At 68.7% G+C, this 55,926-nt stretch carries 56 protein-coding genes and 1 pseudogene; 22 read left to right on the forward strand and 35 right to left on the reverse strand.

The genetic code is table 11. The features are described 5' to 3' along the window. Positions 1 to 1,876 (reverse strand): FAD-binding and (Fe-S)-binding domain-containing protein (locus WYM_RS10045; RefSeq protein ID WP_157525064.1); only part of this gene is annotated, 1,876 nt, incomplete at its 3' end. Between the two features lie 28 nt (positions 1,877 to 1,904). Between WYM_RS10045 and WYM_RS10050 the strand changes: the two genes are divergently transcribed. Continuing rightward, positions 1,905 to 5,105: a glycoside hydrolase family 2 TIM barrel-domain containing protein gene (locus WYM_RS10050; RefSeq protein ID WP_237739386.1), complete on the forward strand. Its 3,201-nt coding sequence runs from the start codon at positions 1,905 to 1,907 to the stop codon at positions 5,103 to 5,105. A gap of 70 nt (positions 5,106 to 5,175) precedes the next feature. Here WYM_RS10050 and WYM_RS10055 read toward each other — a convergent pair whose 3' ends face one another. The 7 genes from WYM_RS10055 to WYM_RS10085 form a co-directional block, all read right to left on the reverse strand. Next, positions 5,176 to 5,886 (reverse strand): AIM24 family protein, encoded by a 711-nt coding sequence (locus WYM_RS10055; RefSeq protein ID WP_019180704.1) that lies wholly within the window; start codon positions 5,884 to 5,886, stop codon positions 5,176 to 5,178. 273 nt (positions 5,887 to 6,159) lie between these two features. Then, the gene (locus WYM_RS10060; protein WP_019180705.1) at positions 6,160 to 7,752 is read right to left on the reverse strand and encodes an HNH endonuclease signature motif containing protein; all 1,593 of its coding nucleotides are present in this window, start codon (positions 7,750 to 7,752) and stop codon (positions 6,160 to 6,162) included. Positions 7,753 to 7,841: 89 nt separating this feature from the next. Then, entirely contained in the window at positions 7,842 to 8,672 is an 831-nt protein-coding gene (locus WYM_RS10065; protein WP_157525066.1) for a MerR family transcriptional regulator, read from the reverse strand. Between the two features lie 48 nt (positions 8,673 to 8,720). Beyond that, the gene (locus WYM_RS10070) at positions 8,721 to 9,173 is read right to left on the reverse strand and encodes an NUDIX hydrolase (RefSeq protein ID WP_019180707.1); all 453 of its coding nucleotides are present in this window, start codon (positions 9,171 to 9,173) and stop codon (positions 8,721 to 8,723) included. A gap of 38 nt (positions 9,174 to 9,211) precedes the next feature. Next, positions 9,212 to 10,492 carry a four-carbon acid sugar kinase family protein gene (locus tag WYM_RS10075; protein ID WP_019180708.1) on the reverse strand — a complete coding sequence of 427 codons (1,281 nt, stop codon included), beginning with the start codon at positions 10,490 to 10,492 and terminating at the stop codon, positions 9,212 to 9,214. Then, positions 10,485 to 11,771 carry a RuBisCO large subunit C-terminal-like domain-containing protein gene (locus WYM_RS10080; protein WP_051008114.1) on the reverse strand — a complete coding sequence of 429 codons (1,287 nt, stop codon included), beginning with the start codon at positions 11,769 to 11,771 and terminating at the stop codon, positions 10,485 to 10,487. The genes WYM_RS10075 and WYM_RS10080 overlap by 8 nt, the downstream gene beginning before the upstream one ends. After that, the gene (locus WYM_RS10085; RefSeq protein WP_019180710.1) at positions 11,768 to 13,798 is read right to left on the reverse strand and encodes a glycoside hydrolase family 127 protein; all 2,031 of its coding nucleotides are present in this window, start codon (positions 13,796 to 13,798) and stop codon (positions 11,768 to 11,770) included. The genes WYM_RS10080 and WYM_RS10085 overlap by 4 nt, the downstream gene beginning before the upstream one ends. A gap of 156 nt (positions 13,799 to 13,954) precedes the next feature. Between WYM_RS10085 and WYM_RS10090 the strand changes: the two genes are divergently transcribed. The 4 genes from WYM_RS10090 to WYM_RS10105 all read left to right on the forward strand — a co-directional run bounded on the left by WYM_RS10090 (position 13,955) and on the right by WYM_RS10105 (position 17,837). Next, positions 13,955 to 15,304 (forward strand): ABC transporter substrate-binding protein, encoded by a 1,350-nt coding sequence (locus WYM_RS10090; protein WP_019180711.1) that lies wholly within the window; start codon positions 13,955 to 13,957, stop codon positions 15,302 to 15,304. Positions 15,305 to 15,371: 67 nt separating this feature from the next. After that, a complete protein-coding gene (locus WYM_RS10095) occupies positions 15,372 to 16,253 on the forward strand; it encodes a carbohydrate ABC transporter permease (protein ID WP_019180712.1) in 882 nt (293 codons plus the stop codon). 1 nt (position 16,254) lies between these two features. Continuing rightward, a complete protein-coding gene (locus WYM_RS10100) occupies positions 16,255 to 17,169 on the forward strand; it encodes a carbohydrate ABC transporter permease (RefSeq protein WP_019180713.1) in 915 nt (304 codons plus the stop codon). 5 nt (positions 17,170 to 17,174) lie between these two features. Continuing rightward, entirely contained in the window at positions 17,175 to 17,837 is a 663-nt protein-coding gene (locus tag WYM_RS10105) for an aspartate/glutamate racemase family protein (RefSeq protein ID WP_019180714.1), read from the forward strand. Here the strand turns inward: WYM_RS10105 and WYM_RS10110 are convergent. Continuing rightward, entirely contained in the window at positions 17,834 to 18,814 is a 981-nt protein-coding gene (locus WYM_RS10110) for a sugar-binding transcriptional regulator (protein WP_019180715.1), read from the reverse strand. The two genes, WYM_RS10105 and WYM_RS10110, sit on opposite strands and share 4 nt — an antisense overlap. 82 nt (positions 18,815 to 18,896) lie before the next feature. Here WYM_RS10110 and WYM_RS10115 point away from each other — a divergent pair, with 82 nt between their 5' ends. Beyond that, positions 18,897 to 19,448: a hypothetical protein gene (locus tag WYM_RS10115; protein WP_019180716.1), complete on the forward strand. Its 552-nt coding sequence runs from the start codon at positions 18,897 to 18,899 to the stop codon at positions 19,446 to 19,448. A 13-nt stretch (positions 19,449 to 19,461) separates the two neighbouring features. Here the strand turns inward: WYM_RS10115 and WYM_RS10120 are convergent, their stop codons facing one another. Genes WYM_RS10120 through WYM_RS10155 form a run of 8 tightly spaced genes read right to left on the reverse strand, consistent with a single transcriptional unit; the run spans position 19,462 to position 26,911 of the window. After that, positions 19,462 to 20,316, reverse strand: a complete 855-nt coding sequence (locus WYM_RS10120) for a hypothetical protein (RefSeq protein ID WP_019180717.1) — start codon at positions 20,314 to 20,316, stop codon at positions 19,462 to 19,464. 26 nt (positions 20,317 to 20,342) lie between these two features. Continuing rightward, complete coding sequence (locus tag WYM_RS19870; RefSeq protein WP_019180718.1) at positions 20,343 to 21,998, reverse strand: sulfatase-like hydrolase/transferase; 1,656 nt, start codon at positions 21,996 to 21,998, stop codon at positions 20,343 to 20,345. Further along, positions 21,982 to 22,743: a RibD family protein gene (locus WYM_RS10130; protein WP_019180719.1), complete on the reverse strand. Its 762-nt coding sequence runs from the start codon at positions 22,741 to 22,743 to the stop codon at positions 21,982 to 21,984. The genes WYM_RS19870 and WYM_RS10130 overlap by 17 nt, the downstream gene beginning before the upstream one ends. Next, positions 22,740 to 23,711: a lysylphosphatidylglycerol synthase domain-containing protein gene (locus WYM_RS19875; RefSeq protein WP_019180720.1), complete on the reverse strand. Its 972-nt coding sequence runs from the start codon at positions 23,709 to 23,711 to the stop codon at positions 22,740 to 22,742. The genes WYM_RS10130 and WYM_RS19875 overlap by 4 nt, the downstream gene beginning before the upstream one ends. Then, positions 23,699 to 24,511, reverse strand: a complete 813-nt coding sequence (locus WYM_RS10140; protein ID WP_019180721.1) for a hypothetical protein — start codon at positions 24,509 to 24,511, stop codon at positions 23,699 to 23,701. The genes WYM_RS19875 and WYM_RS10140 overlap by 13 nt, the downstream gene beginning before the upstream one ends. After that, positions 24,508 to 25,545: a glycosyltransferase family 4 protein gene (locus WYM_RS10145; protein WP_019180722.1), complete on the reverse strand. Its 1,038-nt coding sequence runs from the start codon at positions 25,543 to 25,545 to the stop codon at positions 24,508 to 24,510. Before WYM_RS10145 ends, WYM_RS10140 begins: the two co-directional genes overlap by 4 nt. Beyond that, positions 25,542 to 25,937, reverse strand: a complete 396-nt coding sequence (locus WYM_RS10150) for a 6-pyruvoyl trahydropterin synthase family protein (RefSeq protein WP_019180723.1) — start codon at positions 25,935 to 25,937, stop codon at positions 25,542 to 25,544. Before WYM_RS10150 ends, WYM_RS10145 begins: the two co-directional genes overlap by 4 nt. Next, positions 25,934 to 26,911, reverse strand: a complete 978-nt coding sequence (locus WYM_RS10155; protein WP_019180724.1) for a zinc-dependent alcohol dehydrogenase — start codon at positions 26,909 to 26,911, stop codon at positions 25,934 to 25,936. The genes WYM_RS10150 and WYM_RS10155 overlap by 4 nt, the downstream gene beginning before the upstream one ends. 86 nt (positions 26,912 to 26,997) lie before the next feature. Here WYM_RS10155 and WYM_RS10160 point away from each other — a divergent pair, with 86 nt between their 5' ends. From WYM_RS10160 to WYM_RS19885, 3 genes are all read left to right on the forward strand, one after another. Next, on the forward strand, positions 26,998 to 27,741 hold the full coding sequence (locus tag WYM_RS10160) for a CDP-alcohol phosphatidyltransferase family protein (RefSeq protein WP_019180725.1): 744 nt from the start codon (positions 26,998 to 27,000) through the stop codon (positions 27,739 to 27,741). Beyond that, positions 27,738 to 28,166, forward strand: a complete 429-nt coding sequence (locus WYM_RS21100; protein WP_019180726.1) for a hypothetical protein — start codon at positions 27,738 to 27,740, stop codon at positions 28,164 to 28,166. The genes WYM_RS10160 and WYM_RS21100 overlap by 4 nt, the downstream gene beginning before the upstream one ends. 72 nt (positions 28,167 to 28,238) lie before the next feature. Beyond that, the gene (locus WYM_RS19885; RefSeq protein ID WP_019180727.1) at positions 28,239 to 29,972 is read left to right on the forward strand and encodes a long-chain-fatty-acid--CoA ligase; all 1,734 of its coding nucleotides are present in this window, start codon (positions 28,239 to 28,241) and stop codon (positions 29,970 to 29,972) included. Here WYM_RS19885 and WYM_RS19890 read toward each other — a convergent pair. Next, positions 29,951 to 30,646, reverse strand: coding sequence for a hypothetical protein (locus WYM_RS19890; protein WP_019180728.1), 696 nt, complete (start codon positions 30,644 to 30,646; stop codon positions 29,951 to 29,953). The genes WYM_RS19885 and WYM_RS19890 overlap by 22 nt on opposite strands. A 131-nt stretch (positions 30,647 to 30,777) precedes the next feature. Between WYM_RS19890 and WYM_RS19895 the strand changes: the two genes are divergently transcribed. Continuing rightward, positions 30,778 to 31,107, forward strand: coding sequence for a YkvA family protein (locus WYM_RS19895; RefSeq protein WP_019180729.1), 330 nt, complete (start codon positions 30,778 to 30,780; stop codon positions 31,105 to 31,107). On the opposite strand, the gene WYM_RS10185 is transcribed toward WYM_RS19895, so the two are convergent. The 3 genes from WYM_RS10185 to WYM_RS21950 all read right to left on the reverse strand — a co-directional run bounded on the left by WYM_RS10185 (position 31,104) and on the right by WYM_RS21950 (position 33,469). Then, positions 31,104 to 31,991 (reverse strand): zinc-ribbon domain-containing protein, encoded by an 888-nt coding sequence (locus WYM_RS10185; RefSeq protein ID WP_026059715.1) that lies wholly within the window; start codon positions 31,989 to 31,991, stop codon positions 31,104 to 31,106. The two genes, WYM_RS19895 and WYM_RS10185, sit on opposite strands and share 4 nt — an antisense overlap. Positions 31,992 to 32,042: 51 nt before the next feature. Further along, positions 32,043 to 33,239: a DNA polymerase IV gene (dinB, locus tag WYM_RS10190; protein ID WP_019180731.1), complete on the reverse strand. Its 1,197-nt coding sequence runs from the start codon at positions 33,237 to 33,239 to the stop codon at positions 32,043 to 32,045. A gap of 89 nt (positions 33,240 to 33,328) precedes the next feature. Next, positions 33,329 to 33,469: a hypothetical protein gene (locus WYM_RS21950; protein WP_019180732.1), complete on the reverse strand. Its 141-nt coding sequence runs from the start codon at positions 33,467 to 33,469 to the stop codon at positions 33,329 to 33,331. Between the two features lie 128 nt (positions 33,470 to 33,597). Here WYM_RS21950 and WYM_RS10200 point away from each other — a divergent pair, with 128 nt between their 5' ends. The 3 genes from WYM_RS10200 to WYM_RS10210 all read left to right on the forward strand — a co-directional run bounded on the left by WYM_RS10200 (position 33,598) and on the right by WYM_RS10210 (position 35,807). Continuing rightward, entirely contained in the window at positions 33,598 to 34,269 is a 672-nt protein-coding gene (locus WYM_RS10200) for a VOC family protein (protein WP_019180733.1), read from the forward strand. A 195-nt stretch (positions 34,270 to 34,464) separates the two neighbouring features. Next, positions 34,465 to 34,998: a hypothetical protein gene (locus WYM_RS10205; RefSeq protein ID WP_019180734.1), complete on the forward strand. Its 534-nt coding sequence runs from the start codon at positions 34,465 to 34,467 to the stop codon at positions 34,996 to 34,998. Positions 34,999 to 35,003: 5 nt separating this feature from the next. Further along, positions 35,004 to 35,807 carry a MerR family transcriptional regulator gene (locus tag WYM_RS10210; protein WP_019180735.1) on the forward strand — a complete coding sequence of 268 codons (804 nt, stop codon included), beginning with the start codon at positions 35,004 to 35,006 and terminating at the stop codon, positions 35,805 to 35,807. A gap of 49 nt (positions 35,808 to 35,856) precedes the next feature. On the opposite strand, the gene WYM_RS10215 is transcribed toward WYM_RS10210, so the two are convergent. The 3 genes from WYM_RS10215 to WYM_RS10225 form a co-directional block, all read right to left on the reverse strand. Next, positions 35,857 to 36,276: a hypothetical protein gene (locus WYM_RS10215; protein ID WP_019180736.1), complete on the reverse strand. Its 420-nt coding sequence runs from the start codon at positions 36,274 to 36,276 to the stop codon at positions 35,857 to 35,859. Positions 36,277 to 36,317: 41 nt separating this feature from the next. Continuing rightward, positions 36,318 to 36,488, reverse strand: a complete 171-nt coding sequence (locus WYM_RS21955; RefSeq protein WP_019180737.1) for a hypothetical protein — start codon at positions 36,486 to 36,488, stop codon at positions 36,318 to 36,320. Positions 36,489 to 36,552: 64 nt separating this feature from the next. Beyond that, positions 36,553 to 37,035, reverse strand: a complete 483-nt coding sequence (locus WYM_RS10225; protein ID WP_019180738.1) for a nucleotidyltransferase domain-containing protein — start codon at positions 37,033 to 37,035, stop codon at positions 36,553 to 36,555. Between the two features lie 106 nt (positions 37,036 to 37,141). Between WYM_RS10225 and WYM_RS10230 the strand changes: the two genes are divergently transcribed. Then, positions 37,142 to 37,474, forward strand: coding sequence for an ArsR/SmtB family transcription factor (locus WYM_RS10230; RefSeq protein ID WP_026059716.1), 333 nt, complete (start codon positions 37,142 to 37,144; stop codon positions 37,472 to 37,474). Further along, positions 37,471 to 37,977 (forward strand): SRPBCC domain-containing protein, encoded by a 507-nt coding sequence (locus WYM_RS19900; protein ID WP_019180740.1) that lies wholly within the window; start codon positions 37,471 to 37,473, stop codon positions 37,975 to 37,977. Before WYM_RS10230 ends, WYM_RS19900 begins: the two co-directional genes overlap by 4 nt. Positions 37,978 to 38,441: 464 nt before the next feature. On the opposite strand, the gene WYM_RS10240 is transcribed toward WYM_RS19900, so the two are convergent. Both WYM_RS10240 and WYM_RS10245 read right to left on the reverse strand, forming a co-directional pair. Continuing rightward, positions 38,442 to 39,308 carry an AraC family transcriptional regulator gene (locus WYM_RS10240; RefSeq protein ID WP_019180741.1) on the reverse strand — a complete coding sequence of 289 codons (867 nt, stop codon included), beginning with the start codon at positions 39,306 to 39,308 and terminating at the stop codon, positions 38,442 to 38,444. A 137-nt stretch (positions 39,309 to 39,445) separates the two neighbouring features. Beyond that, positions 39,446 to 40,015: a dihydrofolate reductase family protein gene (locus WYM_RS10245; protein ID WP_026059717.1), complete on the reverse strand. Its 570-nt coding sequence runs from the start codon at positions 40,013 to 40,015 to the stop codon at positions 39,446 to 39,448. A 202-nt stretch (positions 40,016 to 40,217) separates the two neighbouring features. On the opposite strand from WYM_RS10245, the gene WYM_RS10250 reads away from it, so the two are divergent. Then, positions 40,218 to 40,889, forward strand: coding sequence for a Type 1 glutamine amidotransferase-like domain-containing protein (locus WYM_RS10250; RefSeq protein ID WP_026059718.1), 672 nt, complete (start codon positions 40,218 to 40,220; stop codon positions 40,887 to 40,889). 18 nt (positions 40,890 to 40,907) lie between these two features. On the opposite strand, the gene WYM_RS10255 is transcribed toward WYM_RS10250, so the two are convergent. Then, complete coding sequence (locus tag WYM_RS10255; protein ID WP_019180744.1) at positions 40,908 to 41,297, reverse strand: ester cyclase; 390 nt, start codon at positions 41,295 to 41,297, stop codon at positions 40,908 to 40,910. A gap of 139 nt (positions 41,298 to 41,436) precedes the next feature. On the opposite strand from WYM_RS10255, the gene WYM_RS10260 reads away from it, so the two are divergent. Then, complete coding sequence (locus WYM_RS10260; protein WP_026059719.1) at positions 41,437 to 41,820, forward strand: VOC family protein; 384 nt, start codon at positions 41,437 to 41,439, stop codon at positions 41,818 to 41,820. A gap of 355 nt (positions 41,821 to 42,175) precedes the next feature. Continuing rightward, the gene (locus tag WYM_RS10270) at positions 42,176 to 42,808 is read left to right on the forward strand and encodes a TMEM175 family protein (RefSeq protein WP_019180747.1); all 633 of its coding nucleotides are present in this window, start codon (positions 42,176 to 42,178) and stop codon (positions 42,806 to 42,808) included. 32 nt (positions 42,809 to 42,840) lie between these two features. On the opposite strand, the gene WYM_RS10275 is transcribed toward WYM_RS10270, so the two are convergent. After that, complete coding sequence (locus WYM_RS10275; RefSeq protein ID WP_019180748.1) at positions 42,841 to 43,104, reverse strand: DUF4190 domain-containing protein; 264 nt, start codon at positions 43,102 to 43,104, stop codon at positions 42,841 to 42,843. 433 nt (positions 43,105 to 43,537) lie between these two features. Continuing rightward, on the reverse strand, positions 43,538 to 44,089 hold the full coding sequence (locus WYM_RS10285; RefSeq protein WP_019180750.1) for a hypothetical protein: 552 nt from the start codon (positions 44,087 to 44,089) through the stop codon (positions 43,538 to 43,540). A gap of 124 nt (positions 44,090 to 44,213) precedes the next feature. Between WYM_RS10285 and WYM_RS10290 the strand changes: the two genes are divergently transcribed. Continuing rightward, positions 44,214 to 44,798, forward strand: a complete 585-nt coding sequence (locus tag WYM_RS10290) for a TetR/AcrR family transcriptional regulator (RefSeq protein WP_019180751.1) — start codon at positions 44,214 to 44,216, stop codon at positions 44,796 to 44,798. Positions 44,799 to 45,251: 453 nt separating this feature from the next. Here the strand turns inward: WYM_RS10290 and WYM_RS10295 are convergent, their stop codons facing one another. Next, the gene (locus WYM_RS10295; RefSeq protein WP_423793905.1) at positions 45,252 to 46,151 is read right to left on the reverse strand and encodes an oxygenase MpaB family protein; all 900 of its coding nucleotides are present in this window, start codon (positions 46,149 to 46,151) and stop codon (positions 45,252 to 45,254) included. 377 nt (positions 46,152 to 46,528) lie between these two features. On the opposite strand from WYM_RS10295, the gene WYM_RS10300 reads away from it, so the two are divergent. Continuing rightward, on the forward strand, positions 46,529 to 47,422 hold the full coding sequence (locus tag WYM_RS10300; RefSeq protein ID WP_019180753.1) for a DUF808 domain-containing protein: 894 nt from the start codon (positions 46,529 to 46,531) through the stop codon (positions 47,420 to 47,422). Between the two features lie 104 nt (positions 47,423 to 47,526). Here the strand turns inward: WYM_RS10300 and WYM_RS10305 are convergent, their stop codons facing one another. From WYM_RS10305 to WYM_RS10330, 5 genes and pseudogenes are all read right to left on the reverse strand, one after another. After that, on the reverse strand, positions 47,527 to 47,769 hold the full coding sequence (locus WYM_RS10305; protein ID WP_237739390.1) for a hypothetical protein: 243 nt from the start codon (positions 47,767 to 47,769) through the stop codon (positions 47,527 to 47,529). A 286-nt stretch (positions 47,770 to 48,055) separates the two neighbouring features. Further along, a complete protein-coding gene (locus WYM_RS10310) occupies positions 48,056 to 49,081 on the reverse strand; it encodes an aldo/keto reductase (protein ID WP_026059722.1) in 1,026 nt (341 codons plus the stop codon). A gap of 123 nt (positions 49,082 to 49,204) precedes the next feature. Beyond that, complete coding sequence (locus WYM_RS10315; protein WP_192813738.1) at positions 49,205 to 50,272, reverse strand: ScyD/ScyE family protein; 1,068 nt, start codon at positions 50,270 to 50,272, stop codon at positions 49,205 to 49,207. Between the two features lie 821 nt (positions 50,273 to 51,093). Continuing rightward, a pseudogene (locus tag WYM_RS22490) lies at positions 51,094 to 51,147 on the reverse strand (hypothetical protein); the annotation flags it as partial. Positions 51,148 to 51,333: 186 nt separating this feature from the next. After that, on the reverse strand, positions 51,334 to 53,928 hold the full coding sequence (locus WYM_RS10330) for a glycoside hydrolase family 78 protein (RefSeq protein WP_019180759.1): 2,595 nt from the start codon (positions 53,926 to 53,928) through the stop codon (positions 51,334 to 51,336). A gap of 125 nt (positions 53,929 to 54,053) precedes the next feature. Between WYM_RS10330 and WYM_RS10335 the strand changes: the two genes are divergently transcribed. Both WYM_RS10335 and WYM_RS21740 read left to right on the forward strand, forming a co-directional pair. Further along, positions 54,054 to 54,884, forward strand: coding sequence for an NAD-dependent epimerase/dehydratase family protein (locus tag WYM_RS10335; protein WP_019180760.1), 831 nt, complete (start codon positions 54,054 to 54,056; stop codon positions 54,882 to 54,884). Positions 54,885 to 54,886: 2 nt separating this feature from the next. Continuing rightward, the gene (locus WYM_RS21740) at positions 54,887 to 55,900 is read left to right on the forward strand and encodes a LacI family DNA-binding transcriptional regulator (RefSeq protein ID WP_019180761.1); all 1,014 of its coding nucleotides are present in this window, start codon (positions 54,887 to 54,889) and stop codon (positions 55,898 to 55,900) included. Positions 55,901 to 55,926: the final 26 nt, after the last annotated feature.

Here is a 55,926-nt window from a genome sequence, read left to right on the forward strand (position 1 = left end):
CGCAGGTGTCGAGACCCGCGTAGTCGTAGTCGCGTTCCAGCTCCTCCACGAGAGCGTGATCCCCGGATGCCTCGGCACGGGCGATCGCGCGGCGCGTGACGATCCGCTGCCGGGGCGTCAGGGTCAGGTCTTTGCTCGGGCACACCGGCTCGCAGTATCCGCACTCGACGCAGCGATCCGCCTCGGTCTCGATCGGGTCGGCCAGCTTGATGTTCTTGAGGTGCGCGTCCGGATCGTCGTCGATGATGACGCCCGGGTTGAGGATGCCCCTTGGATCGCACAGGCGCTTCAGCTCGCGCATGACGTCGTAGAGCTCGCCGCCGTACTGCCGCCGGACGTACGGCGCCATCACGCGGCCCGTGCCGTGCTCGGCCTTGAGGTTGCCGCCGGCGCCGAGCACGAGGTCGACCATGTCTTCGGTGAAGGCGGCGTACCGGGCGAGCTGGTCGTCGTCCTCGAATCGGTCGGTGAGCATGAAGTGGATGTTGCCGTCCTTGGCGTGCCCGAAGATCACGCTGTCGCGGTAGTCGTAGCGCGAGAACAGGGTGTGCAGGCTCGCGCAGGTCGGCGCCAGCGAGGCGACGGGCACCACGATGTCTTCGAGCAGTGCGGTGGTGCCGCTCGGCCGCGCGCCGGCGACCGAGGCGTAGAGGCCCTTGCGCAGCTTCCAGGCGGCGGCGCGATCGGCGGCGTCGGTCGAGAAGGCCGCGGCAGCCTCGAGCGGCTGCGTGCCGAGCGAGAGCGAGCCCGCCGCGACGAGATCGGCGAGATGCTCATCGTCGTAGGCCTGGTACTCCACGAGGAGCGCGGCCTGCTCGCGCACCGCGAGACCGGTGATCTGCTTCGGCGCGCCGGCCAGCGACTGCCCGACCCGCAGCGAGGTGGCGTCCATCAGCTCGAGGGTCGCGGCCTCGGTGGCGACGAGCTCGGGAAGGGCGCGCGTCGCCGCCTCGATGTCGGGGAAGACGGCGAGCGCCGTCGCGATGCGCGGCTTGATCGGCACGGTGCGATAGGTGGCTTCGGCGACGAAGGCGAGAGTCCCCTCGCTGCCGACGATGAGGTGGGACAGCAGCTGGGCCGGGGTGTCGAAGTCGAGGAACGCGTTGACGGCGTACCCCATGGTGTTCTTCATCGCGAACTGCCGGCGGATGATGTCGACCGAGTGCGGGTTCGCCACGACCCGCTCACGCAGGCGCAGCAGCCGGTCCACGAGCTCGGGCTCGTCGGCACGCAGCCGTGCGTCGGCGTCGGGGGCGCCGGAGTCGACGACGGTGCCGGAGGGAAGTACGAAGACGAGCGACTCGAGCGTGCGATACGTGTTCTCGGTGATGCCGCACGCCATCCCGCTGGAGTTGTTGTTGACGACCCCGCCGATCGTGCAGGCGATCTCGCTCGCCGGATCGGGGCCGAGCCGGTAGCCGTGGCGGGCCAGGCGGGCGTTGACCTGGCGCACCGTCGCGCCCGGCTGCACGCGCACGCGGCGCCCCTCATCGAGGACGTCGATACGCCGGAACCTCCGGCGCACGTCGACCAGCAGCCCGTCGGTCGCGGCCTGACCCGACAGGCTGGTGCCGCCGGAGCGGAAGGTCAGTCGCGATCCGGACGCGTTCGCCGCGCGGAGCAGCCGGCCGACCTCGGCGGCGTCGTCGGCGACGATCACCGCTTCGGGAGTGAGCAGGAAATGCGACGCGTCGGCGGCGTACGAGACGCGGTCGAGCGAGCGGGTCTTGATGCGGGATGCCTCGGTCACGGCCCGAGCGATCGCCTCGGGTACGCGAGCCGGCGCGATGGTCTGCCCCCGAGTCTGGGATGGGGAGATGCCGCTCGCCACCTTGCTCACAACGCAACTCCTCGCTCGGCTAGACTGCAGATGCATTCGAACTGGAATGGATATGCACACTCCTATGGTTATGCAGACTACCGGAACTTCGTCGACGGACTCCATCGAGGCCGTCGACCTCGCGTCGGCGGCTGCCGATCGCCGACCTGATCGCTACTGGGAGAGCACCCGCCCCGGGGCCGGTCGGCGGGAGCCGCGCGCGGACGCCCCGAGCGACGCGCGCGTGCAGAGCCTCAACGGCACGTGGCGGTTCCGCCTGTCTCCGACCGCCGCGGGCACCGGTGACGCCTGGTTGAGCGACGACTTCGACGACGCGTCGTGGGATGCGATGCCGGTGCCGTCGCACTGGGTGCTCGAGGAGTTCACGCCGCTTGCGGGCGGGCCCGCTCGGCGCATGCTCGGCACGGAGCAGGGGCCGCTCTACACGAACACGGCCTACCCGATCCCGCTCGATGCGCCGCACGTTCCGGTCGAGAACCCGACCGGCGACTACCGCCTCGTCTTCGACGTCGCCGACGACTTCGGACCCGCGGTGCTGCGGTTTCAGGGTGTCGACTCGTGCGCGAAGGTGTGGCTCAACGGCGAGGAACTGGGCTGGTCGATGGGCAGCCGCCTGCCGTTCGAGTTCGACGCCCCCGTCCGCGCGGGGCGCAACGTGCTCTCCGTGCGCGTGCACCGCTGGTCGTCGGGCACCTACCTCGAGGACCAGGACATGTGGTGGCTGCCGGGCATCTTCCGCGATGTCGAGCTGCTCTCACGCCCCGTGGAGGGCATCGACGACCACTTCGTGCACGCCGACTTCGACGCGTCGACGGGCATGGGCACCCTGCGCGTGGATGCCTCGACCTCGGCGATCGTCGAGATTCCCGAGCTCGGCATCCGCATGCCCGCCGGCGAAGCCGTCACCGTGCCGGTCCAGCCGTGGAGTGCCGAGAGTCCGCGGTTGTATCGCGGCACGCTGACCTCGGCGGACGAGGTGGTCGGATTGGCGGTCGGGTTCCGCCGGGTAGAGGTCGTCGACGGCGTCCTCTTGGCGAACGGCCGCCCGGTCACCTTCCGCGGGGTGAATCGCCACGAGCACCACCCCGGCACCGGTCGGACGCTGGATCGCACGACGATGATCCGAGACATCGTGATGATGAAGCGCGCGAACATCGATGCGGTGCGCACCAGCCATTACCCGCCGCATCCGGACTTCCTGCGGCTGTGCGACGAGTACGGGCTGTGGGTCGTGGTCGAAGTCGACCTCGAGACGCACGGCTTCATCTACGCCGGCTGGGAGGGCAATCCGCCCGCGGAGCCGGCATGGCGCGACGCGCTCATGGATCGCCTGCGCCGCACCGTCGAGCGCGACAAGAACCGGCCGAGCGTCGTCGTATGGTCTCTCGCGAATGAGAGCATGACGGGCGAGACGTTCGGCGAGATGCGCCGGTGGCTCGAGGAGCGTGATCCGTCGCGTCCGGTGCTGTACGAGCGGGATCCCAGCTACAAGGACTCCGACTTCTACTCGCTCATGTATCCGTCGCTCGAGCTGCTCGAGAAGATCGGCCGCCGTGAGGAGCCTCGTGGCGGACGGCTGAGCATGCACGGGATGGTCGTCGACGAGTCGGGGCTCGCGCCGCTGCCCGAGGGGGTCACCGAAGCCGACGAGGAGCGCCGCCGCGGGTTGCCGTTCCTCCTCGTGGAGTACGCCCACGCCATGGGGAACGGGCCGGGGTCGCTGCAGGACTATTGGCGCATCATCCGGACGCACGACCGGCTGTGCGGGGCGTTCGTGTGGGAGTGGATCGACCATGGATTCTCGGCGACCACGGCCGACGGCATCCCGTTCACGATGCATGGCGACGACGTCGACTACGACCCGCGCGGCGGCCGGTTCAGCCTGCACGGGCTGGTGTTCAGCGACCGCACGCCGACGCCTGGGCTGATCGAGCTGACCAAGGCGCACGAGCCGATCGCGATCGAGGTGCACGCTCGCACGGTGCACATAGTGAACAACCGACATAGTGCCGATACGGGCGATCTCGTGTTCCGCTGGTCGCTCGAGGCCGACGGCGCGCAGGTGGCGGGCGGGCTGCTGCCTGTGCCGCGATTGGCGGCGGGCGCGTCCGCAAGGATCGCGACTCCGGATGCTGCGACCGCCGCCGTGGGCCGCTCCGACGCCGTGCTGACCGTGGAGGCGGCGCTCGCGGCGGGCACGCTCTGGGCGCCCACCGGGCATGTACTGGCCTGGGGGCAGCGCGTGCTCACGGATGCTTGGTCCGCCGCGCCATCCGCCTCTGCCTCGGCATCCGTCGCGCCATCCGCCCCGGCGGCCGGCCCTGCCCAGGTGCACGCCGCCGACAAGCCTCGCGCTTCAGAGACCGCGCAGTCGGACGCGTTCCGACCTCCGCGTGGATCCTCGATCGCGGCGGTCTCCTCGCAGCGGACCGAACTCGTGCGGTTCGGGGCAGGGGAGTTCGACCCGGTCACCGGGCGTCTCGTGAGGCTCGGTGACCTCGAGATCGACGGGCCGCTGCTCGACCTGTACCGCGCGCCCACCGAGAACGACCACGGCCAGGGCGCGCTCAACGACCTCGCGTCGGTGTGGCGCAAGACGGCGCTCGACCGGCTGCTTCATCGCATCGACAGGATCGCGGTGGATGACGAGCGGCTGATGGTACGCGGCCGCACTGCGCCGCGGACCCACCCGCATGGCGTCGACTGGACGATGAGGTGGACGCCGGACGGCGGCGGCCTCGCCCTCGATGTCGCCGTCGACTTCGTCGGACCGTGGGCCGACACCCCCTACATGCACCGAGACATCTGGGTGCCGAGGCTCGGACTGCTGTTCGCGCTTCCCAGCGCTGCCGATCGCGTCACCTGGTTCGGGCGCGGGCCCGGCGAGACCTACGTGGACTCGCACGCGGGCTCGCGCATCGGCCGGTTCTCTCGCACCGTCGACGAGCTGCAGGTGCCGTACCCGGTGCCGCAGGAGAACGGCAATCACGTGCAGACCCGCTGGCTGGAGGTCGCGGGCCAGGGGATGCCGTCGCTCCGTGTCGACGCTCGTCCTGAGTTCGACTTCACGGCACGGCGTTGGACGTCGCACGATCTCGCGCGTGCCGACAAGCCCCACGAGCTCGTGGACTCGGGCCGGGTCTGGCTGAACATCGACCATGCGCAGCAGGGCGTGGGCTCGGCGTCGGTGGGTCCTGCGCTTCCGGAGCAGTACCGCATTCCGCGCCGGCACACGGAGTGGAGTGTGCGGCTGCAGGCGCACTGACGACGACGAAGAGCGGATGCCGCAGCCACCGTGGGCCGACGGCATCCGCTCTTCTCAGCTGTCGTCCGGCTCAGCTGTTGTTGGAGGAGCTCTTGTCGGGAAGATAGGGCTCGATCGCGGCGGCCAGCTTCGCCGGCGTCATCGACTGCAGCCAGACATGTCCGGGCCCGTGGAGCTGGGCGAGGAAGAGCGAATCGCCGAAGAACTTGTTCTTGACGCCCTTGATCGTGGCGAACTCCATCTGCATCTCGGCACGGTACAGCGCCAGGTGTCCGGGATGGATGAGCAGCGACTGGCCGGCCTGCAGCTCGTACTCGACGATCTCTCCCGCCAGTTGCACCCAAGACGTGCCGCTGCCGGCCAGCTTCTGGAACACCACGCCCGCGCCGCCGAAGATGCCGGCGCCGAGCTTGGTCTGCAGTCCGACCGACACCTCCACGTGCGGCGTGCTGGCCATGTACGAGCCGGCCTGCACCATGAACTCGTCGGCCGCGTCGATGGTGAGCTCCCGGATCGTGCCCGGCAGCTGCGCGGCGAATGCCACGAATCCGCCGCTGGTCGGGGCGGTGTACTGCGTGAGGAAGAGCTGGCCGCCGCCTATCATGCGCTTGAGGCCGCTCATGAAGCCGCCCTTGCCGCCCGACCCGAAGCCGGTCGACGTCTCGATGTCGAATCCGGGCGTGAGCCACGAGACGTCGCCGCCCTCGGCGATGATCTGCTCGCCCGCGTCGAGGGTGATCTCGAGGACGGGCATGGTGGTGCCCGAGATGTTCGTCTTCATGTGTCTCCTCCGGGTCTTCGCGGGCAGTGTTCACATCGGCAGTGCCACGTCGGCAGTACCGCTGTGGGCGACCTTAGCGCGGGCGGGTGTCCGACGCGTCCGGCGAACGCTCTCGTGTTCGTCCGGCCGACCCGAACTCGCGGTGGCTCCGACGCGCGCGACCGTCATCCGTCAACGGCTGTTTCCGGGGCGGGGTGGGCGAACGGGACCGCGTCAACGTCGCATTGGTTTGCTTCGTTGCTCAGTCCACCGTCGCCCTCGCCCCGCCGTCGCTCAGGCGGCGGGGCGGAATCTTCGAGGTGGTGGCTGCAGGTCGCCCCACGCATAGCGCCGGGCAAGCCGCGGGAGCAGCGTCACCGTCTCGCCGCTGTTCGGTGGGTGGAGAAGGAAGTCACCCTTGCCGTCGCGCGTGATGCGCCATCCGCCGTGGTGAAGCTGCATGTGATGCCAGCGGCAGAGCAGGATGCCGCGGTCGACATCGGTCCGGCCGCCTTCGCTGTACGGATCGATGTGGTGTGCCTCGCAGTAGCTGGCGGGTCGATCGCAGTCGCGCCAGCGGCATCCGCCGTCGCGAATGGCGAGCGTGAGTCGCTGTCGCGCGGAGTACAGACGCGCTTCGCGACCGAGATCGAGCGGGTTGCCGTGCGAGTCGACGCTGCAGGTGATGGTGCCGGTGTCGCAGGTGTGCTGGGCGACCAGCCAGCCGGGAACCGTGGTGTCGGTGTCTTCGAGGAGCGCGACGGCGGGCCGGCCGGCGAGCGCATCGGCGTGAGTGTCGACCGTCGCGACGATGCGGATTCCGGCCTGTCGCGTTCCGAACACGGCGTCTGCATCGGCGAGCGCGCCGGCGCGCAGCACATCCAGCATCAGGTCGTAGGCGAGTTGGTCGTTCGTACGCGGATCGGTGGCGAGCTCCTCAGCGCGGGCCTTCTCGTCAGGGTCGACGAACCGCGGTCCGCCCCTGCGCGGTCGGAGCGCGGTGTCGATGATCGACTCGATCCATGCTCCGCCCTCGTCTTCGAACGTGAAGCTCCCGTGACGGATGCCGTCGCGATCAGTCCACCGGCGGAACGATCGTGCGTCGAAGCGCTGCTCGAACCGGAGCTCGGCGCCCTGCGGGTCGAGCAGATCGCGGATCGTGCGCGCGGCGGATGCCAGTTCCTCCACTGTGCGCTGCGCGGCTTCGTCGATCAGCTGGGAGGCAGCGGTCTCCCACGCCGTCCTCATCTCGGTCGCCTGGGCTGCAGTCTCAGCGACGTCCCGTGCTCCGTCGCCAGGCGAGGTCTCCGCGCTCGGCGAGTGTTCGACGGGCGGCTCGCCGAGTCCTCGGTAGATCGCGTCATGCTGCGCCGAGGTGAGCGCACCGGTCATCAGCGCATCGCCGAGGACGGCGTGCCAGGGTCGCGGCCGATGTTCGACCGGCGCACTCGATCGAGCTCCCGGATCCGTCTCGTCGACGAGCGGCGCGTGCCCGTCGCCCGCTTCGTGCGCGCCCGCGAGGGCACCGTCCAGAGCGGGTGCGAGTCCCGTGGCGAGAGCCTCGCCCAGGCGCACCTGCTTGGCCGCCTCGGCACGGGTGGTGCCGGTGAGGTCTTGAATGAGCGACACCGTCGAGCGGTGCCCGCGCTTCTGCGCCAAGCCGCTGTGCCCGGCGTCGCGGGTGGACCGAGCCGCCACGGCGCCCGAACCGGCAATCCGTACGCACTCGCCACCCCGCACCAGCACACTCGCGTGCTCGATGAGCGCCAGCACCTTCTCATCGGCGATTCTCTGCACCACGGCAGGAATCTCGAGGGCATCCACATCCTCTCCGACCACTGCTCGCAGCGCATCGAGCGCCGTCTGCAGATCGGAGAAGAATGCCATACTCCATCATGACGGGAGCCTCCGACATTCGCCCTTATGAGCGACGGACCGGAACATAGAGCTCACCGCCCGCGCCGCGGCGAGCCCGCCTACGCCTCCTCGACAGGCACCTGCAGTTCGGTGACCCAGTCCGGGCCGGGCTCGTGGCCGTCCGCTTCGAGGTAGACCTCACGGCAGGGTCCGGTCATGCGGTAGCCCTCGTCGATCACGCGCCCCATCAGCCGCGACCACGACTCGCCGATGCCCGACATGTCGCCGCGATGGATGAGCGTCGCCATCGTCTCCGCAGCGGGGAGCGTGACGATGTCGTAGCCGTCTCCGGGCTGCGGCTCGGATTCGGCGACGTACGAAACGTGGACGGCGAGGTCATCCGAATCCGGCACGGGCTCGTACCAGAAGATGCCCGGCTCGATGATCTCCCGCCCGGCAGCCTCGAGCGCATCGTCCAGCCCCGTGATGATCGTCCCGACGACGGGGCTGATGTTCTCGGGACCGCTGCCCGGGGCGATCCCCGAGGAGGCGTAGACGGTGACGGCGTCGACGCGACGGTACTGCACGTTCTCTGACATGGCGGTGCTTCCTTCCAGGAGGGAGAGTCGCCGGTCGATGCGCTCCAGCCGCACGGTGTCCGCGTCGATGGCGGCCGCCAGCTCTGCCCGCCGCTTCGCGAGCACGCGACGGATCACGGTCTCGTCTGAATCCAGCGCCGAGGCGATCTCCTCCAGGCCGACGCCGAGCTCGCGCAGCTCGACGATCCGCAGCAGCCGTGGCAGTTGCGTGCTCGCGTACCTGCGATATCCCGAGTGCGGATCGACGTGGGCCGGAATGAGCAGGCCGATCGCGTCGTAGTGACGCAGCATCCGCACGCTGACGCGCCCGAAGGCGGCGAACTCTCCGATGGTGTACATGGTGCTGGCCACGTTCGACCATGACACAGTGTCAGGGTCAACCACAGCGCCGCGACCGGATCAGAATCCGAACGACAAGAGGCTCGACGCACATCCGCTGCGGATCGCCTCGAGGGCGAGCCGCTCATAATCGGGCATTCGCTCGGGCAGCGCGTCGAGGTCGAACCATGCGAGCTCGGCGCACTTGTGCGGTTCGAGGATCTGGGGTTCGCCCGTCCACGAATCACACGTGAAGAACCAATCGACTCGTTGCTCGCGCGGCTCTGCGGTGCCGTCGGTGCGCTGCATGACCGTGGAGGCTTTCAAGCCGGCCGGCTCGACGATGACGCCGAGCTCCTCTCGCGACTCGCGGATGGCTGCGTCCACGGCCGTCTCGCCGAGCTCGATGTGACCGGCGGCGCCGGCGGTCCAGTAGCCGTCCATGTAACCGGTGTTGTGCCGCAGTTGCAGGAGCACGGCGCCGGAGCGGCGCAGGAAGACGTACGAAGCGGGCACGAGAGAGACGCGAGGCATGGCGCGCAAGACACTACAGCCTGCTCGACCGATCGCCGTCAGGTTCCAAGCGCGGCGACGTCGGTGAACAGCGTGTCGGCGCCGACCTGCCCGCCCTTCAGCAACAGCTCCAGCCCGTCGACGGCGGGGTCGGACGCGTGGGCGCGCAGCAGCACGACATTGCCCCACGGGTTCGCCGCGATCGAGAGAGACTCGACGCTCAGCAGCCGCGTGACGCGGCTGGACGTGTCGCCGCCGCACACGATCACGCGACGGGTCGCTCCGTCCCGCACGGCGGAGAGGACGATGGATGCCGCGGCCTCCGCGATCGCCTCCAGCACCGGTCGCGGGCCGGCCGAGGTCGTGTCGGCGTCGTCCGAGGTCAGCACGACGCCACGCCCCGACCTCAGCGCCCCGAGCACCTCGTCGATCGTCGAATCCACGGCGTCGACGCTGAGCGGAATGGGCCGGACCAGCCAACCGGCGGCGGCGGCGGCATCCGCCTGCCGTCTCGTCTGAGCCGACCGGCTGCCCGACACGACGAGGACGGGGCCGGACGCGGGTGTCGCCGTCGGCAGTGCCGCCATCGTGCCGCGCGACGCCGCGGCGATGCCGTGCGAAAGCCCGCCCGAGCCGATGGCGAAGATCGGTGCCGGCAGCGCGCCCAGCGCCGCTCCCACGGTCTCGAGGTGCTCGTCCGTGAGCGCATCGAGCACGAGCGCCGCTTCGGGCGCATCGCGCAGGCGGCGGGGCAGGCCGTCGTCGTAGGCCACGAGGGGCACCGAGCCGACAGGGAGCGAGGTCTGGAGGCCGACGTGCACGGCGAGATCGGCCTCGGTCATCGGGGTCGAGGGATGCGTCGACATCGTCGGCTGGCGGTCAAGGCGATAGACGGTGCCGCGCTCCGCCGCGAAATGCTGCCCGAACAGTGTGAAACGGCCGAAGTCCGGCTGCGCGAACAGCATCGGCACCGGCCGGTCGCCGAAGACGTCGCGGCCGAGCTCGATCACGCGGCCGAGGCTCCCGACCGTCGGGGCCGAGTCGGCCGTCGAGCACGCCTTGTACTGGACGATCCGCGGCGAGAGGCCGCGGAACGCCTCGAACACCGGGCGCAGCTCGGCCTCCATCGCCTCAGGATCCAGCGAACGCGAGATGCCCGCGACCCCGACCACGTCGACCTCGGCTGCCGCCTCGGCGAGGGCCGCGGCATCCGGAATCGCCGTGAACAGGCGCCCCGTCCATCCGCGCCGCGCGAACTGCAGCAGCGCGTCGACGCTGCCGGTGAAGTCGTCGCCGTAGAACGCGACGACCTCGCCGGAGCGACGGGCCGATTCAGACACGGACAGGTCCGAACAGCTCGGCCGCGCGGCGCAGCGCCGCCGAGCGCTCGAAGGCGACGTCGACGGGCTCGCCGAGCGCCGCCGACGCCCACGCCTCGCGCATGCTCGCGACGCCGGCCGACGCTCCGTCGGGGTGACCGTGAATGCCGCCGCCGGCGAGCACGAGAAGGTCGGTCGTGCGCACCGCGGCGTAGGTCGCGTGCGCGAGGCCGCCCCACTGGCCGGACGACAGCACGGGGACTGTCGGCGTGAGGCCGAGCAGCGGCTCGCGGACCGCCGCGATGGAGTCGAGCACCTGGTCGTCCGTCTCGTAGAACTTGTTGCTGATGCCGTTGGTGTGCAGGTGGTCGGCGCCCGCGAGGCGCGCGAGCTTCTGCCACGCACGGAACCCTATCCCCACCTGGTCCGAGCGGCCGAATGCTCCGAACATCGCGCGGTGCCCGTGGATCGGGACGGCGCTGTGGCGTCGCAGGAACTCGAGTCCCGAGACGCCGATTAGGTTGATGCACGCCATGACGCAGGTGCCGCCGGCCTCGACGACGAGATCGTGGTTGGCCTCGAGGCGCCCGATGTCGTCGGTGATGTTGAAGGCGTACATCGGCTTGCGGCCGGTGCGGTCGGCATAGCGCTCGAGCACCGGCATGACGGCGCGCACACGCTCGGCCAGGGGTGCGGTGGGCCCGTTGCCCTGCAGCTCGTCGTCCTTGATGAAGTCGATGCCCGCCTCGGCGAGCTCGCCCACGACCTCGGCGAGATCGTCGGGGGACAGCCCGATGCTGGGCTTGACGATGGTGCCGATCATGGCGCCCTCCGGCCGGCCCATCAGGCGGCGGGTGCCCTCGACGCCGAACGCCGGGCCCGCGTAGCGCTCGGCGAACGCCGGCGGCAGGTCGACGTCGACGAGCTTGATCGCCGACAGCTCTTTGATCTCGAAGAGATTGCCCGCGACGGCCGCCAGCAGGTTCGGCAGCGACGGGCCGAAGTTGTCGAGCGGGAACCGCAGGCGCATGACGGCGCGGCGGCGCTGCGAAGGGTCGCCCACGGCGCCGGGCAGCGGTGAGGATCCGGTGAGCGGAACCTCCTCGATGGACTCCACCTGCGCCGCGAACCGAGCGCGCAGGTCGTCGGACTCCCGCTCGACGCGCACGAACGTGCCGGTGGACTGCTCGCCGGCGAGCACCTCGGCGGCCTGCCGCAGCGGCACCGACGTCTCGATGATGTAGGTCGCGAACACGTGCTGACCGGTCAGCCGCTGACCGGTCGGCTCCGCGCGGCTCATCGCCACACCAGCGGCAGCCAGACCGACATCTCGCCCGCCCCACGGTTGCCCCACGCGAAGTACGGCACCAGTCGCACGGTCGCCGCTCCCAGCTCGGTGTCGGCGAGGTCGCCGTACAGCGCGTCGTCATCGGCACCGGGAAGCACGGCGATCTCGGTCTCGAGCGCGATCACGCGGTGGCCCGCGACCTCGGTCTCGACCGGAGTGAAGCTCGCGCCGCGGCGGAGCGCCGCCTGCTCGAGCACCACGCCGTCGGGAAGATCGGCGCTCTCGAGGCTGTAGACGACGGGCCCGCGGCGCACGGCCACCTGATTCGTCGCCTCTTCGGCCAGCCGGTGGGCGCGCAGCACCCGCACCGGCATCGGCAGAGTGAGCTCGACGACGTCGCCCTCACGCCACTCGCGCTCGATCCGGGTGTAGGTGCCCGGCGCAGTGGCCTCGACCGCTTCGCCATTGACCGTGAGCGTCGCGCCCGACGACCAGCCGGGGATGCGCAGGTGCAGCGGCATCCCACCCTCCGATGCACCGGTGACGGTCCAGGTGATCGTCTCGGCCCAGGGGTAGTCGCCGTCCTCGCGGAGCGCGAGTGCGCGCCCGTCGTCGGTCGCGACGTCGACGCGCCCGCCGCCGTAGAGGTGGAGGTAGAGCCCATCATCGCCGAGCGACGCGGCACGCTCATGGAACCGTGCGAGCGTGCGCGCGATGTTGGGCGGGCAGCAGAAGCAGCTGAGGTACGACTCCCGCAGGCGCTCGTCCGAGGGCGGCGGCTCGGGGGTCGGGTGGATGGCGGTGTCGCCCGGTCGGCGCAGCGGATAGGGCAGGTCCCGCACCTGCCGGAGCGGGTTGGTGTAGAAGTACTCCGAACCGGCGAGGCTGATGCTCGAGAGCAGGCTGTTGAAGGCCACCTGCTCGATGACGTCTGCGTACTTCGCGTCGCCCGTGAGCGACAGCATCCGCTCGCTCCAGAAGATCATGCCGATGTTGGCGCACGATTCGTTGTGGGCCGTGGTCTGCGGCAGCTGATACGCGCGGCCGTACGCCTGGTGCACGCGACTGATCTCGTCCTGCCAGGGCGAGCCGTCGGGCGAGGCGCCGTCGTAGAGTGCGCCGCACCCGCCCGTGATGTACAGCTTCGTGTCGATCACGTCGTGCCACAGCCGCTCGAGCACCTCGACCAGCTCGGAGTCGCCGTTCTCGACGACGAGGTCGGCCAGTCCGGCGTAGAGGTAGTTGGCGCGCACGGCATGCCCGGCCACCGCCGTCTGCTCGCGCACCGGCAGGCGGTCCTGGTTATCGTCGCCGCCTTGGAACTCGTCGCGCACCTGCACGAAGGCCTCGGCCAGGCGCAGGTAGCGCTCGTCGGCGGTGGCGCGATACAGCTCGATCACCGCCATGTAGTGCGAGGGGCAGATCGCGCTGCGGGCGAGCTCGACGGGCTTGTTCGTCGCCAGGTCTTCGAGGAACGACGCCGCCTTGCGCGCCGCGTCGAGCAGCGTGGTGGATCCGGTCACCTCGTAGTGGCGGACGCCTGCGGTGATGAGGTGTCCGAGGTTGTAGGTCTCGAAGTGGAAGCGATCGGCGAGGGCCACCGCCGATTCCTCAGTCACCCCTGCTTCCTGAGCCTGTCGAGGGGCTTCGTTGCGTGCCGAGATGATGGTCGGCGTGTGCAGGTAGCCGTCTTCGCGCTGCACCGAGGCGATCAGCGAGGCGATCTCTTCGATCCGTGCGGCGAGTTTGGGGTCGGGGTCGGTCTCGAGCCGGGCGATGGCGGATTCGAGCCACTTGTAGAAGTCGCCGTCCATGAAGGGCGGGCCCTGGTGGATGCCCGGCTCGAGTCCTGCGGCGATGCGGAAATTGGCCAGTCCCGGGCTCACGGCCGGATCGCTCAGCGACGACCAGATCTGCGGGATCGTGACGTCGCGGGTGCGATCGTGCACGTCGCCCCAGAAGCCGCTCGCCCACCGCGCGCTGCCGGCGTCGAGGGGTCGCAGCCGGGCATGTGCCCGGAGCGCTGTCGTGGCGGTCATGAGGGTGGTTCCTTCCGAGGGGCGTGAGGTCACTGTAGTGACGATTTGAGCACGAAGTGAATAGAATTTCAACACTGAGTGTTGACACACCTTCGAATCCTGCCTACTGTCGTGCTCGTACCTTTCACCCGCATGGCCGTCGTCAAGGAGGACGCTATGAACACCCGCAGCAGCAATCGCCGCCGCACCCTCGCCGCAGTCGGCATCGCTCTGGCCGCCGTCATGCCGCTCGCGGCCTGCGCCGGCGGATCCGGCGGCACCGGCTCCGGTGGCGAAGGCGGCGCCGGCGGATCGGGAGGCACCGATCCCGACGCCTTCACCGTCATGACCGCGAACGAGAACGCCGTTCTCGAGGAGCAGCTCACCGCACTGGCCGAAGGGGCCTGCGAAGCCGAGAACGAGGCTCTCCCGCTGGAGCACCAGAAGGTCGCACAGGCCGACACGGTCCAGAAGATCACCCTCCTGGCCAGCCAGGACGCGCTCCCGACGCACACCATCGCCGGCACCGCGCTGATCCGCCCCGACGGCGACCTCGGCGCCGCAGGCCTGGTCGGCGACCTGAAGGCGGCGCTCGAGGGCGCCGATGCGTGGGACAACGTGCTTCCGGCCGCAGCCTCCACCGTCGAGCAGGTCTACGGCGGCATGTTCTCGATGCCGTACCAGTACAACATCGAGGGCATCTTCTACAACAAGGAGATCTTCGCCGACAACGGCATCGAGGAGCCGCAGACCTGGGACGAGCTCGTCGAGGTCGCCGCGACCCTGCAGGACGCCGGAGTCACGCCGATGACGACGGCGGGTGCCAGCGGATTCCCGCTCACGCGCCTGCTCGGCATGTACATCTTCCGCAACGTCGGCCCCGAGGCGATGGCCGCAGTGCGCGACGGCGACGCCGAGCTCACCGAGCCCGAGTACGTCGCCGGTGCCCAGGCGCTCGCCGACTTCGCCGCGGCCGGCTACTTCGGCGAGGGCTTCTCGACGCGCGACGGCGACACGTCCACGAACGCGTTCCTCACCGGTCAGGCCGCGATGACGTACGACGGCACATGGCTCCTGAGCGCCATCAACGACCCCGAGCGCAATGAGATCGGCGGCGAGAACATCGGCTTCATGCCGTTCCCGGCGGTCGAGGGCGGCGAAGGCTCGATCGACCAGTACCCGGCCAACGCGGGCGCTCCGATGATCGTCGCGGCCACGCAGTTCGGCCCGAAGGTCACCGACTGGATCAGCTGCATCGCCGAGAACTACGGTCAGCAGGCTCTGCAGGACGCCGGTGTCATCTCGGGCTTCAAGGTCAACGGCGAGGTCACCGACCTGTCGCCGAACACCGCTGAGATCCAGGAGCGCATCGAAGGCATCGACGAGACGGTGCTGTGGTTCGAGGCCCTGTTCGACCCGAAGAGCAACTCGCTCGCGTCCACCAACGCGACGCTGCTCACCACGGGTCAGATGAGCGCCGAGGACTACATGGTCGACCTCCAGGCCAGCATCGACGCCAACCGCTGATCCTCTGCCGGACCTCCCGAGCACCTAGGCTCGGGAGGTCCGGCACTGAAGAGAAAGCCTCCGCCTGATGAACTCCATCTTCGGCGATCGCAAGACGATCATCATCTTGCTGGCACCCGCCCTCCTCCTCTACACGCTCCTCAAGGTCGTCCCGGTCCTCTGGTCGTTCGGCCTGTCGTTCTTCGAGGGCAACACCCTTCGCGGCTTCGACTGGATCGGGCTCGAGAACTTCACCACGTTCTTCACCGACGAAGCCGCGCTGCAGTCGATGTGGGTCAGCATCTTCTTCGCGATCGTGGCCACGATCGGCCAGGTGGCGCTCGGATACGGGCTCGCGCTGCTGTACGTCTTCGTCCTGCGCAAGGGCTCGTCGTTCATCCGCACCATCGTGTTCTTCCCCGCGATCCTCCCGACCGTCGCCGTCGCGCTGCTGTTCAAGAGCTTCGTGGCGGTGGGCGACAACCAGGGCCCGGTCAACGACATCATCAACTTCTTCGGCGGCGAAAGCGTCGAGGTGCTCGCCTCGACCGTGGGCACCATGTCCACCGCGATCGTCATGACCCTGTGGGGGTCGATGGGGTTCTACGCGATCCTGCTGTACGCGGGTCTGCTCGACATCCCCGAGGAGATCATCGAGTCGGCTCGCCTCGACGGCGCGAACGGATTGAAGCTGGTGCGGCACATCGTGCTGCCGCTGTCGCTGCCGATCCTGCTCTCGTCGATCATCTTCAGCCTCAATGCGACGCTGAAGGTCTTCGACAGCCTGCTGGCCCTCAACAACGGTGGTCCGGGTACCTCGACGGCGCCGCTCACCCTGTACATGTACCGCACCGCGTTCGAATACGCCGAGTACGGCTACGGCTCGACGATCGCGCTCGTGCTGACGCTGCTGTGCCTGGTGTTCACGCTGGCGATCTTCCGGTCCTCGCGACGGAAGGCGGAGGTCTGACATGACGACGACGCAGATTGATGCCCCGGCCACCGTGGCCGTGCCGACCCGGCGCAAGCCGGGCCGCAGCCCCGCCCAGCGCACGGCCCTGAGACTGCTCCGGCGCGTGCCGGTGTGGATCCTGGTCGCGGTGCTGATGGTGGTCGTGCTCTACCCGCAGGTGTGGATGGTGCTCGGCTCGTTCAAGACGCAGGCCGAGTTCCTCTCCAACCCCGCCCTGTCGCTGCCCGAGACGTGGCAGTTCGACAACTACATCTCGGCGCTGACCAACGGCAACGTCGGCCAGAACTATCTCAACAGCATCATGGTGACGATCCCATCGGTGCTGCTCATCGTCTTCATCGGCGTCGCGGCCGGGTATGCGCTCGAGGTCATGATCTGGAAGGGCCGCAACGGCACCCTCCTCTACATCCTCGCTGGGATCATGGTGCCTGGGCAGATGATCCTGGTGCCGCTGTTCATCGTGTACTTCCGGATGGGCATCACCGACTCGTTGCTGCCGCTGATCATCACGTACACCGTGATGGGACTGCCACTGACGACGTTCCTCATGGCGACGTACTTCCGGTCCGTCCCGCGCGAGATCTTCGAGGCGGCGACGGTCGACGGGTCGGGACCGCTGCGCTCGTTCTTCGTGATCGGCGTGCCCATGATGAAGAACGCGATCCTCACGGTCGGTCTCGTACAGTTCTTCAGCGTGTGGAACGACCTGCTCATCGCGCTGACGTTCACGACCCGGCCCCAGCTCGCGACGATCCAGGTCGGCCTGCTGAGCCTCAGCGACGAGTACGGCTCGACGCAGTACGGGCCGCTGTTCGCGGCGGTCAGCATCAATATCGTGGTGCTGCTGATCGTCTTCCTGGCGCTGAACAAGAAGATCATGGCCGGCATGGCCGGCGGAGCACTGAAAGGCTGACAGACATGACTGCATCCGCACCGCGCGTGGCGTTCCTGCACACCGGGGCGGTCGTCATCCCGCCCGTGATGGAGCTTGCCGGCCAGCATCTGGCGGGCACGGCCACGGTCAACTACCTCGACGACAAGATCGTCGCGGATCTCGGCGACGCCGAGCGAGCGGCATCCGTTCCCGAGCGCCTCACCGATCTCGTGAGAGCGGCGCAGAGCGCGGGGGCCGACGTCGTCATGCTGACGTGCTCGTCGATCTCGCACTTCGCCGCTCCGGTCGGCGAGGCGGTGGGCATTCCGGTGCTGCGCATCGATGAGGCGATGGCGGATGCCGCGGTGCAGGCCGGCGACCGCGTTGCCGTGCTCGCGACCCTCCCCACGACGCTGACGCCGACGCTCGGGCTCATCCGCGAGCGGGCAGAACTGGCGGGCCGTTCACCTCAGATCGCGAGCGAAGTCGTCGACGGCGCCTTCGCCGCGGTGTCGGGGGGAGACCGCGACACCCACGACAAGCTGGTCGCCGCGGCGATCGAGCGCCTCGCGGCCGAGGCCGACGTGGTCGTGCTGGCGCAGGCGTCCATGGCGAGCGCCGCCTCGGTGGCTCGCGTGGACGTTCCGGTGCTCACGAGCCTGGAGCCCGGCATCCGTCGCCTGAGCGAAGCCGTCGCCGCGCTCTAGGAGCGCGCGGCGAGCGCCTCGGCGGACCGCAGGTCGGTCACGAGTGTCGTGACGAGCCCGCCGGCGAGCGCACCGTGGATCGCCTCGAGCTTGCGCGCACCGCCCGCGATGCCGACGCGGCGGGGGATGCTCATCAGGTTCTCGACCGGGATGGCGATGATGCGGTCGTCGAGCTCACCGCGCACGAGGGTGCCGTCGGCGCGGAAGATGCGGTGGCAGATGTCGCCGACGGCGCCCTGGGCGAGGAGGCCTTCGCGCTCCTCCGCCGCGAACGCGTTGCCGCTGGTGGCCAGCACGTCGGAGGGCTCGATGCTGCCGATGCCCATGATCGCCATCGTCAGCTCGCTCCAGTGCCGCGTCACCTCCTGCATGGACGGGTCGCGCAGCAAGCTGTCGCGGATCGCCGGATCGGCGACGACTCCGGGGGCCTGAACGTACACGGGCTCGGCGCCCAGCATGCGCGCGAGTTCGCCGAGGATGCGGTTGGAGTGGCTCTGAGCCTCGGGAGCGCCCACGCCGCCCAGCAGCTGCACCACCTCGGTCGCACCGCGAACCGTGAAGGGGCGCATGCGGTCGACCATCGCGAGGATCGTCTGGCTCCATGACGAGACGCCGATGCGGTCGCCGCCCGAGAGGGTGGCTTCGAGGTACGCGGCGGCGCCCGCGCCGATCGAGGCGAGCAGCTCGGCTTCGTCGGCGTCGGTGTCGACGTCGACGATGACCGCCTCGGCAAGGCCGTAGGCATCTTCCAGCTGCTCTTCGAGCTCGGCGTAGACGCCCGGGGCGACGGTCACGATGGTGCGGACGATCCCCACGGACTCGGCACGCTTGAGCAGACGCGAGACCTTCGCCTGTGAGATATTGAGCGCAGAAGCGATATCCGCCTGGCGGACGCCGCGCTCGTGGTACATGCGCGCGACCTTGGTGAGCAGGCGCACCTGCCCGTCGACGGGCCGGGTGTAGCGGGTCAGTGACACGGAGACTCCGATCAGGGCGACTCCGATTGAGGATTCGCTAACGAAAGGATATTCACTTCACGCTCCGAGGGCTAGGGGGCTGATGAATCGCCGTCGCCCCCGCTTCGCCGATGACCGGGTCGTGCGCCGCTACGCTCGGGGCGCAACGGACATTGGGGGTCTCGTGTACTTCGTTTTCGTTCTCGCCACGACCGTCGTCGCGCCGCTGGTCTCGGGCTTCATCCACGGCACGGCCGCTGACTGGGCCGATGGCCCGCTGTTCTACTTCGGGCTCTGGTGGGTGTTCTGGGGGATCGGCGTGCGCCTGTTCGCCGCCGGTATCAGTCAGATCGCTCGCCCGCGCTTCACCAGCAAGAACATCCTCGGGATCGACGCCCCGCAGGCCGATCAGGTCGTCCAGGAGCTCGGCTTCGCGAACACCGCGATCGGTGCGGCGGGGCTCGTCAGCGGCCTCGTCCCGGCATGGGCGCCAGCGATCGGCTTCGTCGGCGGAGTCTTCCTGGTCCTCGCCGCACTCCGGCACACGCCCAAGATGAACAAGAACGCCAAGGAGTGGACCGCGCTGCTCACCGACTATCTCGTCGGCATCATCGCTCTGGCGTTCGCGATCACATCGCTGCTCACCGCCGGGTAGGCGGCGTGTGCCCTCAGCCTGTGCCGTGGGCAGGGTGCTCGCTGTGGTCTTCGACGTCCGGCTCGGCGCGCAACGCGTCGGCGATCGGCTCCTCGGGGCGCGGTGGAACCGTCTCGTCGGCTTCGAGCTCGGGAATGCTCGGCTCGTCCGGGAGAGGAACGTGGTGCTCGGGCGAGTGCTGTTCGTCTGTGGTCACGGCAGTCCTTTCGGCGGATGGAATGGGGGACGGATTCCTTGCGGTCTCGCTGCTTCCAGCGGCGGCATCCCTCGCCTGTGCGACGGCTTCGTCGGCCCACAGCACCTGCTGGGGCGTGCCCCAGCGGATCGCGGCGTCTCGGGCTGCCTCGAAGTGCGCGATGGCGTCCGCGCGTCGGCCGGCGTCGAGGTCGGCCCAGCCGGCGTTGTTGTGCAGAGAGACTCGCCAGCGAAGCGTCCGCGGATCGTCGGACGTCTCCAGGGCACGGAGTGCCGCGTCGGTCCACGTCTCGGACTGCTCGGGCTCGGCGATGGCGAGCATGTGCAGTGCGTCGACCTGCAGAAAGACCAGGCCGTCCGCCGAGGCGGCGTCGGCGGCGGCGAGGAAGTACGCCACTGCGGCGTCGGGGCGCCCGGCCGAGGTGCGCAACCGGCCCCGTTCGAGGGCCGTGCGTGCGGCGACGGCCGCGCTCTCGATCGAGACCGCGTCGAGCACGGCGTCGGCGTCGTCGAAGCGCTCCTGCAGCCCCAGCGCGCGGGCGATCTGCGTCTCCAGCTCGGCGCGCGTCGCCGGGTCGGTCGCGGCCTCTCGCGCGCCGCGAAGTCGGGCCTCCGAACCGACGGGGTCGGCGAAGTCCCACAGCTCATCGAGCAGGATCTGGCTCACGCTCACGTCCGCATCCTAGGTCGCGCCCGCGCTCACCGGCTGAACGCCTCGACGAAGCGGTCGCGGAACTCGTCCATCCGCCAGACGGGTGCGGCTGTCGAGGGATGGACGCCTTCCTCCCAGCTCCACGATGAGATCGCGGCGAGCACCGCGCTGTCCTTCGCGATGATCGTGACCGGTACCTCGGGGCCGGCGTCCGGGCCGCTCACGATGCGCGCGGGCTGGTGATCGCCGAGGATCACCAGCACCAGGTCGTCCTGATCGAACGTCTCGAGGTACGAGAAGATGCTGGCGAGCGAGTACTCCACCGAGTCGGCGTAGAGATCGCGCACCCGTTGCGGGTCGGTCCATGCCGCGACCGGCGCCTCGCCGTCGCCCACCTGTGGTGCGAACACCGAACCGTCGCCGAGCTTCTCCCACGGCACCAGACGGGGCAACGGCGTCCAGGGCGTGTGCGACGAGACGAGATCGATCTCGGCCATGACGGGTCGGGGCTCGGCAGCCAACTGGTCGTGGAAGACCTGCAAGGTGTACTGGTCGGGCACCCGGGCGTAGCCGAAGGCGGGGCCGCGGTAGCCCATGCTGCGGGAGTCGAGCACCGTGTCGAAGCCGTAGAACGACTCGCCGGCATCCCAGTCGCGGACGTTCGAGGGGACGACTGCCATCGTCTGCCACCCCGCCGCACCGAACGCGCCGGTCAGGGTCTCGCGATCCTGCGCGAGCAGCCAGTCGTGCGTGCGCGGCGAGTCCACCCACAGGCCGCTCTGCAGCGTCGCGTGCGCCAGCCAGCTGACCCCGCCGAACGTGGGCGACGAGAGGAACGCGCTCTGCGCCGAGTATCCGTGGCGGGCCAGTGTCTCCGCACCCTCGTCGAGCGTGCGCGCGATGCCGCCCGTGAACGCTGACGGCTCGACGGCCACGCGGCCGTAGCTCTCGACGAAGACGATGGCCACGTCCGTGCCGGCGAGGGCGGACATCAGGTGCGCGGGGGGCGCGGTAGCCAGCGGGTCCGACTGCAGGGCGCGTTCGAACGCCTGCTGCTCCTGAACGCTGGCGACCGCGCGTGCTGACGAGGCGACCAGCATCTCGCCGGTGCGGGATGCCGCGACGGGCGTGCCGGGGACGATCTGGGCGTTCACGAGCGAGCACACGATCCACGCGCCGGCGACGACGGCGACCATTGCGCGACCGCGTCGCCCTGCGTCTCGAGCTTCGTCTCGAGCGGTACGGGCGATACGCAGCGCCGCTGCGGCCAGGACCACGCCGATGCCCACGACGAGCGCGCCGGCGAGGAGCAGGACCGAGACAGCGCCGACGGCACCCAGTGTGTCCTGTACGACGCCGTAGGCGTCGAGAAGGGCGACGCCGTCTTCGGCGAGGTCGAACGGCCGGTCGATCGTGGCGCGGAAGGCGAGATCGAGCGACGCGAGGACGACCGCAGCCACCACCGCGGCAGCGAAGAGCGCCGCGGCGAGCGTCCGCATCGACGGCCGCATGAGCGTCGCGAGCACGAGGAGGATGACCAGAGACTCCGCGGGAACCGCAAGCAGGGCCGTCGGGCTGCCGGTGCTCAGCGCCCCGGGAGCGAGGGGCACCGCGAGAAGCGTCGCGCAGGCGAGGAGGGTGAGCGCCCCTCTGCCGCCGGCGCCGTCGCGGCTTTCGATCCCGACCTCACGCCGTCGGATCATCGTGCGCGCTCACCCGGTCCCCGGCCGCGGTCCTGCCGTCGACATGGGAGAACGGCGTGCCCGACGGGCAGCGCTCCGAGAGGGCGTAGCGAAGCAGCACCACGTCGCCGATCCGTCGCGTGTCGGCCAGACGCGCCCGCCGTGTCGCCGTCCACGGGAACGCGCCTGCCTCGACGAATCGGGGGGCACGCGACTCGCCGACGAAGAAGGGTGCGATCACCAGCTGCAGCTCATCGGCGATGCCTTCGCGAAGAAACTGTGTGTGCAGGCGCCCGCCGCCCTCGACCATCAGTCTCTTCACACCGCGTTGGGCGAGGTCCTCCGCCACGTCGTGCATCGTCACGAGGTCGCTGAGAGCCACCACGGTGGCGTGGTCGCCGAGGAGGGACGCGATGCGAGGCGCCTCACCGCGCGGGCAGTAGACGAGCTTGTCGATGTCTCCCGCGGTGAAGAACGACGAGGCGGCCGGCAGATCGCCGGTCGCTGTCACGGTGACCTTCACCGGAGAAGCGCTCCGCCCGTCTGCGATGCGCTTCAGCTGGCGATCGGCGCTGCGTACCAGCAGCCGGGGATCGTCACGCCGGACGGTCGAGGCCCCGACCATGATCGCGTCGCTCTCTGCGCGCAGCTGGTCGACCCGGTCGAAGTCCTCGGCGTTCGACATCGCCAGTCGGCGCGGTGCCTCGGTGTCGAGGTAGCCGTCGATCGACATCGCGCAGCTCAGGACGATGTACGGAAGGGTCATGGTGCCGCGCGCCTTCCTGAAGCGGCCATGCCCTCGCCGCCCCGCAGGAGCGAGGCGGCTATGACGAGAGCGCCCGGCGCGAGAGCGATGAGCGACAGCACGCCGTACGCGGTGGCGGCAGCGATCCCGGCCGCAGCACCCAGGCCCGCTGCGCCGAACGCGAAGGCGGCGGCCGCCTCGCGGGGCCCCCATCCGCCGAAGCTCAGGGGGATCGACGACGCGAGCACCGCGATCACTGCCGCGACCATCATCTCTCCGGAGGAGGCGGGCACTCCTACGGCGGCGCAGGCGACGAGGAAGGTGGCGACATGCGCGGCCAGGACGACGACGGATGCCGCGACCACACGCAGCACGGTTCCCACGGTCGCGAAAGCTCCGCGCAGAATGCCCAGCTCGCGGTGAAGGGCGTCTCGTGCCCGACGGCTCGCCAGCGCGACTCCGATCGCCACGAGGACGACTCCGACCATCAGCGCCATGGCGGGAGCGTAGGCCGAGAACCCGATCGACGCCACCACGGCCACGGCCAGCACGAGCTGGACCGCCTGCCCCGCCGCGCGCTCAGCGGCGACGGCGCGCGCCGCCTGAGCGAGACGCACCTGACTGCGCCCGTGCGACACCGCTCTGTCGACGTCGCCGATCACGCCACCGGGCAGCACGGAGTTCAGGAACTGCGAGCGATAGTAGGCGGCGACCGACTCCTTCCAGCCGAGACGCAGTCCGAGGCGGCGAGCCAGGACCCTCCACCGCCAGGCGGCCGCCCCCGTCGCCGCCGCCGCGAGCAGGATCGCCGCCGCGATGGCCGGAGGCGACACCGCCGCGATCCCACGGACGAAGGGTTCGGCACCGGCCACGGCGACGATCGCCCCGAGCAGCGCGATGCCGACAGCCGCCTTGATCCACGGCCGCCATAGCGGCGCTGCCCGCACCCACCCGCGGGCCGAAGCGGTCACGGCGCTCACGGCGGCCACGCCAGGAAGTCGATGTGCTCCACGATGACCCGCAGCTCTCCGGCCGCGATCTGCGCTGCACGTTGCCGGGCGTACTCCGCGGCCCACTCCCGGAGTGCTGGTCGCTGCGCGACCGCGGCCGCGAGCCAGCCGTGCATCCACTCCGAGACCAGGGCACGGTCGCCACCCGCCAGTCGCCAGTGCGAGTCCGCCACGCTCACCGACCACCCGGCGGACCGGAACAGGTCGGCTGCGACGGCAGGGGCATCGGGCCCGAGCAGGCGCCGGCCCTCGACCGTGCGCCGCTGGTGATCGTTGAAGGAGGCCGCGAACAACCTGTCGCCGGGATCCACCGGGTCGAGCAGCACCTGCCCCGTCACCGACAGCGCGAACAGCGCGGGCGCCCCGGCGTCGATGCAGGCCGCGACGATGGCCGAGATCTCATCGGCGGAGAGGACGTCGAGGAGCGCGGAGGCGGTGACGAGCGATGCGCCGTCCAGATCGCGGCCGCGCAGCGCCCCGAGCTCGCCGGGTCGTGTGCGCACCGTGATCGACGCTCCGTCCCGATCGTGTAGATCGGCGCTCGCCGCGTGCTGCAGGAGCGCGTCGTTCCAGTCGTGCAGCACCCACGTCTGGGGTCCGGGAAGCAGCGGAGCCAGCCACCGCGGCATCGACCCGGTTCCGGAGCCGAGATCGTGGATCGTCACCGGAGGGCGCAGCATCCGCCCCGCCTGCGCGACGAGCGCGTGTGATCGCGAGCCGGCGTCGGCAGCCTCCCGCAGGGTCAGCCAGTCGGCCGACACGGGGATCACGGCGCTCATCGCAGCCCCGCGAGCGCCGAGTGGATGTCACGCGCGGTGTCGCTCCAGCGTCTGCGGCTCGGAGCGGCGCGTCTGGCGGCAGCCGACATCTCGGCGCGGCGCGCGGGATCCTCGAGCCACTCTCGCAGCGCAGAGGCGAGGGCTTCCCCGTCCTGCGGCGGCACGAGCATGACCGCCTCTGGCGGCTGCGCCGCTTCGGGGATGCCTCCGACGTCGCTCGCGATGACAGGGATGCCGCGGCTGAGAGCGTCGGCGACCGCGATCCCGTAGCTCTCCGTGCGCGAGGGAGCGACCAGGACGTCCGCGGCTGAGTAAGCCTGTCCGAGTTCTCGCGCGTCCAGCACGCCCGTCCAGTTGATGCGGCGCGACAGCCCGGCCGCCGTCGCGTCGGCGGCGGTCCGCTCGGCGAAGGCGCGATCGGTGGTCACCGACCCGGCGAACGTGCAGGTCCACGTGGGGTTCGTGCTGAGATCGGCGAGGGCCTCGACCAGCGTGTCCTGGCCCTTGTGCGAGGCGACGACACCGACGCACAGCAGCGACCCGCCTGTGGAGGATCCCGCCGCCGGGGGTGCTTCGTCCGAGCCGGGAGTCGCCACGACGATGCGTTCGGGCCGCGCGAGCTCGTGCCGCGCGAGCTCTCCTCGGAGCCACTCGCTCGTGGCGATGACGCGATGCGCGCGTGCGAGAGCGCGGCGCTCGCCGTCGATCGCGTGCGGGTCGGAGTCGTCGAATGCCCCTGCCGCCATGTGCGCGAGCACGATGATGCGAAGCCGCCCGGCAGCGGCCTCGATCGAAGACGGCGCGCGCGTCGCGATCAGACCGTCCACCAGCACCAGGTCGCCGTCCGGTGCAGCCTCGAGCGGATCCGGTCGCCGGGAGGAGCCGACGCTCGTCGGCAGGACGTGCACATCCCAGCCGAGGCTGCGCAGCTCTCCGCTCACGCGCTGGTCGTAGACGTTGCCCCCGCTCACGCGCTGGGGGTCGTCGAAACCCTCGGGGACGACGAACCAGACGGTGGAGTCGGGTGCGGTCACAGGTCCACCTCGAACGAGGCCCACGCGATGTGCGACTCGCGCAGCGTCACCACGATGCCGGTGAGATGCCCTCCGCCGAGCTCATCGGCGTGAACCGCCTGCACGAGACGCTCGGCGATCACGCTGCACAGACGCTCGGTCGTCGTGTTGACGCCGGCGAACTCCGGCTCATCATCGAGGTTCCGATACGAGAGGACGGAGAGGATGCCGCGCAGCGCGTCCGATGCGCGTCCGATGTCGACCACCACCCCGTCGGGGTCCAGCGAGCCGGCACGGAAGGTCGCATCCACGACGTACGTCGCGCCGTGGAGTCGCTGAGCCGGTCCGAACGCCTCGCCGGTGAGGCTGTGGGCGATCATCATGTGGTCTCGAACGGTGACCGAGTAGGTCATGCGGGGTCCCTCCAGTCGATGGTGTGGCAGAGGCCGGGCAAGGATCCTGCCGCGATCCGCGCCATGACGTCGGGGAGGTCGCGCCAGGAGGAGTCGCCGGTGAGCAGGGAATCGAAGGCGGGGTCGTGCAGCAGCCGCAGCGCGAGCGCGAGTCGGTCGCCGGTCGTGCGGCTGCCGCGTCGGCGCGGCGAGACCATGCCGACCTGACTGGAGCGGATGGTCAGGCGCCGGGAATGGAAGGCGCCGCCGAGCCGCACGTTCGCGGGTCGATCGCCGAACCAGCTCGCCTCGATGATCTCGCCTTCGGTGGCGGCCGTGTCGATGGCCAGCTGCAGTCCGTCGCTCGATCCGCTGGTGTCGATGATGAGATCCCGCTCCGTCGGGGCGTCTTCCGGATGCGCGTAGGCGACGCCGAGGCGTTCGCACACATCCGCTTTCGCCCGATCGATGTCGACGACGGCGACCTCGACTCCCGGCATGCCGCGCGCGAGCCGGGCGACAGCGCAGCCGATCATTCCCGCACCGATGACCGTGATCCGGTCGCCGACGAGGGGTGCGGCATCCCACAGGATGTTCACCGCGGTCTCGACCGCGCCGGCCAGAACCGCGCGGCGCGTGGGAACGCCGTCCGGCACGATGGCGACGGCGGACGCGGGGACGACGAACTGCGACTGGTGGGGGTGAAGGACGAAGACAGTCCGCCCGGCTGTGCCGTCCGGCCCCTGCTCGACCACGCCGACGGTGAGATACCCGTACTTCACCGGCGCAGGAAAGTCGCCCTGCTGAAAGGGCGCGCGCATGCGCTCCCATTCGGTGTACGGCACCTCGCCGCGGAAGACGATCGATTCGGTGCCGCGGCTGATGCCGGTGTAGAGGGTGCGCACGAGCACATCGTCCGCTCCCGGCGCCGAGACGGGCTCGGTGCGAAGCGATGCGCGGCCCGGTGCCTCCACCCAGTACGCGGTGGCCATCATCGGGAGCAGGCCTCGATCGCCGTCGTCAAGGCCCCCTTCGCACGCGGGTGCGACGTGGTATCCATGACGAAGAAACGGAGCCCCCGATGCCGAAAGTCCATTTCGCTCCGCTCTCGTCGATCGCGGCGGGGCTGCTCGGCCTCTTCGCGGTCGATCGTGTGTCTCCGCTGTCCGCGGCCGGATGGGCCGCCGGACTTCTCTACCTTGTCGTGTCGAACGGACTTCTCGCCAGGGGGTTGCACCGCAGGGTGAGCAGCACCTTCGGATGGGCGAACGGCGTCACGGCGGGCCGTTCGACTCTCGTGGGCCTGGTCACCGCCCTCGTCGCGACGTCGATCGGCTCTGCCGTCTCCGTCCCGCTCGTGATCGTGCTCGGCAGCATCGCCCTGATCCTGGACGCGGTGGACGGGTGGGTGGCGCGGCGAACGCGCAGCGAGAGCGAACTCGGAGCCCGGTTCGACATGGAAGTGGACGCCTTCCTCCTGCTCGTGCTCAGCGTCTTCGTCGCACCGTCGCTCGGTTGGTGGGTGCTCGCGATCGGGCTGCTGCGCTATGCCTTCGTCGTGGCGGGGTGGCTCGTCCCCTGGATGCGCTCGACGCTTCCGCCCCGGTACTGGCGCAAGGTGGTCACCGCGGTCGCCGGAATCGCACTGATCATCGCGGCCTCGGGCCTTCCCCCGCTCGCGGTTCGTGTCACAGTGACGGTGATCGCACTCGCCTTGCTGGTCGAGTCGTTCGGACGAGACGTGCTGTGGCTTGCGACGCACCGTCCCGCGACAAGGATCGGAGTGGGGACGGGTCGCGGACGAACGAACGGAGAGATGCGATGACCGGAAGAGATCAGCGCGGACCGTTGGTTCTGCGCATACTCAGCGCTGTGCTGCTTCTCGCGGCCGGCGGCATCCACCTCTACCTCGTGTTCAACGGGGTGGGCGGCATCCTGGGAGTGATGTTCACCCTCAACTTCGTCGCCGGACTGGTCCTCGCGATCGCGATGGTGGTGCTGCGCGGCAGGCTTCTGCGCCTCGCTTCGGTGCTGAGCCTGCTGTTCATGATCGCGACGCTGCTGGCGCTCGTGCTCGCGCTCACCGTCGGACTGTTCGGGATCACCCAGACCTGGGACTTCACGCTCGTCCGCGAGACGGTGATCGTCGAATCGATCGGCGTCGTCGTGCTCGCCGTCACGACGGTCGTCCTGTTCCGCACGCCGCGCGACGGGAGGGCCACGACGGGTCGGCTCGGAGGCGGCCTATAACCGGCGGCCGCGCTCGACGCAAGCGCGCGGCCCGCTAGCGCCCTCGCGCGGCGCGCGGGGCAGGATGAGAGCATGCCGAGCAACCCGTATGACTCGCGGCCCTGGCTTGCCGCGTACGCCGATGGCGTCCCCGACAAGATCGATGAGCCCACGCAGACGCTCCCCGAGATGCTGCAGGCCAGCGTCCGCGCGTACGGACGCCGTCCGGCCCTCGAGTTCTTCGGCGCCGTGACCAGCTACCGCGAACTGGGTGAGCAGATCGAGCGAGCCGCAGAGGGCCTGCGGCGCCTCGGCGTGGGCAAGGGCGATCGAGTCGCGATCGTGCTTCCGAACTGCCCTCAGCACGTGGTCGCCTTCTACGCCGCGCTGCGACTCGGCGCGATCGTCATCGAGCACAACCCGCTGTACACGGCCCGCGAGCTGCGGCACCAGTTCGAAGACCATGGGGCGCGCATCGCCATCGCCTGGGACAAGACCGTCGACACCCTCGCCGAGTTCCCTTCCGACCTGAAGCTCGAGCGCATCGTCAGCGTCGACATCACCGCCGCCCTGCCGTTCGGCAGGCGGCTGCTGCTGCGCGCGCCCCTCGCGAAGGCCCGCGCCTCGCGATCGCAGCTGACCAGCCGGCCGAAGACGCGGGATCTGCTGCCGTGGCGGGACCTCGTCGCTCATCGCCGCCTCTCGCGTCGGGTGAGCGGTCCGGCTCTGGGCGACATCGCCCTTCTGCAGTACACCAGCGGCACGACCGGCTCCCCGAAGGGCGCCATCCTGACCCATGCCAACCTTCGCGCCAACGCGATGCAGGGACGCGCCTGGGTGCCAGGGCTGGTCGAGGGCGAGGAGGTCTTCTACGGGGTGCTCCCGCTCTTCCACGCCTACGGGATGACCCTCTGCCTCACCTTCGCGATGAGCATCGGAGCGAAGCTGGTTCTGTTCCCGAAATTCGACCTGGATCTCGTGAAGGATGCCGCGCGCAAGAGCCCGCCGACGTTCCTGCCCGCCGTGCCGCCGATCTACGACCAGCTGGCTCGGGCCGCATCGCGGGGGAGCCTCGACCTGTCCACTGTCCGATTCGCGATCTCGGGGGCGATGAGCCTTCCGGTCGCGACGGTCGACCGGTGGGAGGACGCCACCGGCGGGCTCCTCGTCGAGGGGTACGGCATGACCGAGACGTCCCCGGTTGCTCTCGGCAACCCGATCGGGCCCACCCGTCGACCGGGAACGGTAGGGGTGCCCTTCCCCAGCACCGAGATCCGCGTCGTCGATCCCGACGACCCCGCGGTCGACAGGCCGCTGGGCGAAACGGGCGAGCTGCTGATTCGCGGGCCTCAGGTGTTCCAGGGGTACTGGGGGAGACCCGGCGATACCGCCGCAAGCCTGCTGGAGGGTGGGTGGCTGCGCACCGGCGACATCGCGTCGGTCTCGCCGGACGGGTTCGTCACCATCGTCGACCGCCTCAAAGAGCTCATCATCACCGGCGGGTTCAACGTGTCGCCGAGCGAGGTGGAGGCTGCGCTCGAAGCGCACGCCGATGTCATCGGGGCGGCCGTCGTGGCCCTTCCGCGCACGAGCGGCGGCGAGGACGTGGCCGCCGCTGTCGTCCTCGGCGAAGGCGCCGCTCTCGACATCGACGCGTTGCGTGACTACTGCCGCACGCGACTGGCCGCCTACAAGGTGCCCAGGCGGATCGTCGCCGTCGACGAGCTTCCGCGGTCCCTCATCGGCAAGGTTCAGCGCCGGGAAGTGCGGGAACGGCTGCTGTCCGCCTCCGCGAAGGAGTCGGATCAGCGACGCGACGAGCGCTGAACGCGGTCGTAGGAGGGCTGTCGCACGGCGCGAACCCACTCAGGCAGGCGCGCTCCGGGGAGAAGTCGGCGACCCGCGTCGAAGCGCAGCGGGCTGTCGGCTCGTCCTGGCGTGGCCCGCAGTTCCAGATCGGCGAAGGGATGCCACGGCCCGCGCAGTCTCGCGGCGTAGAGCCGGAGGTGCCAGGCGTCGGTCCGCAGACGGGTCGCCAGGTCGGGAAGGGCGGTGGGCAGGTCGTGCGGCGAGATCGTCCTGGCCGCGATGAGCATCGCACCACGGTCGCCGACGTACGGGAGAAGCGTGCCCAGATGCGCTCGCGACGGCGACCGATGCAGGAGCAGGCCGAAACGCCCGGGTACACCGGCGCCGGTCGAGGCGAGCTCGAGGTCGGCGACCTGACCCCTCGATTCGATCCGCAGCGCGAGCCCGACGATGTCGGGCAGCGGCGGCGGCAGCCCTATCGACCGGGACGCTCGAGCGACCACGCGTTCCGGTTCGGGCGCAGGATCGTCGATCCACCCGATGCCCGACTGCGACCTGCTCAGCCACGAGATCTCGCCCTCCAGCTCTACGCCGTGCGGGTGGATCGGGCGGGGCCGGCGGACGAGGAGCATCCCTGCGAAGACGGCTGCCAGCGCCCGGCCGATCGCGTTCGATGTGCGGGTGTTCGCCATACGCTCCCTGTCGATGCCACGAGTCGTGCGTGATTCCGAGCCCCAGGGTAGAGAGAGGCTCCCGTGTGCTCTGCCTCCTTGACAGCCTCCGGGCGCGCGAGTAGCGGCGAGAGCCGCTGCGGAGAAGGCCGGTGATCAGCTGTGAACTTCCGGCCAAGCTCCTGCATCGAGACGGCACGGAGTTCGGCAAGGCGCACACTGAGCGCATGTGGTGGAGATTCCTGAACGCCGTGCGAAAGCGGCAGCACCGCGTCGCGCCGACGACGTGGGTCGCTGCCATTGCGGCTGTCGTCTACACGTTCGCGCCGATCGACCTGATCCCCGAACTCGTGCTCGGGCCGCTGGGGTTCGTGGACGACATCGGCCTCTGGGGGATCTTCGCGATCCTTTTCACACGCGAACAGCATCGGTGGGTCACAGCGCGCGAGGCGCCGTCCCGTACGAATGCGGTGCGAAGCTAGGCCAGATACGGGTCGACGAGCAGCGGTCCGCGGATGTCGCGCAGGGTGTCGACGAGACGGGAGAGGCTTCTCCCGCTCCACGCCGACATCTGCAGGTCGTAGGGGCCGAGCGGTTCCAGCTTTCCGGTCCGGATCCTGATCACCTCCCACTTCGCCGCGCGCAGGAAGCGATCCTTGCGACGGTCGGCGTCGGTTCGTCTGCCGACGTGCTCGAGGCCGTGCCGGCCGGTGCTGTCGTACTCGATCGCCACGCGCAGTTCGGGAAGAAGGATGTCGGGCCACACCTCGTGATGGTCGAAGAATGGCCGAGCGACACGCACCGCATTGAGTCCCTGGGTCAGCGCGAGCCGCGCGAAGAGGTCGGCACGCAGCTGCGCTTCAACCGCGGATGCCGGCTTCGGCGCGCACTCGGAGTGAAACGGCGATCCCACCGGCAGATCGGGCGTCTTCGGGCACAGCTGCCGCTTCGGTTTCGGCTTCCTGGGCCGCAGAACCGCGCGCCCGGTGGGCACGACGATCGCTGCGAGGGCGGGAGCGTCGGGAGGAGGCACCACATCCCGCATCGGAAGAGCGGGTGTGGGGCGGGCGAGCGTCGAGCACTCGGGACACCATGCCGAGCGGCGGCGTTCGCGTCCCGGCCTGTTGCGCTGCTCGTCGGGGGTGGCGGCGAACTTGTGACCCGCTTCGCATTGCCACAACAGCAGAACGTCGGCCGCCGGAGGCACTTGACTGAGGACGATGCCGGCGTTCAGTTCGGGGTGATACTGACGGATGAGGGCGGGGAACGGCGCCCACGCCTCTCGATAGCTGCCGACCGGATAGGGAACGTCGACGCCTTTGGAGAACTGGCGACGCGCCCACCACAGCTCGACTCGCTCCGCCATGACGAGCAGGTTAGGCGCGGCCGGCGACATCACCGGGAAGCGCCGTCGCGGTCACTCGTGTTCGGGCAGGACGGGGGTGGACCAGCCCGGATCGTGCCCCAGCTGCGCCGCCCGTGAGAGCGAGGCAGCCCCGAAGCGATCGTGCACGGCATCGAGCACGGTGTCGAGGCGAGCGCCGTCATCCCAGTCGATCGGAAGCTCCGGCTGGACCCCGTCGGCGTGCCCCAGCTGCGAGAGCGAGACTCCGATCAGCGTGATGCCGCGCTCTGCGATCGCCGGGAGCGCGGCGGCCAGCAACCCGCGGGCGACGGCGAGCAGCACCCCCGTCCGATCGCTCGGGAAGCGGAGCGTGCGCGATCGGGTGGCCTTCGCGTAGTCGCCGTACCGAAGACGGAGGACCACCGTGCGACACACCCGGTCGCGATCCCGCAGGCGACGGCCGAGTCGATCGACGATCTGGGTCAGGATGAGGTCGAGCTCCTCGGCCGTCCGCGGGCGGGTGCCCAGCGCCCGCTGGGATCCGATCGAGCCGCGGCGCTGCGTCGTGTCGACCGGGCGAGGGTCGCGCAGTCGGGCGAGGGCATGCAGGTGCGCCCCGGTCGCCTTGCCGAGCAGCCGCTCTGCCGTGGCCGCTTCCAGCTCGGCCAGCTGGCCGACCGTGGTGATGCCGAGTCGGTGCAGCTTCTCGGCGGTCACGGCGCCGACTCCCCACAGCCTCTCGACGGGGAGCGGGAGCAGGAACTCCTGCTCCCGCTCAGGCTCGACCACGAGCATCCCGTCGGGTTTGCTCACGGCGCTGGCCACCTTGGCAAGAAATTTCGTCCGTGCCACCCCGACCGAGATGGCGAGCCCCACCTCGGCTCGAACCCGCTCGCGCAGACGAGCCGCGACCTGCTCGGGCGTGCCCGCGATGCGTCGGAGACCGCCCACCTCGAGGAACGCCTCGTCGATGGAGAGGCCCTCCACGAACGGTGTCGTATCGCGGAAGATCGCGAACACGTCCTTACTGGCCGCGGAGTAGGCCTCCATGCGCGGCGGCACGACCACGGCGTCCGGGCACAGCTCTCTCGCCTGCCGGCCGCCCATCGCCGTGCGCACTCCTCGAGCCTTCGCCTCGTAGCTCGCCGCGAGAACCACGCCGCCCCCGACGATCACGGGCCGACCACGCAGTGCGGGCGCATCACGCTGCTCGACCGAGGCGTAGAACGCGTCGAGATCCGCGTGCAGCACGGTCGCCTCGCCCCGCATCCCCGCCCTCCCGCCGGTCCCTCGTCCCGCGGATCATCGCACCCACCCGCGACATCCGCGGGTCGGCGCGGTGGAGGTGAAAGGCTCGTTCAGACCGGTTCGGTGGTGCGGATCAGGCCGCAGTTCACACACGACCATGCGACAAGGAATCGTTCGTCGTCCAGGATCTCGAACTTCAGCACGTCGCCGCAGGTGGGGCAGAGTCGCGGATCTGCGGCATCCAGCGTCATGCTTCCAGCCTAGGAACTGCGGCGGGGTGGCGGGCGGGTGAAGTGGAATACGAGCGCTGGGAGTACGGTGGTGCCCGTCCGCCGCCTCGTCAGCGGCGCGGACTTCGACAACGTGCGAAGGAGCCCCGATGGATGATTCCACGAGCGAGCCGGCCCGGATCTCCGCGGCCGCATTCCACCGTGCGCCTGGCGTCACGGATTGGCGCGTCACAGCCACGGGTCCGCAGGCCGTGTTCACGGCGAACTCCCTCGCGCACGCGGCATCCCTCGTCGCTCATGTCGTTGCCGCCGCCGACCGATTCGCGGTCCGGCCCGACGTCGACGTGCGCCCCGAGGCGATCGTCGTGCGCGTGCCGTACCCCAGCGAGGACGGCATCCCGGGCGCTGCTGCGCCGTTCGCCGCCGCCGTGTCGCAGGCAGCCGCCGAGCTTCAGCTGACCGCGGATCCCGCACGAGCCCAGGCCGTTGGCATCTACGTCGCCCAGCATTCGCATGCGGATGTGCGGCCGTTCTTCATGGCGGCTCTGGGCTACGACGCCTTCGGCGAGGGGGATGCCGTCGACCCGCTGCGCTGTGGACCGCAATTGGCCTTCAACCCGATCACCGGCGACTCTCCGTCACGGGGCCGCACGCACTTCGACGTCTTCGTGCCCGCCGACCAGATACGGGCACGCGTGGATGCCGCGCTCGCCGCAGGAGGCAGATTGGTCGACGATTCGCACGCCCCCGCATGGTGGTCGCTGGCCTCGCCCGACAACCACGGTGTCGACATCGCGTCGTGGACCGACACCTACGAGTGAGGCGCGTGCCGCGAACCGCACGCGCCTCGTCGAGCCCGGTGCTCACTGTCGACTGATCACACCGTCTCGTGCATCGCCGAAGGAAGATCAGCGGGTGGCGTGCTGACGGATGCCGCGGCCCTGTGGCGCACGAAGCGACGTGCCGACGAGGGGACCGCTTGACCCTCACGCGGGGTGAGGCCGGACGATGCCTGTATGAGTGACTATTTTGACGCATTCGAGATCGGTCCACTGTCAGAGCGCGGAATGCAGGCAGTCGCGCCCGAGGTGTTCCGCGGCATCTATGCCATGCCGGCGTTCGTGACGATACCCACGCCCGATCTGGAGGCATCGGCGGACTTCTGGGTCCGCGGGCTCGGCTTCATCGAGCTGTTCGGCATTCCGGGTCAGGTGGTGCACCTTCGCCGGTGGGCCTACCAGGATGTGCTCCTGGTCGCCGCGGCTCCAGGCGCCGATATGGGCGACGTGCCGGAGATGAGCGTGAACTTCTCGTGCGTGCTCAATCAGATCGCTCCGGTCGTCGAGGCATGCAACCTGCTGGTGCAGGGGAGTGCGACCGGACCGCGCGACACCCCCTGGCGCACACGCGATGTCGAGGTGATCACGCCGGAGCGAGCGCGGGTGATCTTCACGGCACCGAGGGAGTTCGACCCCGACAGCCAGGAGGCGAAGGACCTCGCGGCAGTCGGGATCACGGCCCCGGGAATCGCTGACGGGAGGTCAGACTGATGCACATGACTGATCGCGACATCACTGAGAGAGTGACCGTGGGGGCCGCGGCGGAGCTCCTCGGCGTGACCGTCCGCACCCTCCACCATTGGGATGAGATCGGCTTGGCGTCGCCGTCGGTCCGAACCGGAGCGGGCTACCGCCACTACACCGACGCGGACTTGGAGCGACTGCACCGTATCGTCGCCTATCGTGAGGCCGGCCTGGGACTGGACGCGGTGCGTGAGGTCCTCGACGACACGACGGCAGCGATCGGCGCCACGCTGCGTGAGCAGCGTTCGCAGCTCGCGGAACGCATCCACGACCTGCAACGACTCGATGAGCGCCTGGAGCGGATGACGAGAGCGCACGAGGTCGGCATCCTGCTCGACGAAGACGAGCAGATCGAGACGTTCGGACCGGACTGGGATCCGGCGCACACTCGGCATGCCCGCACGATGTGGGGCGGTTCGGTTCAGTGGGCCCAGTTCGCCGAACGCTCCGCCTCACGCACCAGGGAGCAGTGGCGTTCGCTCTCCGATTCGATGGCGAGATTCCAGTCAGACCTGGGTGACGCCTTCGGGGCCGGTGTCGTTCCGGGCAGCGCCGAGGCGAACGAGCTCGTCGAGCGTCACCGGCAGACCTTCTCGCACTTCTTTCCGCTCACCCGAGAGATGCAGGTGTGCTTGGGGCGGATGTTCCAGTCCGATCCAGGCTTCGCCGCCCACTACGACGGGATCAGAGCCGGGCTGGCCGCGTGGTTCCGGCGGATCATCGACGAGTCCGCCCGTGCTCATGGCATCGATCCCGACGCCGCCATCTGGCGGTGACAAGACTGAGGCGACGCGCGGGTGAGACCGGCACGAGCGTGCCGAACCGTCAGCCGATGCGCTGGTCGCTGACGCCGCGTGTGGGGATGAGCAGGATAATCCCGAGAAGCAGGCTGACGCCGAGCGCGATCATCTCGCCTATCGCGTCGACGACCGGCATGTGGTGCAGATGAAACGCGTGATAGGCGAAATGCAGAGAGCCGAAGATCGTCCAGGCGACCCCGAGAACCCGGTACGCGTACTCGCTGCGCCAGATGAGACTCGCGACGCTGGCGCCGCCTAATGCGAGATACAGCGCGCCGACGTCCCGGATCAGGTGCTCGTTGAAGGGACCGTCGCCCGAGACCCAAGAGCCGAGCACTCCGGGAAACGAATCGAAGAAGGTGGTCGGAGAGAAGTAGGCCCAGACTCCGACGAACAAGGCGAGGATGGCTGAGAGCGCGGCGGCCGCGGCATGAAGTCGTTTCACACTCCAAACGACGACGCAGAGCCGCGAAACGTATGGGTCGGCTAGCTCTGCGCGATCCTGAGAGCGCGGCTGGTGAAGTAGCCGACCCGGCCGCTGTCGTCCTCGACCCCGAAGACCCACTTTCCGGAGGGAGTCGCCTGGATGTCGATGACGGTGCCCCGTGCGTCAGGGCTGACGACGTGGTCTCCGGGCTTGAAGAAGGTATCGGTCATACATCGCAGGCTACGAGGCCGCACCACGCGACGCCTCCCTCGTGAGACGGATATCGGCCGTCGCCTACGGTGCGGTCCGGTGCTTCTCGAGCAGCGCGATGTCGTGCAGGTCTGCCGCGCGAGGGTCGTACCCCTGGCGAAAGCTCAGCTGCTGCCCCGCAGACAGACACGGGATCGCGTAGCCGTCGATCGTTCCCGTGGCGAACCCGTCGGTCGCGTAGTGGAAGCCGTCTCCGCCGGCGTGGCCCGCCTGATGGCCGCTACCGTCGCCGGCGAAGGTCACGGGATGAACGTCGACGATGCGGCCGTCCGGATCTGTCAGCTCGAGCCGCGAAGGCGCCCAGTCCGTTGTGACGACGAAGTCGCGCCCACCGAGCAGGTCGAGCAGGGAGGGCAAGTCCCGGATGTCGACGGCGAGATCCATGTCGCCATGCCCTCGCGTCTGGCGCCCCACGACGGCGTCGACAGCCCACCCGCCGGCCAGCCACACCCTCAATTCTGCGGCCCCGAACTCGCGGAACAGATCGATGACGTCGCTGCTTTCCATTCCTCCACCTTCTCTCACCAGTGTCAGCGGCGCTCGAATCTCGACTTGTCATCTCCCTGACACTTTGCCGTTGCGCTAACCATCGCGACGAGACATACTTAGCTATATGGCTAACCATGCGGAGGTGGATGGAGTCTTCGCGGCGCTGTCGGATCCCACGCGACGCGAGGTGATCCGGCTTCTCGGCAAGGGTCCGGCGAGTGTCGGGCAGTTGTCGGCTCCGTTCGCGATCACGCTTCCGTCCTTCATGAAGCATGTCCGCGCACTGGAAGCGAGCGGTCTGATCCGAACGCGAAAGGTGGGGCGGGTCCGCACCTGCTCGCTGAACCGCGAACGTCTTGCGCTCGTGGATGACTGGCTGGCGGAGCAGCGCGGCATCTGGGAAGCCCGTACCGATCGTCTTGCAGACCTCGTCACCGACTGGAGAGAGCACTCATGACCGACACCGTGATCGACCCCGACTTGGATCTGACACTGCAAAGGACCATTCGCGCCACTCGGGAATCGATCTGGCAGGCGTGGACCGACCCCGCGCTGCTCGAGCGGTGGTGGGTTCCGGCGCCTGCGCAGGCGCGTGTCGACCAGCTCGACGTCCGCCCCGGCGGCGGTTTCGTGACGTCCATGCGGGAGGGCGGGCAGGACTACGTGCCGCACACCGACGGGATCTTCCTCGTGGTCGAACCAGGTCAGCGGCTTGTATTCACGAATGCCATCAGCAGCTCCTGGCGCCCGGCCCACCCCGCACCGGTCTCGATGACGGCCGAGGTGTTGCTCACCGAGCATCCCGAGGGGACGGACTATCGCGTGATCGTCCGCCACGCCGATCCTGCCGCCCGGGACCTTCACAAGGAACTGGGATTCCTCGACGGATGGGGCTCCGTCACCGCCGCCCTTGCCGCGCTCGTCGAATCCGAGCTCACCGCCCCGATCGCCGGGGCGTAGTCGAGGGCAGCCGGTAGGTGCCGTCCGCGATGGCGGCGTCGTCACCGAGGCCCGGATGATCATGGTGAAGGGACCGTCAGGTGACGGCAGCCAGTTGGCTGCCTCCACCGCGTGGGTGGGACGGTGGTGCTGGACGAACAGCGTGAGCGAACCGTCCTAGCCGTATCGGATGCCGGGGTGCGGTGGCGAGAGACGTTCCGCGTTCGCAACTCAGTCTCGACGCGGCGGAACGGCTCGGTGAGCGGCGTGTCGGCCACCGACGGCCGTGAAGAGACTGAATTGCGAACGCCTCGATGGATGGCCCTGGTCTCGGTGGAGCCTGTGGCCTCCGGGAAATCCGGCTGGACGGGCCCGGCGCCGAGCGGGCCGGTCTCTCGCGCGGATCGCCTCGGAGATTCCCGACGCGTGCGGGCGATGGATCGAAGCTCAGCCGCGTCCGTAACAGCATGGCCGTACCTCCCGGATCAGTCGCGCTCGACGGGAAGCCACAGCTCGCAGGTCGCCGTGCGGAAATCGTCGGCGCGGTCGAGGATGGCGACGATCGACGGCCCCGGACGCAGACGCCACGGGTTCGACGGGAACCAATCGGTCGCCGTGGCCGCCCATGCCGACTGCAGGGCGCCCGGATACTCGCCTTCGGTGCGGAACACCGCCCACGTTCCCGCAGGAACGTCGATCGCGTCCAGATCCTCGGGCACGGGTGTCGTTCGTGTGACTGCGACACCATGCAGGTACGTCAGTTCGCTGCCCTCTTCGTAATCCGGATCGACGTCGTCGCTCACCTGGAGCAGTCCTGCAGGCTCGGTGTCGTTCAGCTCCTTGAGCCGCGAGTGCTCTGTCACGGGTACTGATGCGATGTGCTGCTGGATGTGAGGATTGACGCCCTTGTGGATGAGCGGCACGCGGGCGGCGTGCCCGATGAGCCGGAAGGCAGGTCGGTCTGCGATGCGGGTGTTCATGGTCATGTTCCCTTCGATGGTCAGGCGGAACCTGAGCTGCGGTTGTGTGCGAAGGGGACCGCCGTTTCGGCGTATATCGCCAGGGCCGACGCCGTGAACGGATCGGAACGCCCGGCCGAAGGCCTCGGTCGACCCGTAGCCGTAGCGCACAGCGACGTCGAGCAGCTCCTCGTCGCCGAGCAGGTCCCCGGCGGCGACCGACATGCGGCGACGCCGGATGTACTCCGAAAGCGGCATGCCCGCCAACGACGAGAACATCCGCCGCAGGTGGTACTCCGTGGTGCCGAGTCCGCTCGCCAGCCGAGTCACGTCGATGTCGTCTGTCAGACGCTCCTCGACCAGCTCGACCAGTCTGTTCAGCTCAGCGATCATGGCGCTCCCTTCGGCCTCCACGTTGCCGGGTCGCGTCGACGTGCACCCGACTATCGCGGTCCGATCCGATCGCGTCCGGCGCCGCGGGCACCCGAGGAGTCGATCCGTCAGGGGGCCAGTTGCCAGGACCGGTCACGTCATGCCGTGGCTCTCATGGGCCGGTAACGCTGGGCGACCGCTCCTGACCGGAACTCGCGGCGATCCACGGGCTCGAGTTGGATGCGCTCTCGCAGACCCGCGAGCAGCGTCGGTCCGTGTCCGGCGAGGACCGGCTGCACCACGAACTCGTACTCGTCGATCAGCCCCAGATCGGCCAGCGCCGACGGGAGCGCCACGCCACCCACCAACAGGCCCTCGCCCGGCTGTTCTTTGAGTCGCCGCACCGCTGGGCCCACCTCGCCTCGCACCAGCTCGGCATTCCAGTCGACTTCGCTCAGCGTGCTCGACACGACGTACTTCTTCGCTCGGTCGATCGCCTCGGCGAAGGGGATGTCCCACTCGGCCATCCAGTCAGGCCACGAGCCCGTGGCCGGCTTCCGCCATGCCGACTCCATCATCTCGTAGGTCACCCGGCCGTAGAGCAGGGCATCGGCACGCTCTATCTCGGCAGTCCAGTAGTGCATGGACTCCTCGTCGGGAAGTAGACCTGCCTCGTGATGGCAGCATCCGTCGAGTGTGACGTTGATCGAGTATCGAAGTGGTCTCATCTCGTTGCTCTCCCTTGATGCGCGAAATGCTTCCCCCAGGCGGCCCTCAGGCGACTGTCATCGCCATTCTTCCCCGCCTGGACCGCGCCCGCCTCAACGACCGCCGCCGGATTCGCAGTGGCATCCGGATCGCCGATATGGGGCGCTTGCGTTTGCAGACGGTGGTGCTGTGGACTACGAGTTCGCACAGAGGGGATCGATCGTGAAGCTGCTGCTGACGTCGGGAGGCGTTACCAATCCGTCTATCCGCTCGGAACTCGTCGACCTGCTCGGCAAGCCGATCGAAGAGAGCGACGCGCTTCTCATTCCCACGGCGCAATGGGGGCACCCGATGTGCTCACCGCAGACCGTGTGGATGTCGACTGCCGGGCGCTGGCCAGATCAGACAGGTCTGACGGAACTGGGCTGGAGATCGGTCGGGGTCCTCGAATTGAGCGCCTTGCCGACCATCGGGCGGGAACGCTGGGAGCCTTGGGTGACCGCTGCGGACGCACTGCTGGTGGACGGCGGCGAGGCGATCTATCTCATCCGTTGGATGCGCGAGTCGGGTCTGGCAGACCTGCTGCCATCCTTGGCGGATACCGTGTGGGTCGGGGTGAGTGCCGGCAGCATGGTCATGACGCCGCGTATCGGCAGACAGTTCGTTGAATGGGATGTCGACGGCACCGACGAGGCTCTCGGCGTGGTCGACTTCTCGATCTTTCCGCACCTGGACTATCCGGGCTGGGCTTCCAATTCGTCGGAGAGTGCAGTGCGCTGGGCGGCGGAGATAGAGGGACGGTCCTTCGCGATCGACGACGCTACCGCGATCGCCGTTCACGGACACGACGTTCGAGTGATCTCCGAAGGGAAATGGCGAGAACTGAACGTCTGACCGGTTCGACGTCGGAACCTATCGCTGCAGCGAGGCGAGGAGTTCGATGGGCTCCGTGCCGGAGAACTCCACGATCCGGCCGTTCGCGATGCGGTACATCGCGAACTCCGCGATGTTCGCGTGCCGTCGAGTCGGCGCGAGGCCGCGGAATGGGCCGAGATGCGTTCCGCTTCCGCGGAGGTGCGCTGCGACACGGTCGTCCTCGACGATGAGCTGGATGCGTCGCCACTGCCAGTCCGGGAAGCCGTGGAACAGGTCGGCGAGATCGTCGATCCAGGCATCGGCGCCCGCGGGAAGATGTGCACGGCGTACCGCCGGGTCGAGGAATGACCGGATCTCGTCGAGGTCGTGCCGGTTGCAGGCGTCAAGGTAGTCCGCGTACCACTCGCGCATCTCCCACGACTCCACCTGACCATTCTCGGTGACGAGCGGTACGCGTCGGCGGGACGTGACGTGTGTCTCGCGGCCAGAGCTTTGGGGGAGGCTCTCGCCTCCTCGGATCCGGCTCGGGAACGGACTGTCGGAGCCCAGGCGGAGCATGGCCGGCATGGCTCAGCACACGCACTCGATACCCATGACGATCGACTACATCGAGATCTCGGTGACCGACATGCAGGCCGCGCGCGACTTCTACGGAACCGCATTCGGTTGGTCGTTCACCGACTACGGTCGGGAGTATGCAGGCATCAGAACCGCTGCAGAGAGTGACGGTGACGAAGCCGGCGGGCTCCTGCTCGCAGAGTCGGTCACTCCGGGCGGCCCGCTCGTGCTGCTCTACAGCGACGACCTCGACGACACTCTGGGCCGAGTGACAGCCGCTGGCGGCAGCGTGATCAGCGGTCCCTACGACTTTCCCGGGGGTCGCCGATTCCACTTCGCTGATCCCAGTGGAAATGAGCTCGGCGTGTGGGCGGCACCTTCGCCGAGCTGACGGCGCCCGAACTCCGCAAGGTCGCGGCGAAACGTGGAGATGGTTCCACCTCGGCCGCCCCGCGCGCGCTGCGGGATCGTGATGCGCGCAGCGAATCGGGTCGGGCCGCGTAGATGGGCTCCGCCACCGATGTCGAACGCCTTGTGGAGCCAAGTAGCGAACTCTTGATCGAGGTCCGTGGGCGAGTGAACACGGAGCTGATGGACATAGAGGCGATTCGTGTAAGGAGTGACGGAGATGATCCGGAACTCTTGCCTCCGATGGCAACAGGAGACCGGTGGAGCCTCTGTTTCCCAGGATGGAGGTATCGCGGCGGCCGCGTGAGGGTGGAAGGTGGGCTGACGGGGGTGAGCACGTGATCGATCGGGACGAGGATGGCCTGGAGTTCGGCCGGGTCCTTTCACTGAGCGACGCCGTGTTCGGTCTTGCGATGACGCTGCTGGTGGTCAGCATCGTCGTTCCGCCGGGGCTGTCGTCGGATCAGTACAGGGCCACAATCGGCGAGCTGGTTCCCCGAGTCGCGATCATGGCGCTCAGTTTCGCTGTCGCGGCCAGTGCCTGGATGGGGCACCGGCGCTTCTTCTCCCGGCTGCAACGCATCGACGCCGGTGTTCAATGGCGCAATTTCGTGCTCCTCGGCTTCGTCGCGCTCCTTCCGCTTCCACACCAGGTGCTCGGCGGTTACGCGGATGAGCCGCTCTCATATGTGCTGTACGCGGTAGTCCTCAGCGCGGTGAATGTGATGTTCGTGGTGCTTGAGCTCCATGCCGCACGCCGTAACCTGCTCCGCCCGAGCGCCTCGGCGGCATCCCACCGGCTGGAGATCGCCCGCGGCGTCCTCGACGCGTGCGGCTTCGCGCTCAGCATCCCGCTCGCGTTTCTGCTTGTGTCATGGACGCCGCTGCTGTGGGTGGCACTGTTGCCACTCGAGGCGCTCCTGGTGTGGCGGATGCAATCCAGCGGACCCCTGCGGCGTCGCCGCGGTTGAAGTAGCTTTCGTCTGCGTGTTTCGGCCGCCGACTACAGCGATGCGCTGATCGTGTTGCTGACGATCACCAGAACCGCACCGACTGCTCCCGCCACGATGGCCAGGATGGCGATGAGTTGGTACGCCCGTCGGTCTCCAGCCCGGCGCGCGCTGAAGAGGGCCACGATGCCCAGCACGATCGCGATCGCGGAGAGCAGTAGGTAGAGGTTGAAGAAGATGCTCACCACGCCGACGACGAGCGCGATGATGGCCAGCCAGTTGACCTTGGCGTCAGCGGCGGACGACGGTTCGGTCACGGTACATCTCGATTCGTGGGTCGGCAAAACCCTAGCGGGCGTTGCACGTGCGCGGAATAGGGTCGCTGCGCGCGCAGCGCGGGAGCGGTTCCAACGTCAAGCCGATGCCGTCATGGCGGCGTTCGTGATTCATCCGGGCTTCCCCTTTCAGGGCGTCGCGTCCGGGCGGATAATCAGGCCATGGATACGCCGCGGGGGTCGGCCGACTTCGAGGAATCGGACGAGCTGCAGCGCCTCCGACGACGCGCGTACGGACCGGATGCCGACATCACAGGGGATGCGGCGGCTCAGGCTCGACTGCGGCCACTGTCGAGATGCCTGGATCCTCGCGGATCGCTCCGCGAGGATCCAGGCGCTCGGTGTCTTGGAATCGTCGACTACACGTCTGGCCGACTGCTGGGCGAGCACCATGCTGCGCCTGCTGCGTCATCCGTCAGCCGAAGAGGAGTGCGAGCACACCTACGGTGACGGCCGTTGTGAAACCGGTCCACAGAATGATCGCAACCGCCTGCCACAACAGAATCCAGCCCTTCGAGACGCCGGCGGCAACGAGCATCGCCGACGTGAACTGTGTCGGCAGAGCGAGGGGGCCGAGGAGGCTCGCGCCCGGCACTCCGAAGCGCACGAGGAACCGACGGAAGCGCTGGCGTCCCTTCGACTCCGGCTTGGCCTCTTCGGAGTGCGCGGACTCGATTCCCGCTCCCGCTCCCGCTCCAGCGGCCACCAGTTCGCGGCGTGTCGCGCGTCGCCTGACGATCGCTTCGCGGATGCGCGCGCCGAATACGACGACGACGAAGACGGACAAGAAGTTGCCCGCGACGGCTGCGAGGAAGGCGACGAAGGGGTTGACGCCGGCCCAGATACCGAGGACAGAGGCGAGCTCGCCCTCGACGAACGGAACGGCGGCCGCGAGCGCGACGATGAGCGGTTGCACGAACTCGGGCACGTGCGACATGAGGTCTTGGAGACCTTCGATGAGATTCATGATGCCTTTCTGCGGCAACGAAGCGTCGCCTGGCTGTTGGTTCTAAAGCCGGCGATCTAGTACGGCGTGCCGGCACACTGTACTAGTACACTGTGCGGGGCGGTAGTATTCCCTCAGTCAGGAGGTGGCTCTCATCGGCACTCGAGAGAAGATCGTGGATGCGGCGGCGGAGATCATCCGTGATGGCGAAAGGCCCAGCGTGCGCACCGTGGCCGCTCGAGCCGGCGTGGGCGCGAGCACGCTGCGCCACTACTTCCCGACACAGCGCTCTCTCCTTGACGCGACCATCAGCGAGCTCTACACGGAGGCGATGCCCGACGCTCGCATCCGCGATACGTCAGTTCCCGCGCGCGAGCGACTCCTCGAATGCCTCGGCGCGCTTCTCGAGCCGTTCAACACCGAGGAGCAGGCGAGACTGACATGGCGGACGGTCTACGAGTCGTTCATCGCCCCGGAAGCCACCGATCAAGCGCGCGAGGGCTATCTCGTTCTCGTCGGGCAGGCTCAGCGGCGCGTGGAGTCGTGGCTCGCGATCCTCGAATCCGAGGGCGCCGTCGCTCCGGGCGACACGGCTGAGCGGTCACGCTTCCTCATGGCGGTCGTCGACGGGGTCTCGCTCGACCGCGCCATGCTGCCCCGGCCCGCGCGGCTGGAGTTCGAAGCGTCGACGCTTCGCTTCGCGGTCGACGCGGTGTTCAATGCGAAGTGATTGGCGGGCGAGTTCACCTTACGCAGGCGATGCCCGCTCTAGAATCCCGGAACGCACGTCGCACGACTGATTAGGTAGGACGATGTCGGTCAGGCGATCCCACAGCCGGGTGCGAGCTATCTGGGCGGGTGTTGTCGCGGCAATCGTGGTGTCCGTGCTTCTGGCGCCGGTTGTCATCGTGGGCTGGTGTTCAGACTCCGCCGAGCCAGGCAAGTCGGTCTGCGACTCTGCTCAGCGGTCCCTCGTTGGCATCGACACCAATGCATGGATCTGGCTCGGCGCACTTTGCGTTATTGCGGTCGTGACGGCCGTCGCCGCGAGGGCCACATCACGACGTCACTAGGTGTGCGTCAGCGGCGCGGCAGGCGGAGGATCGTATATCGGACCATTCGCTAGCACGCGGCGCCGTAGTCGTTCACGAACCGATTACCTCACCGCGACGAGGTCAGGACTTCACACATCACCGTTCCAGCGCTGCTGCGATGTCTCGCCCGCCGGGGACGGAATCGCCGACTCATTCCTTGCGGCAGACACTGCGTTCACTGTGTTTCGCAGCCGCTCGTGTCGTTGGCGGGCGAAGTCTTGGGCGCGTGGACCTGATCCGAGGACCTGGGCCGAGATGGCGAGCACGATCCTCGTCGCGGTGATGACAGGAAGCGGGGTTCGCCGTAGACCGAGTAGCTTTCGATATTGGCGGGGGAGGCTCGCGACGGCAGCGGCGAACAGCACCCGGTAAGCGATTCGCATCGATCCGGTGAAGGGAACATCGCGGAGGAACTGCACGACCTCGGTGACGCGCGCGTCATGGAGGAGTTCACCGCGGTCGAGGTACGCATCCATCCGCGATCTCAGATCGGCCTCGGTCTCGGGGGGATTGGAGACTCGCATCAGTCGACCGGCCTGCGCCCATTCGCGCACATAGGCGTCGGCTCCGCCCGGGATCGGGTCGCCCCAGCGCTGGTGGGCGCCGAGGAATGCCTCGGTGAAGGCAAGGTGGACCCATTCCAGAAGCGACGCGTCCGACGCCGAGTACGTGCGGGGGCCGGCATCCGTCGAGTAGGTGCCGGCGACCTTCTGATGAAGACGGCTCACGCGGGCCGTCTCAGCGTGCGCCTGCTCAGTTGACCCGTAGGTGACGCAGATGATCCAGCGCACCGTGCCCGTGAGGCGTCCGACGGGATCCTCCCGATAGCGCGAGAAATCATGGACGCCTGCCATGGCACCCGGGTGCAGCGCCTGGATAAGAAGAGCCCGTATGCCCGCGACAAACGTCGCCGTGCCAGCATGCACCGTCCAGACAGCGCCGCCGTCGGCGAAGTAGCCGCCATCGTTACCCTCAGCCAAAGCTCGCACCCAGGAGGGCGTGCCATTCGGATCGCCCGCCAGCGCAGAGAGTAGGCGCGCACGTAAGGGAAACCGAGTCACCGCTCAAGCGTGCCACGGCTCAGTGGTAGTGAGCCCGACGAGCGGCGCGGAACACGGAAGCCGACATCAATCAGAACCGGCAGCGCCGCCACAAGACCACCCATTCACCGCAAGGGAGCGCAGCGCCGACGGTGCGCCGATCGCCTTCCGCCCCTAGCCGATCCCTTAAGCGGGCCGACGCAGGCAACGGACTCCATGCCCGGTGTGATTGCAACCCGTTTGTCGACTCGATAAGGCTGCACTAGCGTGCATGGAGTCGAGTGGCGCGCGCCCGCGCGTCGGACGCCCAAGGCGGAGGTTGAGCCATGTCAGTCGGTTTGCTCGCGGTCGTCGACGACATCCTCACCGCCGCAGTCAAAGCCAGCGCGAAAACGGCTGGCGTGGTGATCGATGACGCGGCAGTCACCCCGCAGTACGTTCAGGGCGTTCTTCCCGCGCGGGAGTTGCCAATCGTTGGGAAGATCGCGCTCGGCAGCCTTGTCAACAAATTCGTCATCATCATCCCGATCGCTCTGCTGCTGACCGCTTTCGCGCCGTGGGTGCTGCCGTGGCTGCTGATCGTGGGCGGCTCCTATCTCTGCTTCGAAGGCGCTGAGAAGGTCATGGAGTGGTTCGGCGCCGAGCACGGTCCTGGTCAAGATGAACCCCGGAATGAGCGCAAGCTCGTTTTCGGGGCGATTCGCACGGACCTGATCCTGAGCACTGAGATCATGCTGATCTCATTGGCCAGCCTCGACGCGGGCTTCGGTCTCTGGATGACGTTCGGTGCCCTTGCCGTGATCGCTCTCGCTATGACGCTGCTCGTCTACGGCGCCGTCGCGCTCTTGGTCAAGATCGACGACGTCGGCATGGGGATGGCGCAGAGCTCCGCCGCGCGGGTCCGTAGCACCGGGGAACGGATCGTGCGATCCATGCCTACCGTGTTCCGCATCATCAGTGTCATCGGCACCGTGGCGATGCTCTGGGTGGGTGGTCATCTGGTGATCGCAAACTTGGCCGAGACCATCTGGGAAGGCCCATACAACCTGCTGCACACCGCGACGCACGCCGTCGAGTCGCTCGGGCCGGTTGTCGAGTGGGTCATCGACACGGCGCTGTCGGGCCTGTTCGGGCTCGTGGTCGGACTGATCATCGCAGGGATCGTATTCATGGCGATGCGAGTCATGAAGCGGAGGGCGCCGGTCGATGCTTCGCATTAGGCCATGACCGCCGGCGAGTCATTGCAAGCTTCATAAGGTGTTCCCGATAGCGGAAGCCCGCGAAGCCCCGTCCTTGGAGTTGCTGCTCGTCGTCAGCCGGTGGTTCACCGAACGGCGGAGCGCTCCTTGACGAGGAGCGCGAACACGAAGACGCCAACCGCTAAGAGCATCGTGACGGCTGCCACGGTCATCACGGCCGCGTCCACGGGGAGCATCGCGCATCCCGCCGACGTGTCCTCGTGGTCGCAACTGCGCGTCGGCTGGAAGAAGTAGACCACGGTCACGGTCGCCCCAGTGAGTGCGAGGAGCACGCTCCCGGTTAACCATCCGCGCACCTTCGGCTCCACGAACTCACCGTCTTCTTCGCTGTCTTGAAGCCGGCGGAGCAGATGAACGCTCAGACCACAACGCCGCCCGATATTCCGCAGCAGCGAGCAGATGAGTACCGCCCGTAGCAGGATGACTTCTGGCCGGTCTGCGAAGGAGCGACCGTGAGTTTCAGGCTGAGCTCGGCGTGCCGTCGATAACTCGGTCGATCCGGGCGGGGCTCGGAAGAGTCTTGATGACCTGTCGCTCGAACCACCCCAGGCCGGACTTTAGTCCAGACGCTACAGCTTGCGGGCCGACCGGGGGTCAGTGCCGACGTCGGCGAGCAGCTGGCGCCAGCGCCGGGTTTTCGAAGGAGTTGTCGACGGGGTTGATGGTGGTGCCGGGGGCGACGATCTCGTCTATCCGGTTCAGCACGGCCGGTTCGAGTACCGTGTCGGCCGCGGCCAGCTGCCCCTCGAGCTGTTCCATGGTGCGCGGTCCGATGATCGCTGCTGTGATCGCTGGATGATTGAGAACGAAGGCGATCGCCATCTGGATGAGGGTGATGCCGGTTTGATCGGCGAGCTGCGCGAGGGCCTCGACGGCGTCGAGCTTGCGCTGGTTGGCGGGCTGGGAGAGGTCGAATCGTTCCGGGAGCCGGCTGGCACGGGATGAGGCCTGCTGGCCGCTGTCTTTGCGCCACCGTCCGGAGAGCCAACCGCCGGTGAGTGGGCTGTACGACAGCACCCCCATGCCGTGGCGCTGGCAGGTGGGCAAGATGTCATCCTCGATCCGGCGGACCAGCATGGAGTATGCAGGCTGCTCGGTCACGAAGCGCTGCAAACCGCGCTCACGAGCCACCCACTGGGCTTCCACGATCTGGCTGGCGGGAAAGGTCGAGCCTCCGATGTACCGGACCTTGCCTTGGTGGACGAGGTCGCTGAGAGCACCCAGGGTCTCGTCGATGTCGGTGTCGGTTCGCGGACGGTGCACCTGGTAGAGGTCGATCCAGTCGGTGTCCAGGCGGCGCAGCGAGTCCTCGACGGCCCGGATGATCCAGCGTCGCGAACTGCCCTGGCGGTTGGGGTCCTGGCCCATGGCGCCGTGGAACTTGGTCGCCAAGATGATGTCGTCGCGACGGCCCTTAAGAGCCTTGCCGACGATCTGCTCGGACTCGCCCTGGGCGTAGACGTCGGCGGTGTCGATGAAGGTGATGCCGGCGTCCAGAGCGGCGTGGATGATGCCGATCGACTCGTCGTGGTCCCGGTTGCCCCAGGCGCCGAACATCATCGCACCAAGACACATCTGGCTGACCGAGACGCCGGTGCGCCCAAGCAAGCGGTGATTCACACAGCTCCTCTCGACCGATCGTCCCATTCTTCACACTCGATCGACGACGAGGCAACACCGAGGCCGATCGGTCTTTCTCCGATGCGACCTCGCAGCCGGTCGGCTCGCGTCATACCACGACGATCACCTGTCGAAGTGGCTGCCGAAGCATCCTCCTCGGTGATGGCCCCCCGCGCCGGAGATGCCGTCGATTTTCCAGATCTCGCCGTTGAGTGTCAGCACGTAAGCGGTGTTGCGGGTGAATGCGACGGAGGTCGGCAGGTCGAGGCCGTCGGCGACGACGGAGAAGGTGCCGTCGAGGTTGACCCGCAGAAGCTCGCCGCTGTCCGGCAGCGCCGGCGCGCCCGGCTCGACGTCACCTGGTGAGTCCCCCTGCGACACCGCGTACAGACCGCAGGTCCCGAAGGCGACGTCGGTGACGAGGCTGTATCCGGATGCGACATCTCTCGGCTGCGGGTTCCACAGCCCGAACGCGACCACCTTGCCGGTGGCCGGCTCGTGCGGCACCGGTCCCGCTTCGGCCATGAAGATCAGCGGCCCGAGCGATGTCACTCCGGTCGGAACGGTGTTGCCGAACTGCTCGACCTCTCGCACCTCGCCGGACATCGACACCCTGAGCACGCGGTTGTGATGTCCGTCGGTCACGACAAAGCCATTGCCGACCGAGGTCATCGCATACTGCACGCCGCGTGCCAGGAAGAAGTCGATTTCCGGTGGCGGCGGATTCTGCAGCGACCACTGCCCGATGTCGGCGATCACCGTGAAGCTGTCGGAGTCGTCGACGCGGTAGATCCCGTCGACGTCGTTGGTCGTGTCGCCGGGAATGTCGTCGCCGACCGTCGTGACCAGCACGTACGCCGAGCGGCCGACGAACACGACGTCGATCGCTCCGCCGAGGGGCAGCAGCGTGAGGGGCAGACCCGTCGCGTATGCGGATCTCTCACCGGTGCGCAGATCGATGCGCGTGATCTGCCCGATCTTGCCCTCGGTGACATAGAGCGCGCCGTCGGGGCCGATCGTACTGCCGATCGCTCCCTGCAGCCCGGAGACGAGCAGAGAGGCGACGGGCTCGTCGTCGGACTCGTGCCAGCTCGTTGGTGTGCTCGCGCCGGCAGCCCCCGGCGCGAGCAGTGTCGTCCACATCAGGGCTGCGACAGCGGCACCCGCGAGCAGCCCCCTTCTGATTCTCATGGGAGTGCCTTCGATCGACAGTCGCTGTCGGTCGCCCGCAGGGCGTCGCTCTGGTGCGATCGGCGTGTTGGTGTGCCGCTCATGAGCTGTCGGAACACCGCTGCGTGCTCCGTCGTCATCGCGGCTGGGCAACACCATCCTCCGCCCTTCGACTCCCGTCAAGGGATCAGCTCGCCGCCAGGCGTCACTCCCGTCGCGGCCGGCGAAGGCCGGCCAGGCACCGCTATGCGAATGGGACGAGGCGCCCTCCACCTGTACTTGCCGGTTCTGCACGGCTCAGCGATTCATGTCTCGGTCTCGAACGCGGCGGAGCAGGATCCCGCTGGACGCTACGAACACCACCCCGGCCACGGCTACGCCGGCCGTGACAGGCCACACCGGTACGTCCTGGCCCAACGTAAGAGGAACAGCCGACATCACGTCGAGGACTACCGCGGCCACCGCAACCAGGACCATGACAATGCCAGCGACCACTCCGGCCCGAGCCTGCGGCGCGCGCGCGATTCGCTCGCGGGTTTCTGTCCATGCCGATGTCCTCGGTCACGGTCCCTACGTACCCGGATGGCATAGAGCCGTTCCAAGAGGGGATCGGGCTACGGTTGCGGACCGCCGAACTCGCGCTTCACATCGGCGAACGCCTTGACCTCTTCCTGCAGGCGGTCCGCCAGCCACTCCCCATCACGAAGCCATTTCTGAACCACGCCGCGAACGCCTGGGGCGGCCGTGCGGGCCCCGGGCGCTCGAGGATCAATTCGGGAATGTGGCGTCGCGGCAGATCGGCGTCGCGTCTCGCGATAGATCGTCGCTCGTGAGACTCCGAAGAGCTCTGCGATCTCCGTTTGTGTGTAGGAACCGCCGTCTAGAACCTCGTAGATGGGTGCGTTGAGTGCGGGTCAGCTTGGGCTGCTTCCCCTTGAGCTTTCCCTTCGCTAGCGATCGCCATCCCTTCCCTTGTCCGCATCGGTGTCAGGTCTGCTTCGTGCTCGGCCACCATGCCGAGCACATTGAATGAAGTTGCCCGCGCACCTGCCCTATCCCCGCCGCCTGCCGATCCGTCGCCTTCAGCGCACGAGCGCGACGGTACGGGAATGGATGCCGGGGCCCACGGCCTCCTGGTCGGCTCCGACGAAGTCCAGCACGGCCTCGGTCCCCACCGGCACCGTGACCTCGACGCGCAGCGAGTCGTCCTCGATGCGCCACGCGATCGCGGCCTCGCCGTACGGCGTCAGGTGGCGCGCCGAGGCCGACGTGAGGCCCCCGCCTGGGCGCGGCGCGAAGCGGATGCGGCGGTAACCGGGAGCCTCGGGGCTGAGGCCGGCGATGACGCGGTGCATCCAGTCGGCGACCGCACCGAGCGCGTAATGGTTGAACGACGTCATGGTGCCGGGGTTGACCGTGCCGTCGGGCATGAGCGAGTCCCAGCGCTCCCACACCGTGGTCGCGCCCTGCTCCACCTGGTAGAGCCACGACGGGCACTCGCGCTCGAGCAGCAGGTCGTATGCGGTGTCGATGTGCCCGCCGGCGCTCAGGGCGTCGGAGACCAGCGGCGTTCCCACGAACCCGGTCGCGATGCGGTTGCCCGCGTCGCGCACGAGCTGCGCGAGGCGGGAGGCGGCGGCATCCTGTCTCTGCGGATCGGTGATGAGATCGAACCGCAGGCCGAGCGCGTACGCGGTCTGGGCGTCGCTGGTCATGGTGCCGTCGTCGTTCACGTACTCGGCGGCGAAGGCGGCGACCACCTCGTCGGCGAGGGCGTCGTAGTGCTCCCGCTCGTCTTCGAGGCCGAGCACCTCGGCCATGCGGGCGACGGTGCGCGTCGACTTCGCGAAGTACGCGGTGGCGACCAGGTAGCGGTCGGTGAGGGCGTCGGCGGGATCCTGCGGAGGAGCCGCGGGGTCGAGCCAGTCGCCGAGCTGGAATCCGGTGTTCCACAGGCGCGAGGGGCCGGCGAGACGCGCAAGCAGATCGACCCAGCTGCGGGCGCTGTCGAACTGCGCCCGCAGCACGGCCGTGTCTCCGAAGCGCTCGTAGAGCGTCCACGGCAGCAGGGTCGCGACGTCGCCCCAGGCCGCGCCCGCACGCATCGGCGTCCACATCCTGTCGGCGGGGATCACGGGCACGTACCAAGGCACGGTGCCGTCGGGCAGCTGTTCGATCGCGAGGTCGCGCAGCCAGCCCGAGAGCATGCCCGACACGTCGTACAGCGTCGAGGCGGTCGGGCCGAATACCTGGATGTCACCGGTCCAGCCGATGCGCTCGTCGCGCTGCGGGCAGTCGGTGGGGATGTCGACGAAGTTGCCGCGCATGCCCCACCGGACGTTCTCGTGCAGGCGGTTCAGCGCGGGGTCGGAGGACTCGAACCACCCGGTGCGCTCGAGGTCGGTGTGGTAGACCCGGGCGACGAGGGCGCCGTCGGCGGCATCCGCGTCGAGGTCGCCCGGCCATCCCGACACCTCGACGTAGCGGAAGCCGTGGAAGGTGAAGCGCGGCTCCCACTCCTCGATTCCGCGGCCCGCCAGCGTGTAGTTGTCGGCCGAGCGCGCGTTGCGCAGCGGGCGCGTGTAGATCTCGCCGTCCTGCATCACCTCGGCGGTGCGCAGCGTCACGGTGGCGCCCGCCGGTCCGCTCACGCGGATGCGCACGCGGCCGACGAGATTCTGCCCGAAGTCCAGAATGCGCGAGCCGCTCGGCCCCGTCAGCACCTCGACCGGCTGCAGCTCCTCGGTGCACCGCACCGGGGGAGCCGTCGGCGCGACGAGCGTGGCGGGGTCGCGGTGACGCTCCTGCACGCCCTCCCATCCGGCGTCGTCGAAGCCGGACTCCGACCAGCCTGACTGCTCTTCGCGCGCGTCGTAGTCCTCGCCGTCGTAGATGCCGCTGTGCAGGATGGGACTCGCCGCCGAGGTCCACGAGTGGTCGGTGGCGATCGTCTCGCGCGATCCGTCGGCGTAGGTGAGCTCGAGTTGGCCGAGGAAGGACTGGTCGGTGCCGTACAGGTTGCGGAATCCGCCGCGCCAGCCCAGCCGTCCGCGGTACCAGCCGTCGCCGAGCCACGCGCCGATCGCATTGGCGCCCGGCTTCACCAGCCCGGTGACGTCATAGGTGTAGTAGCGAAGGCGCTGGCCGTAGACGGTCCAGCCCGGTGAGAGGGTGTCGTCACCGACGCGCTCGCCGTTCAGCTCGGCCTCGTACAGGCCATGCGCGGTGGCGTACAGTCGCGCCCGGACGAGTCCGTCTCGCGCCCCGAACTCGCGTCGCACGATCGATGGGCGCCGCTCATCGGAGAGGGCGTTCTCGTTGCGGATCGACCCGACCGGCCGCGCGACCCAGTCCGACGGCTCGAGCAGTCCGGCCTCGAGCGTGGTGGGGGCGGATGCCTCGGACCAGTCTCCGTCGGAACCCCGGACCGCGACCCGCACCGTGACGATGTCTCTCGACTGCAGCGGCTCGCCCGGCCAGTCGACCAGCACCTGGTCGGCGCCGTCGACCTCGTGCGATGTCGTCGCGCCCTCGAGCTCGAGATCGACGCGGTAGCCAGCCTGACGCCAGTCCGACGGCGCGGAGGAGATCGTCCACGAGAGCCGCGGCATCCGCTCGCCGATCCCGAGGGGTTCGCGGTGGTGCTCGATGCGGGGCGCGTCGACGATGACGGTCATCCGGGTGGTCTCCTTGCCGGTGGTACTGCGAAAACGTTGCGAGAAGGAAGTGTGACATCGAATTCGAAACGTTTCAAGTACGCTGGTCGCACGCAGCCGCGACGAAAGCGGCGAAGGAGGATTCGATGACGATCGGTGTGACTGGCAGCGGCGGAAAGCTCGGCCGTGCGACGGTGGAGCGCCTGCGGGCCGACGGGCACGACGTGATCGGCTTCGACCTCGCGGGAACTCCCGGTAAGGGCTTCACCCGCGTCGACCTGACCGACTTCGGGCAGACGCTCGACGCCTTCCTCTCGGTGACAGCCCGTCACGACGGACTCGACGCCCTGGTGCACCTCGCCGCCATTCCGGTCAACGGATTGGTTCCGGATGCCGCGACCTTCCACAACAACATGACGGTGTCGTTCAACGCACTGTTCGCCGCGCACCGCGCGGGGGTGCGCACCATCGTGCTCGCCTCGAGCATCACCGCGATGGGCTTCCCGTTCGACGAAGCCCCGCCCTCGCTGCCGGTCGACGAGACCTACACGAGCGCCAACAACACCTATGGCCTCGGCAAGGTGGCCGAGGAGGCGATCGCGGCGCAGCTGGTCCGCTGGCACGCCGGCACCTCGATCACGGCGCTGCGCTTCACCAACGTCGTCGGCGAGGACGAGTACACGACCTTCGAGCGGGCGACCGACCCGCAGTACCGACGCGACCTCGTCGGCTCGTGGATCGACGCACGCGACGGAGCCGAGGCGGTCGCGCTGGCGCTCGCAGCCGCCGGGCCGGGTTTCGAGGTCTACAACGTCGCGGCCCCCGAGTCCGGGCTGGCCGCGCCCTCGCGCGAGGTGGCTGCCCGGTGGTTCCCGGGAACGCCGGTCGCCGACGACCTCGGCGAGTTCGAGTCGCTGATGTCGACGCGCAAGATCCGGGAGCGGCTCGGTTTCACCGCCCAGCACGACTGGCGCTGATCGTGGCGAGGCCGGGGATCCGACAGGTCGCCGAGCGCGCAGGAGTCGCGGTCGGGACGGTCTCGGCGTTCCTCAATCACCCCGACCGCGTCTCGGCCCAGCGTGCAGACCGCATCGCCGCGGCGATCATCGAGCTCGGCTTCGTGCCGAACACGGCGGGCCGGCAGCTCCGCCTCGGCGTAAGCAGCGTCATCGGCTACCTGTCGCCCGACGTCAGCAATCCGCACGTCGCCGAGATCGCGCGAGAGGTCGAGTCGCGCGCACAGAGCCTCGGCATGACGGTGTTCCTCGCCCACACGCACGGTGACCGGTCACGGGAGGACGCCTACCTCGAGGCCTTCGAGCAGCGTCAGGTGCGTGGCCTGCTCGTGTCGTCGTTCGAGCCGGTCGAAGACCGGCTGGCCGCGCTTCGTGAACGCGGAACGCCCTCGGTGCTCGTCGGGCGCCGCGCGTGTCGCGATGAGCAGCCGTCGGTGTCGATCGACGATGTCTCGGGCGGTCGCCAGGCTGCCGAGCATCTGAGGGCGAACGGATGCCGCCGCCTGGCTTTCGTCGGCGGTCCGCTGCCCGTGCAGCAGGTCGCCGACCGGCTCGCGGGCGCTCGCGCCGTCACGACGTCGCTCGAGGTGATCGAGGTCGCGGACCGGTCGATCGCGGCCGGGCGCGAAGTAGGGGCTGCGATCGTCGCACGCGTTGTCGAGGAACGGCCTGACGGCATCTTCGCCGCGAACGACGTCCTCGCGCTCGGCATCCTGCAGGCGCTGGTCGCCGGCGGCGTCTCGGTGCCGTCCGACATCGCCCTCGTCGGGTACGACGACAACGAGTTCGCCGAGGCATCCCTCATCCCGCTGACAAGCGTGCGCGCGCGCCACGAGGACTTCGGCGCGACGGCCGTCGATCTGCTCTTCGAGGCGATCGAGAAGGGCGCCACGGGCGAACCGCAGCGGGTGTACGCGCCCGAGCTGATCGTGCGCGAGAGCTCGCTCCGCGCCCGTCACGGAAACCCACAACCCTGAATCGCAGACTGAATCAAAGGAGACAC

The sequence above is a fragment of the Microbacterium yannicii PS01 genome (genome assembly GCF_000304335.1).
GTDB lineage: Bacteria > Actinomycetota > Actinomycetes > Actinomycetales > Microbacteriaceae > Microbacterium > Microbacterium yannicii_A.

Bases quoted from the DNA above. Each gene is read 5' to 3' on its own strand.
- WYM_RS10050 (WP_237739386.1), top strand. From the start codon at position 1,905: ATGGTTATGCAGACTACCGGAACTTCGTCGACGGACTCCATCGAGGCC.
- WYM_RS10055 (WP_019180704.1), bottom strand. From the start codon at position 5,886: ATGAAGACGAACATCTCGGGCACCACCATGCCCGTCCTCGAGATCACC.
- WYM_RS10060 (WP_019180705.1), bottom strand. From the start codon at position 7,752: ATGGCATTCTTCTCCGATCTGCAGACGGCGCTCGATGCGCTGCGAGCA.
- WYM_RS10070 (WP_019180707.1), bottom strand. From the start codon at position 9,173: ATGCCTCGCGTCTCTCTCGTGCCCGCTTCGTACGTCTTCCTGCGCCGC.
- WYM_RS10080 (WP_051008114.1), bottom strand. From the start codon at position 11,771: ATGAGCCGCGCGGAGCCGACCGGTCAGCGGCTGACCGGTCAGCACGTG.
- WYM_RS10085 (WP_019180710.1), bottom strand. From the start codon at position 13,798: ATGACCGCCACGACAGCGCTCCGGGCACATGCCCGGCTGCGACCCCTC.
- WYM_RS10090 (WP_019180711.1), top strand. From the start codon at position 13,955: ATGAACACCCGCAGCAGCAATCGCCGCCGCACCCTCGCCGCAGTCGGC.
- WYM_RS10095 (WP_019180712.1), top strand. From the start codon at position 15,372: ATGAACTCCATCTTCGGCGATCGCAAGACGATCATCATCTTGCTGGCA.
- WYM_RS10100 (WP_019180713.1), top strand. From the start codon at position 16,255: ATGACGACGACGCAGATTGATGCCCCGGCCACCGTGGCCGTGCCGACC.
- WYM_RS10105 (WP_019180714.1), top strand. From the start codon at position 17,175: ATGACTGCATCCGCACCGCGCGTGGCGTTCCTGCACACCGGGGCGGTC.
- WYM_RS10115 (WP_019180716.1), top strand. From the start codon at position 18,897: ATGAATCGCCGTCGCCCCCGCTTCGCCGATGACCGGGTCGTGCGCCGC.
- WYM_RS19870 (WP_019180718.1), bottom strand. From the start codon at position 21,998: ATGATCCGACGGCGTGAGGTCGGGATCGAAAGCCGCGACGGCGCCGGC.
- WYM_RS10130 (WP_019180719.1), bottom strand. From the start codon at position 22,743: ATGACCCTTCCGTACATCGTCCTGAGCTGCGCGATGTCGATCGACGGC.
- WYM_RS10140 (WP_019180721.1), bottom strand. From the start codon at position 24,511: ATGAGCGCCGTGATCCCCGTGTCGGCCGACTGGCTGACCCTGCGGGAG.
- WYM_RS10150 (WP_019180723.1), bottom strand. From the start codon at position 25,937: ATGACCTACTCGGTCACCGTTCGAGACCACATGATGATCGCCCACAGC.
- WYM_RS10155 (WP_019180724.1), bottom strand. From the start codon at position 26,911: ATGATGGCCACCGCGTACTGGGTGGAGGCACCGGGCCGCGCATCGCTT.
- WYM_RS10160 (WP_019180725.1), top strand. From the start codon at position 26,998: ATGCCGAAAGTCCATTTCGCTCCGCTCTCGTCGATCGCGGCGGGGCTG.
- WYM_RS21100 (WP_019180726.1), top strand. From the start codon at position 27,738: ATGACCGGAAGAGATCAGCGCGGACCGTTGGTTCTGCGCATACTCAGC.
- WYM_RS19885 (WP_019180727.1), top strand. From the start codon at position 28,239: ATGCCGAGCAACCCGTATGACTCGCGGCCCTGGCTTGCCGCGTACGCC.
- WYM_RS19890 (WP_019180728.1), bottom strand. From the start codon at position 30,646: ATGGCGAACACCCGCACATCGAACGCGATCGGCCGGGCGCTGGCAGCC.
- WYM_RS10185 (WP_026059715.1), bottom strand. From the start codon at position 31,991: ATGGCGGAGCGAGTCGAGCTGTGGTGGGCGCGTCGCCAGTTCTCCAAA.
- dinB (WP_019180731.1), bottom strand. From the start codon at position 33,239: ATGCGGGGCGAGGCGACCGTGCTGCACGCGGATCTCGACGCGTTCTAC.
- WYM_RS21950 (WP_019180732.1), bottom strand. From the start codon at position 33,469: ATGACGCTGGATGCCGCAGATCCGCGACTCTGCCCCACCTGCGGCGAC.
- WYM_RS10200 (WP_019180733.1), top strand. From the start codon at position 33,598: ATGGATGATTCCACGAGCGAGCCGGCCCGGATCTCCGCGGCCGCATTC.
- WYM_RS10205 (WP_019180734.1), top strand. From the start codon at position 34,465: ATGAGTGACTATTTTGACGCATTCGAGATCGGTCCACTGTCAGAGCGC.
- WYM_RS10210 (WP_019180735.1), top strand. From the start codon at position 35,004: ATGACTGATCGCGACATCACTGAGAGAGTGACCGTGGGGGCCGCGGCG.
- WYM_RS21955 (WP_019180737.1), bottom strand. From the start codon at position 36,488: ATGACCGATACCTTCTTCAAGCCCGGAGACCACGTCGTCAGCCCTGAC.
- WYM_RS10225 (WP_019180738.1), bottom strand. From the start codon at position 37,035: ATGGAAAGCAGCGACGTCATCGATCTGTTCCGCGAGTTCGGGGCCGCA.
- WYM_RS10230 (WP_026059716.1), top strand. From the start codon at position 37,142: ATGGCTAACCATGCGGAGGTGGATGGAGTCTTCGCGGCGCTGTCGGAT.
- WYM_RS19900 (WP_019180740.1), top strand. From the start codon at position 37,471: ATGACCGACACCGTGATCGACCCCGACTTGGATCTGACACTGCAAAGG.
- WYM_RS10240 (WP_019180741.1), bottom strand. From the start codon at position 39,308: ATGATCGCTGAGCTGAACAGACTGGTCGAGCTGGTCGAGGAGCGTCTG.
- WYM_RS10245 (WP_026059717.1), bottom strand. From the start codon at position 40,015: ATGAGACCACTTCGATACTCGATCAACGTCACACTCGACGGATGCTGC.
- WYM_RS10260 (WP_026059719.1), top strand. From the start codon at position 41,437: ATGGCTCAGCACACGCACTCGATACCCATGACGATCGACTACATCGAG.
- WYM_RS10285 (WP_019180750.1), bottom strand. From the start codon at position 44,089: ATGAATCTCATCGAAGGTCTCCAAGACCTCATGTCGCACGTGCCCGAG.
- WYM_RS10300 (WP_019180753.1), top strand. From the start codon at position 46,529: ATGTCAGTCGGTTTGCTCGCGGTCGTCGACGACATCCTCACCGCCGCA.
- WYM_RS10315 (WP_192813738.1), bottom strand. From the start codon at position 50,272: ATGAGAATCAGAAGGGGGCTGCTCGCGGGTGCCGCTGTCGCAGCCCTG.
- WYM_RS10330 (WP_019180759.1), bottom strand. From the start codon at position 53,928: ATGACCGTCATCGTCGACGCGCCCCGCATCGAGCACCACCGCGAACCC.
- WYM_RS10335 (WP_019180760.1), top strand. From the start codon at position 54,054: ATGACGATCGGTGTGACTGGCAGCGGCGGAAAGCTCGGCCGTGCGACG.